Consider the following 43855-nt stretch of genomic DNA (forward strand, 5'->3'; position numbering starts at 1 on the left):
TACTTTCTAAACAAAAAGATTTATAAATTTATTAAAAATATAAATCCAAATGTAATAGTAGCAACTCATCCCTTTGCTGTTCCTATAGCAGCAAATATAAAAAATAAAAGAAATTATTTTACCAATTAATAATGTGTTAGAAATTTTATATAAAAAACCATAAGTCTTAGGGAAAAATGATGCAGATATTTCATATCCTTTGATGAGTAAATTAGTCAATATTTTACTATTATTTTTTAAAAAATCATAGGTAATAACTTCGTAAGAATATTTTTTAAAAGTATCTGCTATTGAATTGGCTGCTTGATTATGACCTTCTCCTGTAGAAGTTGTTAATACTAAAACTTTTTTCATATCTTTATAACACTCGCTTTTCAATATTGCATAATAATTTTTATTATAAATAAAAGTAGCATTATTATTATAATATAAAATTACAATAGTATCAGTAATACTAAGAAAAAATTAAGAAAAGTTAAGAAAAATAATAGAAAAAATGGGAAAGAATATATCTTTCCCAAAATTCCTATTTAAGATTAAATCTCTTATTAAATTTGTCGACTCTTCCGCCAACGTCAACGATTTTTTGTTTACCAGTGAAGAATGGGTGGCATTTAGAGCATATTTCTACTTTTAGTTCGTCTTTAACAGAACCAGTTGTAAAAGTATTTCCACATGCACACTTAACTACAGCTTCGTGATTGTATTTTGGATGTATGCCTTCTCTCATTTTTTTCACCTCTTTCGATTACTTCAATAACTATCTTAATATAACATATGTAAATGCTTCAGTCAAGAAGCTGCAGAGTTAAAATATTTTTGATTAACTATAATATTCAATGATATAATTTTAATATATCTAACAAAAAGGAGAAGGATTATGAGTAAATTATATTTTAGATATGGAGCAATGAATTCAGGAAAATCAACTCATCTTATGCAGGTTGCACACAATTATGAAGAAAGAGGAATGAGAGTAGCTCTTTTAAAACCATTAACAGATACTAAAGGTGGGGACAAGTTAGTATCTAGATTAGGTGTAGAAAGAAAAGTAGATTTAGTAATTTCAAATAAGGATAATGTTCTTGAAAAAATAAAGGCTTATATTGATGAAAAAGGAAAAATAGATTGTATTTTAGTAGATGAAACTCAGTTTTTAAAAGCAGAACAAATAGATCAATTATTTGAGATAGCAGTTTGTTTAGATATTCCTGTAATTTGTTATGGACTAAGAACTGATTTTAAGATGCAAGGCTTTGAAGGAAGCACAAGACTGTTATTATTAGCTCATAGCATAGAGGAAATGAAAACTATATGTAAATGTGGAAGAAAAGCAGTATTGAATGGGAGAAAAGTTAATGGTAAATTTGTTTTTGAAGGAGAACAAATTGCAATAGATAATTCAGACAGTATTGAATACGAATCTTTATGCGGGAATTGCTATTATAAGTATAAAAATAATTTATAAAGAGGGGATTAAATGAGAAAAACAAATGTTGGAGGTCAAGCTGTTATTGAAGGCGTTATGATGAGAGGAAGTAAGGGACAGGCAACAGCAGTAAGAACTCCAAGTAAAAAGATTGAAGTAACTTTTGAAAAGATAGTTCCTATAACAAAAAAATACAAATTTTTAAATATTCCCTTTATAAGAGGAATATTTGTATTAATAGATTCTTTAAAAACTGGAATTAGTACCCTAAATTACTCTGCATCTTTCTTTGAAGAGGAAGAAGAGGAATCAAAATTTGAAAAATGGATAAGTAAAAAGTTAGGTGATAAAAGTAATGATGTTTTAGTTATCTTAACATTGCTATTATCTTTTGGATTATCAATAGCTTTATTTATAGCCATACCTACTTTTATAGCATCTTTATTTAGATTTTTAAATTTAACTCCAATAGTTTTGAATTTAATAGAATCTATTATAAGAATATTTATATTAATAATGTATATGTATTTTATAAGTAAAATGGAAGATATATATAGATTGTATCAATATCATGGAGCAGAACATAAAACTATTTATTGTTACGAAGCAGAAAAAGAGTTGACAGTTGAGAATGTAAAGAAATTTAGCAGGTTTCATCCTAGATGTGGAACTAATTTTATGTTTTTAACTATGTTCATAAGTATAATTATTTTTAGTTTAACAGGCTGGGGAAATATTATTGAAAGAATTATATTAAGAATTATTTTAATTCCCCTTGTTTCAGGAATTACTTATGAATTACTGAGATGGCTAGGAAAAAGTAATAGCATCTTATCTAGAATAATAGCTTATCCAGGTATAATGTTACAGAATCTAACAACTAAGGAACCGGATGATGATCAGATTGAGGTGGCAATAATGGCGCTTATGAAAGCTGAAGGAATAGAAGAAAAAGAAAAGAAAATAGGAGAATTAATAGAAAAAGGGATTTCTATATTAAAGGAAAATGATATTGAAACTTATAGGTTAGATACGCAATTAATTTTAGCTCATGTTTTAAAAAAGGATAAATTGTATATAATGACTAACAGGGATGTTTCTGTATCAATAAAAAATGAAGAGGAATTCTTAAAACTTATTGAAAAAAGAGCAAATAAAATGCCTTTGAAATATATTCTTGGTGAAACTGAATTTATGGGATTAGATTTTATTGTAAAAGAAGGTGTTTTAATTCCAAGAAATGATACAGAAATATTAGTAGAAGAAGTATTAAAATTAATTAAAGATGAAGATGAATTAGAAGTATGTGATCTTTGTTCAGGAAGTGGGGCAATAGGTATATCTTTAGCTTATTATAAAAGGAAAATAAAGGTTGATGAAATTGATTATTATGATATTCCTGAAGAAGTAACTAAGAGTAATATTGCTAAACATAATTTGCAAGATAGAGTTAAATTTATAAAAAGCGATTTATTAAAAGAAATTATAAAAGAGAATAAAAAATATGATATATTAGTTTCAAATCCACCTTATATAAAAAGAGAGGAAATTAATCATTTAATGGAAGATGTAAAAGATTATGAGCCTCATACTGCATTAGATGGAGGAGAAGATGGCTTATTCTTTTATAGAAGAATAATAGAAGAAAGCAAAAAAGTATTAAAAGAAAATTCATTAATAGCCTTTGAAATAGGTTATGATCAAGCTGAAGAAGTAAGTGAATTATTAGATTATAATGGCTTTAAAAATATAAAGATAATAAAAGATTTAGCAGGCCTACACAGAGTAGTGCTGGCAGAGTTTAAATATTGATAGACTTGTAGTATTTTGATATAATAAATAGATGTTAAAAAATTTAGTACGGAGTGATAAGATGTTATTAGATAAATTAGCTTTTACGGAAAATAAATATGAAGAATTATCAGCTAAAATATCAGATCCTGCAGTTATGGCTAACCAAAATGAATGGAGAAAGCTTTGCAAGGAGCATGCTGATTTAGAAATTTTAGTTAATGCTTATAGAGAATATAAAAGTGTAATGGAAGAGTTAGAAGCTAATAAAGAAATGTTAGCAGAAGAAAGTGACAAAGACATGAAAGAAATGATCGCTGAAGAAATAGCTTCATTAACAGAAAGAAAAGAACAATTAGAAAAGGAAATTCAAATTCTTCTATTACCTAAAGACCCTAATGATGATAAAAACGTCTTTGTTGAAATTAGAGGGGGAGCAGGTGGTGAAGAAGCAGCACTATTTGCAGCTAATCTTTTCAGAATGTACACAAGATATGCAGAAAAACAAAGATGGACTGTTGAAGTTATGAATGTTAACGAAACTGATATTGGTGGTTTCAAAGAAGTAGTATTTATGGTCAAAGGTCAAGGGGCTTATTCTAAATTGAAGTATGAAAGTGGAGTTCATAGAGTTCAAAGAGTTCCAGACACAGAATCAAGTGGTAGAATTCATACATCAACAGCAACAGTTGCAGTTCTTCCAGAAGTTGATGATGTTGAAATAGAAATTAATGAGAAAGACATAAGAATTGATGTGTTTAGAGCTTCAGGTAACGGTGGACAATGTGTAAATACTACAGATTCAGCTGTAAGAATTACACACTTCCCATCAGGTATAGTAGTTTCATGCCAAGATGAAAAATCACAGTTAAAAAATAAAGAAAAAGCTATGAAGGTATTAAGAGCTAGATTATATGAATTAGCTGAAGCAGAAAGAAATGCAGGAATTGCTGAAGAAAGAAAGAGCCAAGTTGGAACAGGAGATAGAAGTGAAAGGATAAGAACTTATAACTATCCTCAAGGTAGAGTAACTGATCACAGAATTGGATTAACTTTGTATAAATTGGATACATTCTTAGATGGAGATATTGATGAAGTAATAAATGCATTAATAACAGCAGATCAAGCAGAAAAAATGAAATCAATGGGGAATACTGATTCTATATAATTTAAAAGCCTTACATTATTATGTGAGGCTTTTAAAGTAGGTAAATGTAGTATGAAGATAGAGAAAGCGTTAAAAAAAGAGCAGAAGAATATAAAAAGATTCTATATATTAATGATTTTCTTATTTATTTCATTGCCTTTATTGCTCTTAATATCTCAAGTAAAATCTCTTTTTATTACAATTTATTTATATATATTGGAAATATTAATAGTAATCTCCTGTATATCTAAAGCTAACTACCATTATTTAAAATTTTCGGTTAAAAATAATAAGCTGAAATTTAAGAGCGGTTTATTTGGAAAAGAAGCGATATTACTATGCGATAAGGTAGTGTTAGTTCATACAAATAAAGCTGAAGAAGATCTTAATATAGTATTAGTATCAACATCAAAGTTTAGAAATAATTATTTAAAACCTATAACAAAGACTTTTATGAAGAAGTATCCTGAAGCTTCAAATTTGTACATAAAAATAAAAAGAAATAGGCCGGAAGAAATATATTATTTTCAAGTAATAAAAAAAGGTGCTTTAAAAAAATATATTCTGCTTGATGAAGTTTTTAAAAATTGTGTAAAAGCACAGTATACTGCATCAGCAATAGAAAACATAAAAATAGCCAGAGGTCAGATAGAATTATAGAAGAAAGAAGGTAAACTTTTGGAAACAAGGGTAGCTATTATAAAAGATGTAAATAAAGATATTCAAAAGATTCAGGAAGCTGCAAAAATAATAAATAATGGTGGAACTGTTGTATTTCCAACAGAAACAGTTTATGGATTAGGGGCAAATGCCTTAGATGAAGAAGCGGTAAAAAAAATATTTGTAGCAAAAGGAAGGCCGCAAGATAATCCACTTATAGTTCATGTGGCTGATAAAGATATAACTCCTTTAGTTAAGGAAGTTCCAGAAGTTGCAAGAAAACTTATTGATAAATTTTGGCCAGGACCATTGACAATAATACTAAAAAAGAAAGATATTATTCCCAATATAACTAGTGCAAATCTTGAAAGCATAGGAATAAGAATGCCTGATAATGATATTGCTTTAAAGTTAATTGAATTATCAGAAAAGCCAATTGCAGCTCCATCAGCAAATATATCTGGAAGACCAAGTCCAACTGATTTGGAGAGATGTGTTGAAGATTTAAACGGAAGGGTAGATTATATTTTAGGTGGAGAGAGAAGTAATGTTGGAGTGGAATCAACAATTGTTGATTGTACAACAAATCCACCAGTTGTTTTAAGACCAGGCGGTATAACTTTAGAAATGCTTAAAGAGATCGATTCAAGAATAGAGATAGATAAAGCAATTATGGGTAAACCTAAAGAGGATTTGAAACCTAAAGCTCCTGGAATGAAATATAGGCATTATGCTCCTAAAGCAAAACTAAAAATAATTAAAGGAAATAAAGAAAAAACTATTGAAAAAATTCAAGAAATAGTGGAGAATTATATAGATATAAAAAAAGAAGTAGTAATTTTAACTACTGATGAATTTAAAAATAAATTTAATAAAGGTAAAGTAATTTCCTTAGGAAATGAACAAGACCTTGAAGAAATAGCCAGAAACCTTTTTGAAGCATTAAGGACTTGTGATGATTTAGGTGCAGATTTAATACTGTGTCAATCCTTTGAAGAAAAGGGTGTAGGTGTAGCTATTATGAATAGATTAAATAAAGCAGCAGGGTTTGACATAATAGAAGTATAGAGGGAAGAGGGAGGGGGAAACCTTTCTCTTTTTTTGTAATATTATACATATGTTTTAGGAGGTTATTTTATGAAAATAGCGTTAGGCTCAGATCATGGTGGTTTTGAATTAAAAGAAAGCATAAAAAAGTTTTTAATATCAGAGGGCTATGAAGTAAAAGATTTTGGAACCACTTCAACAGAATCTTGCGATTATCCAGACTATGCCCTTCCAGTAGCAGAAGCAGTTTTAAAAAAAGAAGTCGATTTTGGAATTCTAGTTTGTGGAACTGGAATAGGAATAAGTATTGCTGCTAATAAGGTTCCAGGTATTAGGGCTGCATTATGTTCAGATACATTTAGTGCTCATGCAACTAGAGAACATAATGACGCAAATATATTGGCTTTAGGTCAAAGGGTTGTTGGAGAAGGATTAGCTTTAGATATAGTAAAAACATTTTTAAAGACAGAATTTCAAGGTGAAAGACATCAAAAAAGAATTGATAAAATAACCGAAATAGAAAAGAAATACTGTAAGTAACAATTTTTAATTCCGAATATTTAATTGCAAAAAGATTAATATTAATTAATAATTTGTAATTATTAAATATTAATTATATAAATTTAGGAGGAAAAAATGAGTAAAGTAACAGAAATTAAACATCCATTAATATCACATAAGTTGGCAATAATAAGGAGTAAAGACACAGGATCAAAGGACTTTAGAGAGATAGTTGAAGAATTATCTATGCTTATGGCATATGAAGTTACTAGAGATTTAAGTACAGAAGAAGTAGAAATTGAAACTCCAATTTGTAAGGCAAAATGCCGTATGTTATCAGGAAAGAAAATGGCTATAGTACCTATATTAAGAGCAGGTTTAGGAATGGTAGATGGTATGTTAAGATTAATACCTGCAGCTAAGGTAGGACATATAGGTTTATATAGAAATGAAGAAACTCTTCAACCAGTAGAATATTTTTGTAAATTACCTCAAGATATAGCAGAAAGAGATGTAATAGTTGTAGATCCAATGCTTGCAACTGGTGGATCATCAGCAGATGCTTTAACAATGTTAAAAAAGAGAGGGGCTAAGAATCTTAGACTTATGTGCTTAGTTGGAGCTCCAGAAGGAATTAAATATGTTCAAGAAAAACATCCTGATGTAGATATTTATTTAGCACAAATAGATGAAAAGTTAAATGAAAATGGATATATAGTACCAGGTTTAGGAGATGCTGGAGATAGATTATTCGGAACTAAGTAGTTCAATGGATATTTAAGGAATAAACTCTGAAAGCTGCTTTGGAATATGAAAAAGAAGATTGCCATGCAATCTTCTTTTTTTTAGAATTTTAGTTAATTTGAAGCTCTATAAAATGTCAATTGTTAATTCTCAATTGTTAATTGTTTTACTTGGTAGTATAATTGAATATAATATATTTACAAAGTATAACAATAAATAAAATAGATTATTTATTTCTTATAAGTAGTATTAGGAGGAAAAAAAGTTGGAAAAGAAAAAGATAATAACTATCTTTGGTACTAGACCGGAAGCAATAAAAATGGCTCCTCTAGTTAAGGAATTAGAAAAGAGGGAAGGGATAGTATCAAAAGTATGTGTAACTGCACAGCATAGAGAAATGTTAGATCAAGTATTGGAATATTTTGATATAAAGCCTGATTTTGATTTAAATATAATGAAAAACAAGCAAAGTTTAACCGGTATAACCAATAGAGTATTAGAGGGATTGGAAGAAATATTTTCAATTGAAAAACCAGATATGGTATTAGTTCATGGAGATACTACTACAACTTTCTCGGGAGCTTTAGCAGCCTTTTATCAACAAATTAAGGTTGGTCATGTTGAGGCTGGATTAAGAACTTACAATAAGTATTTTCCATTTCCAGAAGAAATGAATAGGAAATTAACAGCTTCTTTAGCAGATTTACATTTTGCTCCAACTAAAAATTCAAAAGAAAATCTCATAAAAGAAGGAGTAAATGAAAAAAATATATACATAACAGGTAATACTGTTATTGATGCTATGATGCATACTGTTAAGGAGGATTTTAAATTTAATATTGATTTACTTAATAATATAGATTATGTAAATAAGAAGGTTATTCTAATAACTGCTCATAGAAGAGAAAACTGGGGAGAAGGAATTAATAATATATGTGAAGCTTTAAATAGAATTATAGAAGAAAATAAAGATGTAGAATTAATATATTTAGTTCATTTAAATCCAGTTGTAAAAGATGTTGTTTATAAAAAATTAGGTAATAATGAAAGAATTCATTTATTGAAGCCCCTTGATACTAATGAAACTCATAATTTAATGAATAAGTGTTTTATGGTAATGACAGATTCCGGTGGGTTGCAGGAAGAGGCACCACATTTAGGAAAGCCTGTATTAGTTTTAAGAGATGTAACAGAAAGACCTGAAGCTGTAGAATATGGCACAGTAAAACTTGTAGGAACAAATATTGAAAAAATAGTATCGGAGGCTAATAAATTAATAAGAGATAAGGATGAATATTTAAAAATGAGTAGAGCTACAAACCCTTATGGAGATGGTTATGCCTCAAAAAGAATAGCAGATATAATAGAAAACTATTTTAATATAAGAAAATTAGAGATAAAAGAATTTTTAAAATAAAAAAAACTTCCTTTAGGGAGTTTTTTATTTTAAAAATGAGAATGGAAAATGAATAATAAAAATATATAATTACTTTAATTTCTTAATTATACTTAGCAAATTGATGATATTTAGAAGTGAAGTAAGAAAATAGAACTAAAACTATTAAAAATGAAAAAATTACATATATTATAGATTAAAATGGGCAAATACAAGATTTTAAATTATTTTTTTATAGGACTATAATAACATAAGTTGAATGGGGTGTAGATAGATGAGTAAGGAAATGAATAACTTATTTAAAATAATGATAAAATATGATTTAATAGGAGGATTTTTTCTTACAACAATTCTATCTATAGTGGTGAATATAAAATTTTCTATTATTTTTTTATTTGGAGATTTAGTATCTTTGATAAATGCAGTATCTAGCGGTATTTTACTAGAATATGCTTTGAAAAAGGGTAAAGGTGTATTTCTTTTTATTACTTACATAATAAGAATATTGATAATAGTAATTCTTGCAATCCCTTTTTTAAATAATCTTATGGAAATTATAGCTTATATATTAGGCTATATGCTTCATTTTATTTTTCAAGTAATATATTGGATTAATGTTAGGAAGGAGGAGAGTTAATTGGAACAGTTGGAGCCTATATGGTCATTTTCTCTTGGTCCTATAACTATTGATATTGTTCCTGAAATAATAATACAATGGGCTATTATGCTAGTTATAATTTTACTTGCTTTATGGACAACTAGAGATTTAAAAATTAAGCCAGGCAAAAAGCAAGCTGTTGTAGAATTATTATATGAAAAGTTAAAAGATGTATTAGTTGCAAATATGGGAGAAAAAAATATAGAACTAATGCCATTCATAGGAACATTATTTATTTTCTTATTAATAATGAATCTTATGGGACTAACAGGCTTGCCTGTACCAACTAAAAATTTTAGTGTTACAGTTGGAATGGGGCTAATAACATTCTTTATAGTGCAATATTATCCAATAAAAAAATATGGATTAAAAGAATATTTTGCGGCTTACAAAAAACCAACATGGATAATTACACCAATTAATATATTAGAAAGAATAATGCTCCCTGTATCATTGGCACTAAGACTATTTGGTAATATACTAGCAGCTACTTTTTTAGTGGAGTTAGTTTATGAAGCTTTACACAAAGTAAGTTTCTTTGCTCAGCTAGTAATACCAGTACCATTACATGCATATTTTGATATATTTGATGGAGCTATTCAGACAGTTATTTTTGTTATGCTTACAATGATAAATATTAAAATAACAGCAGAACATTCAAATCCAGAAGAAGAACATTAAAGAAAAAATTTATTTTTAAAGGAGGAATTTATTTATGGAAATGAGAGCACTTGGAGCAGCAATAGCAGTATTAGTAGGTATAGGAGCTGCAATTGGAATTGGAAATGCAACAGCAAAAGCAGTGGAGGGAATAGCGAGACAACCAGAAGCTAGTGGTAAGATAACTACAGCTTTAATGCTAGGTTCAGCTTTTGCAGAAGCAACAGCTATTTATGGATTATTAGTTTCAATACTTTTAATATTTGTAGGTATAAAATAAATGGTAAAAATAAATGATAATTATAGAAGGGAGCAGCAAATATGAGTATAAACCTAAGCACCCTTATAGCAACAATAATTAACTTTGTGATTTTATATTTAATACTTAAAAAGTTTTTCTTTGCAAAAATTGCTACAATTATTGAAGAGAGAGAGGAATTAATAAACGAAAAATTAGATAATGCTGAAGAAGAAATTACAAAGGCTAGAATACTTGCTATAGAGAATGAGAAAATTCTAAAGAAAGCTAGAGAAGAAGGTAAGTTGATAACTCAACAAGAAAAGGCTAAAGCTGATAAAATATATCATGAAATAATAGAAGAAGCAAATGAAGAAGCTAAGGTTATAATTTCAAGAGCTAGAAAGGAAATAGCTAGAGAAAGAGAAAAAGCAGAAGCTCAGTTAAAAACTCAAGTGGTAGATTTAGCTATGGAATTAGCTGAAAAGATTATTGAAAAAAATGTAGATGAAGACAAGAATAGAGAACTTATTGAGGATTTCATAAAAAAGGTAGGTAATTCATAATGTATGAATATTTAGACCGTAGATATGCTTTAGCCCTTTATGATATAGCAGAAAAAAAAGGCAATGTGGACAAGTATATCCAAGACCTAAAAGAAATAAATAATCTTATTGAAAATAATAAAGAACTTAAAGAAGTAATTAAACATCCACAAATAAGTACAAAACAAAAGAAAAAAACCTTTATTAGTATTTTTAAAGGCAAAATAGATGAGGAATTATTGACATTTTTACTATTATTGATAGAAAAGGATAGAATACTTTTCTTAAAAGAAAAAATTATTCAATTAGAAAAAATACAGTTAGAAAGAAAAAATACTATTAAAGGAATAGTAAAAACAACTATCCCTCTTACTGATAATGAAAGAAAGGAATTAATAGCCAAATTAGAAGCAAAATATAATAAGAGTATTATACTAGAAGAAATAATTGATCCTAGTATATTAGGAGGAATTTATTTAAGAATTGATAATGATGTAATTGATGGAACAGTTAGATCTAAATTAAATGGAATAAAGCAATTAGTTACAAGAAGAGAATAGAGGTGAGGATATGCATATTAATCCTGAAGAAATTACTTCCATTATTAGGAAAGAAATAAAAAGATATGAAGAAAAGGTTGAAACAGTAGATTCAGGAACAATTGTTCAAGTTGGTGATGGTATAGCAAGAGTTTATGGATTAGATGACTGTATGCAGGGGGAACTTTTAGAATTTCCTAACAATGTTTATGGAATGGCTCTAAATTTAGAACAAGATAATGTTGGTTGTGTTTTACTTGGACCAGAAGATGAAGTCAAGGAAGGAGATATAGTAAAAAGAACCAATAAGATTGTTGAAGTTCCTGTAGGAGAAGCCCTTCTTGGAAGAGTTGTAAATTCACTAGGTGAACCTATAGATGGTAAGGGGCCAATAAATAATTCAGGTTATAGACCTATAGAGGTACCAGCACCAAGTATTATAGATAGAAGTTCAGTAAATGAACCATTACAAACAGGTATCAAGGCAATTGATTCTATGATACCTATTGGTAAAGGACAAAGAGAACTTATAATAGGCGATAGACAAACAGGTAAAACTGCAATTGCAATAGATGCCATAATAAATCAAAAAGGAAAAGATGTAATATGTATTTACGTAGCAATAGGACAAAAGCAGTCAACTGTTGCGCATATAGTAAATACTTTAGATAAGGCTGGAGCACTAGACTATACAATAGTAGTAAGTGGTACAGCATCTGAATCTGCACCTCTACAATATTTGGCACCATATGCGGGATGCAGTATGGGCGAATATTTTATGCATGATGGAAAAGACGTTTTAATAGTATATGACGATTTATCTAAACATGCGGTTGCTTATAGAACAATGTCATTATTATTAAGAAGACCACCAGGTAGAGAAGCTTACCCAGGAGATGTTTTCTATATTCATTCAAGACTTTTAGAAAGAGCGGCAAAACTTTCAGAAGAAAATGGTGGAGGTTCCTTAACAGCTCTTCCTATAATAGAAACATTAGCAGGAGATGTTACTGCATATATACCAACTAATGTAATTTCAATAACAGATGGGCAAATATTTTTAGATGCAGATTTATTTAGATCAGGACAAAGGCCTGCGGTAAATGCTGGTATTTCCGTATCAAGAGTTGGAGGAAATGCTCAAACAAAGGCTATGAAACAGGTATCAGGTACATTAAGACTTGAACTTGCTCAATATAGAGAGCTTGAAGCTTTTGCTCAATTTGGTTCAGATTTAGATAAGGATTCTAAAAAAAGATTAGAAAAAGGTAAAAGATTAGTTGAAGTATTAAAACAAGATCAATATGAACCAATGCCAGTTGAAAAACAAATAGTTATTTTATATGCAGCAGTTAATAATTTCTTATCAGATATAAAAGTAAGTGCTATAAGAAAATTTGAAGGAGAATTTTTAGAGTACCTGGATACATATTATAGAGATTTACTAAAGAAAATAAGAAATGAAAAAGTATTGAATGATGAAATAAAATTGGAAATAGAAAAATCCATAATAGAATTTAAAAAGATATTCTTACAAGATGCATAGCTATTAGCTATGCAATTCTTTAGGAGGTGAAACCTTGGGAGCAGCAGGACTTATAGAAATTAAAAGAAGAATGAAGTCAGTAGAAAGTACAAGGAAAATAACAAAAGCAATGAATATAGTGGCTACCTCTAAACTTAGAAAAGTAAGGAATGAACTAAATAAAAATGAAGATTATTATAATCTATCAAAGGAAATTTTAAAGAAAGTAGTAGCTTCACTTCCAGAAGATTATGAAAGTCCCTTCCTAAACAACCTTTCTAAGGATTTAACAGATAGTAAACTATATATAGTTATTAGCTCTGATACAGGATTTTGCGGAGGCTTTAACAGTAATATAATAAATACATTGAATGAATCTATTGAGAATAAGGACTCTACAAAATTTATTGTTGCAGGATTAAGAGGAATTCAGTATATGAAAAAGTGTGGTTTAAAAGCCCTTAAGGAATATATAGAAATACCAGATATCCCAACAACCAAGGAAGTAAGAGCTTTATATGATGATGCTTTATTTATGTTTAAAAATAAAGAAGTATCAGAGGTTAATATAGTTTATACTGAATATAAATCTGCAGTTTCTCAAGAGATAAAAATAGAAAAAATATTTCCTGTTGATATAGAAAAAGAAGAACAAGAGGAGATAATTCTTGAGCCTGATTTAGAAAAAGTATTGAATTCCAGCTTAGACAATTATATAAAAAGTAAAATAAGAAGAGCCATGCTTCATTCAAAAGCAAGTGAACAAAATGCACGAATGAAAACTATGGATTCCTCAACAGATAATGCAAATGATATATTAAAAGCATTAACTATTAATTATAACAGAATAAGACAGGGAATGATAACTCAGGAAATATCAGAAATCGTGGGAGGAGCAGAAGCACTAAAATAGTGAGGAGGAATTACTATGTCTCAGAGAGTAGGAAAAGTAGTTCAAGTAATTGGACCAGTTGTAGATATAAGGTTTGATTCAGATACTTTACCCAATATTTATAATGAAATTAGGATAGATATGGGAGATAGGGAATTAGTAGCTGAAGTAGAACAGCATATCGGTGATGATATAGTTAGAACTATAGCTATGGAATCAACCGATGGATTAAAAAGAGGTATGAAAGCTATAGATACTGGTAATTGTATAACTGTACCAGTAGGAGAAGAAGTATTAGGAAGGGTATTTAACGTTTTAGGAAAACCTATTGATAATGAAGGTGAATTTATAGTAAAAGAAAAATATCCAATTCATAGGCCTGCACCAAGTTTTCAAGAACAATCACTAGAACCAGAAATATTAGTAACAGGAATAAAAGTAATAGATTTACTTGCACCTTATCAAAAGGGTGGTAAAATAGGTCTATTTGGTGGTGCAGGAGTTGGAAAAACTGTATTAATACAAGAGCTTATTAATAATGTAGCTAAAGAACTTGGAGGTCTTTCTGTATTTACAGGAGTAGGAGAAAGATCAAGAGAAGGAAACGACCTATATTATGAAATGAAAGAATCAGGAGTAATTAAAAATACAGCTTTAGTATTTGGACAAATGAATGAATCACCAGGTGCAAGAATGAGAGTTGCTCTTACAGGTTTGACAATGGCAGAGTATTTTAGAGATAAAGGGCAAGATGTATTATTATTTATAGACAATATATTTAGATATACACAAGCCGGATCAGAAGTTTCTGCCCTTCTTGGAAGAATACCTTCGGCAGTTGGATATCAGCCAACATTAGCAACAGAAATGGGAGCACTTCAAGAAAGAATAACATCAACACAAAGTGGTTCAATTACTTCAGTTCAAGCAGTTTATGTCCCTGCTGATGACCTTACAGACCCAGCACCAGCAACAACCTTTACTCACCTTGATGCAACAACTGTACTATCAAGAAGTATAGCAGAATTAGGTATTTATCCAGCAGTTGATCCATTAGAATCAAGCTCAAGGACATTAGATCCAAGAATAGTTGGTAAAGAACATTATGAAGTTGCTACAGAAGTAAAGAATATCCTTGAAAGATATAAAGAGCTTCAAGATATAATTGCAATATTAGGTGTAGATGAACTTGGAGAAGAAGATAAGAAGATAGTTGCAAGGGCAAGAAGAATCCAAAGATTTTTATCACAACCTTTTACAGTTGCAGAGCAATTTACAGGTATGAAGGGTAAATTTGTTCCTTTGGAAGAAACTGTAAGAGGATTTAAAGAAATTGTTGAAGGTAAATATGATGATATACCAGAATCAGCCTTCTTATTTGTTGGTACAATAGATGAAGTTATAGAAAAGGCTAAAAATCTATGATAGGAGATGAAAATAATGAGTAATACTTTTACTGTAAATATTATATCTCCTGGAAAAGAACCTTTTGTAGCAGAGATAGAAAGTTTAAAAACAGTTTCTGAGGATGGTGAATTTGAATTTTTAGCAAACCATGCAGCAATAATAATTAGTACAATTCCTACAACTACCGTTATAAGAACTGGGGAGAAAAGAGAAAAATTTTTCACGTCTTTTGGAATAATATATTTTAAAGATAATGTATTAAAATTTTGCTGTGATGCCTTTGAAAAAGCTTCTGAAATAGATCCAATAAGAGCAGAAACTTCTAAAAAGAGAGCAGAAGAAAGAATTAATAAAGGAACTAACATTGATATAGAAAGAGCTAAAAGGGCTCTTGCAAGAGCAAATGCAAGACTTAATACAATTGAAGGATGAGAATTGACAATTTGGAATAGAATTTTAAGGTACGAGTTTAAATGCTCGTACCTTTTTACTTTTATCTTAGAAAAATTGTCTGTTTTCCATTTATAATTGTCAATTATAATAGATTTTTGACATTTATTCACAAATTTCAACTTACTAAATATATTATATTATAGCTGCTTTTATTGAATAAAAAAAATTAATAGGACAATAATTAAAAAAAGAAAGGCAGGGAAGTAGATGAGAAAATTATTAATTTTAATTTCTTCTATTGTTATTTCTTTTTTAATTATTGGAGCTATACCTAAAAAAAATAAAAGTATAGATGAATTTAATTTATTAGCAACTGGACTAATAGAGATAAATAATTTTTTAGAAAATGGGGTTAGGGTTGAATATAATACAAAAAATAAGCTTAGTCAGGAATATTATTTTATCAAAAATAATTTTATTAAAATCTTTGGAGAAAAAATAGAAGTTTCAGAGAATAGCATTGAATATATAGATGCTTATAAAAATGTAAAAGCATTATTTTGGACTAATAATGATACAAGCTATATTAGAATTGATTATTTTAATAATGATGAAAATATTGAAATTATGGAAATAAGAAATATTTTGGAAGAAATTATAAATTATAAAAAAGAAAAAGTGAAATATTTTGACTTTATAAAGCTAAAAATAATAGAAGAAGAGAAAGATGATACAAAAAAAATCATAAGGAATTATATAAAAGACAAGGAGTTTTTAAAAGTAAAAAATGGAATTATAGGGAAGGGAATACTAAAAGATAATACTAAAATTAATGTTGGTTATATGCAATATACCACAGGAGAATATTTAATTATAGGAACACCGGTTATATTCGTAACATACTAATAATTCATTGTGGAGGACAATATGGAAAAAATTATAGTTGAGGGTGGTAATAAATTAAGTGGAGAAGTAAATATAAGTTTAGCTAAAAATTCTATTTTACCAATAATGGTAGCTAGTATTTTAAGTTATAATGATATAATTATTAAAGAAGCACCAGATTTAGAAGATGTAATAGTATTAACTAATTTATTATCAGAAATGAATTGTACCATTAAAAAAGATAATGGAGATTTAATAATAAATACTAGCAATATTAAATTAGGAGATCTGAATAGTGAATTAATAAGAAAGATGAGAGCATCTTTTCTAATTATGGGTCCAATGTTGTCAAGATTTGGAAAATGCAAAATATCTATGCCAGGAGGATGCAATATAGGTACACGCCCAATTGATTTACATTTAAAAGGATTTAGGCTCTTAGGAGCAGAGATAGAAATTGGACATGGTTTTGTTGAAGCAAAGGCAGAAAAATTAATTGGCAATAGAATATATTTAGATTTTCCATCAGTAGGTGCAACTGAAAATATATTAATGGCCTCTGTTTTTGCCCAAGGCACTACAATAATAGAAAATGCTGCAGAAGAACCTGAAATATGGGATTTAGCAAATTTTTTAAATTCAATGGGTGCCAAGATAAGTGGCGCAGGTACTGGAAAAATAACAATTGAAGGTATAAAACCAGGTTCTTTAACAGGAACAACTTATAGGGCTATTTATGATAGAGTTGAAGCAGGAACCTTTATGGTTGCTGCAGCAATAACTAATAGTAAAATAATAATCAATGGAGCTAATGAAGAGCACTTGAGACCAACTATAGAAAAATTAAAGGAATGTGGAGTTAAATTTTCTAATATTGGAGAGAATAGAATTCTAGTTGATGGAACAGGGCATAAAAACCCTGTGGATATTAAGACTATGCCTTATCCAGGTTTTCCAACTGATATGCAGGCTCAAATGATGACATTATTATCTGTAATAAGAGGGTCAAGTATAGTAACTGAAACAGTATTTGAAAATAGATTTATGCATGTTGCAGAACTTGTAATAATGGGAGCTAATATTAAAATAGATGGAAGAACTGCAATTATTGAAGGTGTTGATTCTCTGACAGGATGTGAAGTTAAAGCTACAGATTTAAGAGCAGGTGCAGCTATGATATTAGCAGGTTTGGTAGCAAAAGGCACTACTGAAATAAGTGATATATATCATATTGATAGAGGTTATGTGGATATAGAAGAGAAATTTAGAAAATTGGGAGCTAATATATATAGGGTTAATAATTAAATATATCCATATAATAAAAAACTTAGATTTATTCTAAGTTTTTTATTGTGGAAATAACTTTACATAAAAATAGGAAAATAAAGTATAATTAAGCAAAAAATACATATAATTAAATATACTAAAAGCAAAAATAAAATTAGCTTAAGGAGAATATTATGAAAAAGAAGTTTATTAATATTAATAAAAATTTATCTTCCCTTATAGTTTTTAGCACATTAGTATTAATACTTATGATTATTATTCCAATCATTATAATTAAGCCAGCTGTTATAGCAGCAAATGCCCAAAATATTGAAGAAGAGCAAGAAGCGAATTCTCAAGAAAGTAATTTAATATCAATAGATGGAAATGAAATAGTAAAAGTGCATATTACAGAAAGTAATGAAATAAAAGAAGTTGCGTTAGAGGAATATGTTAAAAGTGTTGTTTCAGGAGAAATGCCTGTTAGCTTTAATATGGAAGCATTAAAGGCACAAGCTGTTGCTGCGAGAACTTTTGCTGTAGCCAAAATGCTAAATCCTTGTCCTAATGCAAATGGTGGAAATGTATGTGATACAACTCATTGTCAGGTATATATAGCCCAAGAAAAGAGAATTGAAAAATGGGGAGAAGCTGGTGAGGAATATTGGAATAAGATTTCAACTGCTGTGGAAGAAACTAGGGGAGAAGTTTTAACTTATAATAATGAATTAGTAAAATATCCTCAATTTTTTTCTACAAGTTCTGGAATGACAGAAAATGCAATAGATGTATTTTCAGGAGATATTCCATATTTAGTATCAAAAGAAAGTAAGGGGGAAGAAATAGCTCCTAAGTATAGGACTGAATTTTCCTTTAATGTTGATGAATTTGTATCAAAAATTAATTATAAATATCCAGATGCAGGTCTTGAAGCTGCCAATATAAATAGAGATATAGAAATATTAAGCAGAAGTGAAGCTGGGGGAGTTAAAGAAATAAGAGTAGGAAAAAAGGTTATTAAGGGATTAGATTTTAGATTAACTCTGGGATTAAGTTCAGCAAATTTTGAATTTATATTAACTGGAAATGAAATTTTGTTTAAATGCAAAGGATATGGCCATGGTGTTGGTATGAGTCAATGGGGAGCTAATGTGATGGCTGGTGAAGGAAAAAGTTATGATGAGATACTTAAACATTATTATACAGGAGTAGATATAAAAGATCTTAAATTCAATTAATATGTGAATAGATTTTAATATATTGAATAATTTAATTAGAGGTGGAACTGTTATTAAGCAGTTCCATTTTTATTTTATATTATTTTTTACTAATTAAATTATAAGAATAATAGCAAATTATGAATAATTTTTTATATTTGGACAAGAATTAAAATGTAATCGTTAAAAATTTGATTAATTTACTTGTGTTAAATTTTGTAGAAAATTGCTGAAAACAATTTTTTTCTTGATTGAATTAATTTGGTATAAAGGGCAAGAATACAAGAAGGAGGTGTTGATATGGACCAAATAAAAAAAGACAAGATAAAAAACTTCTTTAGAAAGGAGGGCTTTTATTTAGTATTATTCCTTTGCTTATGTATTATTGCAACAGTTACTGTTGTTAATGTTAGAAAAAATAATGCTTTAAAAGAATCTTCTACTGTTGAGGATGAGTTCAGTTTAAATATTGAAGAAAAAACAACTTCAGAACTTCAAAAACAAAATGCTGAAAGGGTTGAAAATGGATCAAATGAAGAGTTAGCAGAAAATACTACTGAGGAATTAACTTCAGAAGAAAATTTAAATGTTTCTGCTGGAACAAATTATGAAGTTGTATTTAATAATCCATTAGAAGGTGAAATTGCAAGGGGATATAATTATCCAAAACCACAAGAGCTAGCTGATGGAACTATTAGAAATATTAGAGGAATAGATATAAAAGCCAGTGTTGGAACTGAAGTTAGAGCTGCTGCTGAAGGGGAAGTTAAAGAAGTTTCAAGCAGAGTAGAAGATGGAACATATATAGTAATTGCACATGCAAATGGACTATATACAAAGTATTCAAATTTATCTCAAGATACAAGAGTTAATGTTGGAGATAAAGTAACAGAAGAAACTGTTATTGGAACAGTAGGAAATACTTCAAAAATATTTACTAATGAAGAGTTTGGAGAACATCTAAATTTACAAGTATTTGATTCAAATGGTAAAGATTTAGATCCAACAGCATATTTTACATTTAATGAATAAATAATAAAAATTCATCAGCCATTATTTATGGCTGATGAATTAATAAAGATTATTTTTAAGGGAGGTAAAAATATTGAAAGATTATATAGAAGAAAGAGTATTAGAAGTAGCAAGATATATTATAGAATCTAAAGATACTATTAGAAAAACAGCAAAAGTATTTGGAGTTAGTAAAAGTACAATACATAAAGATATGACAGAAAGACTTCCTAAAATAAATCCAGCAATTGCAAAACAAACTCATTCCATCTTAGAATTAAATAAAGCTGAACGTCATATAAGAGGTGGAAAAGCTACTCAGGCTAAATATAAAGCTGCTAAGTAATAAAAAATGCAAATATATTGAAGGTTTGTCATATTCCATATATAATAAAAATTAGGACGAAATTTGTAAAATTTATTTAAGTTTGAAGATTAGGAGTGAAATATAAATGTGGTTTTGGAATCAAAGGAGCGATTTAGGCATAGATTTAGGAACAGCTACTGTTCTAGTTTATGCTAAAGGAAAGGGAATAATTTTAAAGGAACCTTCAGTAGTTGCTATTAACAAAAATAATAATAAGGTACTTGCCGTAGGGGAAGAAGCAAGGAGAATGATTGGTAGAACGCCAGGAAATATTATTGCTGTTAGACCTTTAAGAGACGGTGTAATATCTGACTATGATATAACAGAAAGAATGTTAAAAGAGTTTATTAGAAAGGCCTATGGCAAGAGTAAATTTACAGCTCCTAAAGTAATGATATGTGTACCTTCACAGGCAACTGAAGTTGAAAAGAGAGCTGTAATAGATGCAGCAAGAAATACAGGTGCTAAAAAGGTACATTTAATAGAAGAACCCCTTGCAGCAGCAATCGGAGCAGGATTAGATATAACTAAGCCTAGCGGCTCAATGGTAGTTGATATTGGAGGAGGAACAACTGATATTGCAATAATTTCTTTAGGTGGAGTAGTTGTTAGATCATCAATTAAAGTTGCTGGAGATACTTTTGATGATGCAATAATAAAGTATGTTAGAAATAAATATAAGATAATGATTGGTGAAAAAACTGCAGAAGAATTAAAGATAAGCATAGGTTCAGCTTTTAATGGATCAAAAGATGAGACTGCAACAGTCAAGGGAAGAAATTTAATTACAGGACTACCTGACGAAGTTATGATATCTGCGGCGGAAATTAATGAAGCATTAAAAGAAGCAGTTTCATTAATTGTTGATAACGTTAAATTAGTTTTGGAAAAAACACCACCTGAATTAGCTGCTGATATAATTGAAAAAGGAATTGTTATGACTGGTGGAGGAGCTTTATTAAATGGATTAGATAAATTAATAGAGCATGAAACTGGTGTTACAGCAGAAGTAGCTCCTAATTCAATAGAGGCAGTAGCGGAAGGAACAGGTAAGGTTTTATCATATTTAGATAAGCTGGATATAGATTATTCAGATAGACAAATAGACTTAATAGAAGAATAGTAAATTAAAATATAAAATATTTGAAAGGAAAATTATATTATTTTTATTAATATTAAAAGGGCTGTCTTAAACAGCCTTATATATTTTTCTTTTTATTTTCTTTTTTAAAGCTGTTATAGGCTTCTATTATAGCATTAGAGATAACTTCAGCCATATCAAAGACAAAGCTAAGTCGAACAGTGTGTACATGTATAAAATTAGAATGCTCATTACTATCAATTATTCCTACAATAGATACATCACCTACTTCAGGAAGAATTTTTCCTACACCTTTTCCAGGATGAATTGGATAATCTCTAACATGAATTTCACCTATTGCTTTAAGTTCTCCAAGACAAGCGTCTATTCCAATAACAAAAGAATCGGGGTGAATTTTCATTATTTCTTTTAGAGTTCTTTTTAGATTTGCGGCATGAATTGGCTCTTTTATTGTTCCATAAACGGGAAGTTCTATATTTTTTTCCTTTAATATGGATCCAACTAAGGGTCCTAAGCAGTCTATTATACATCGATCGGTTCCTACACAGATTATAATAGTATTTTCTTTCATAAAATTTTTTAACAATTTAGATATTTCAATATGTGAATTATATGAATTATATAAAAATTTACTTTTCAAAAACTTCACCCCCTTATGAATATATGTAAGCTAAACAGACAATATTATCATATGTATAAAATTAATAAAATTGGAAATTAATTTAATGAAGGGAGATGAATTTTTATGAAAAAAATAATAATTTATTCTTTGACTATTATAATAAGTGCAGCTATACCAATTTATTTTTTACTAATATGGGAACCTTTAAAGAGTACTGATGTAATAAGTGATAATGTGTTAGTAAATGACTATGAAGGCATAAATAATAGTAATGAAGATAATAAAATATATATTATTAATAATTCAATTTCAAGGGAAGGAACACTTTCAACAATAACAAATCTTCCTCAGGAAAAAAGAGATAAACTTAATGTATTATTAAAAAATTTATCAATAGTTGATATTATAAAAATAAATAATTACTTCTCAGATATAAGTAATATTAAAAATATTGTAGAAGGTCTTGATTTAATAGAAAAAAGAATGTCAAAAGAAAATTATCAGGAATTTAAAAATATATTAGAAGATTATATTAATTTAGAGGAAATGAGGAATAATGAATAAAAATGTTCTTAGTATTAATTTAAAGAAAAACGAAGAAATATAATAATAAGTAAAGTTAATTTCTTTTAAAGGATAAAAATAGGACTTGAAATATAAATGCAATAAATATATACTAACTATTGTTAGTCGAGAAGACGACAAGATATTTTATAAAATAATGAATTGAATATGGGGGAGTTCCCGAGTGGTCAAAGGGGGCAGACTGTAAATCTGTTACGTTATCGTTTCGATGGTTCGAATCCGTCCTCCCCCACCATAAAATTCATTATTAAATAATGTGCTGGCATGGCTCAATGGTAGAGCAGCTGACTTGTAATCAGCAGGTTGTAGGTTCGAGTCCTATTGCCAGCTCCACATATGGAGGAGTTCCCGAGTGGCCAAAGGGGGCAGACTGTAAATCTGTTACGTTATCGTTTCGATGGTTCGAATCCATCCTCCTCCACCAATTTATTTTGTTTTGGAAGCATAGCTCAGCTGGGAGAGCACCTGCCTTACAAGCAGGGGGTCACAGGTTCGATCCCTGTTGCTTCCACCACTTAATTAAATAATGTGCTGGCATGGCTCAATGGTAGAGCAGCTGACTTGTAATCAGCAGGTTGTAGGTTCGAGTCCTATTGCCAGCTCCATATATGGAGGAGTTCCCGAGTGGCCAAAGGGGGCAGACTGTAAATCTGTTACGTTATCGTTTCGATGGTTCGAATCCATCCTCCTCCACCAAGAAAAAATACAAGAAATTCTTGTATTTTTTTGTTGACTATTATAATTATAAATGATAAAATCAAAAAGAAAAATTTGATATTAATTCTTATCAAGAGAGGTGGAGGGAAAAGGGCCCTGTGAAACCCGGCAACCTGCTTTATTAGAAAGCGTGGTGCCAATTCCTGCAATTAATTTTGCAAGATAAGAAGCAGTGTTGTTATATAATCTCTTCTTGTCGAAGAGATTTTTTCTTTTATCTGAATTTCTTTTAGAATTAATATCAATAAAAGAAAGGAGAGAGTAATATGAAAAGATTATTTACGTCAGAATCAGTTACAGAAGGACATCCAGATAAAATTTGTGATCAAATATCTGATGCTGTATTAGATAGTATATTAGCACAAGATCCTATGGCTAGAGTTGCTTGTGAAACTGCTGTAACAACAGGAATGGTATTAGTAATGGGAGAAATATCAACTAAATGCTATGTTGATATTCCTAAAATAGTTAGAGAAACAGTGAGAGAAATTGGTTATGATAGAGCAAAATTTGGATTTGATTGTGATACTTGTTCAGTTTTAACTTCTATTGATGAACAATCAAGTGATATAGCAATGGGAGTTGATAAGGCATTAGAAGCTAGAGCGGGAGAGCAGGATGATGTAGAAGCAGTTGGAGCTGGAGATCAAGGAATGATGTTTGGCTTTGCAACAAATGAAACTGAAGAATATATGCCAATGCCTATATCATTAGCACATAAACTTTCTAGAAGATTATCAGAAGTAAGAAAGAATGGAACTTTAAGTTATTTAAGACCTGATGGAAAAACTCAAGTTACTGTTGAGTATGATGATAATAAAGTAGTAAGAGTTGATACAATTGTAATATCAACACAACATAGTGAAGATGTAACTCAAGAAAAGATAAAAGAAGATTTAATGGAGCATGTAATTAAAGCAGTTGTTCCTGAAGAATTATTAGATGATAAGACAAGATATTTTATAAACCCAACAGGAAGATTTGTTGTTGGTGGGCCTCAAGGGGATAGCGGATTAACAGGAAGAAAAATTATAGTTGATACATATGGTGGATATGGCAGACATGGTGGTGGTGCTTTCTCAGGAAAGGATCCAACTAAGGTTGATAGATCAGCAGCTTATGCAGCAAGATGGGTAGCTAAGAACTTAGTAGCTGCAGGTGTAGCAGATAAGCTTGAAATTCAATTAGCTTATGCAATAGGTGTTGCTAAACCAGTATCAATAGTTGTGGATACTTTTGGAACAGGAAAGAAATCTGACGAAGAGATAGTTTCAATCGTAGAAAAAGTGTTTGATTTAAGACCAGGTGCAATAATAAGAGAGTTAGACTTAAGAAGACCTATTTATAAACAAACAGCTGCTTATGGACATTTTGGAAGAAACGATTTAGATTTACCTTGGGAAAAGCTAAACAAAGTAGAAGAAATAAAGAAATTACTTTAGTTAATTAAGAAAAGCTTCAAATGGGCGTAATGAAAAAGGATAACTTTAAGCTTTTCTTAAACTTAAAAAATAAAAGAAAGCCTAATTGGAGTGAGACCAATTAGGCTCTTTATTTTATATTAGCTGAAATAAATTAAGCGCTATAAACTTCCTTTCCGCCAACAAAAACTTTTTTAATATTGATTTCATCATCAAATAATAGTAAGTCTGCATCATAACCTTCTTTTATAAGGCCTTTTTTATTATCAACTTTACAATGTTTTGCAGCGTTATAAGTAGCCATTTTAACTGCTTCATGTAGAGGGTATCCTACATTTTTATATACATTATAAACTGCCTTATCTAATGTTAAAACTGATCCGGCTAATGATCCGCTTACAAGTCTTGCAGCTCCTTCCGTAACTACAACATCTTGCCCGCCAAGGGTATACATACCATCAGGCATGCAACAAGCCATCATTGCATCTGTTACTAAAAGAACCTTGTCTGTAGTTTTTTGTTTATAAGCTATTCTTAAAGAAGGATATGAAATGTGTATTCCATCTGAAATAGTTTCAGTAGTAATATCACTATCAAATATTGCACCAACAACACCAGGTTCCCTATGGGTAAATGGTGTCATTGCATTAAATAGATGTGTAGCATGAGAAAAACCGCATTTTATTCCTTCCATAGCTTCACTATAAGTAGCTTTTGTATGTCCTATAGAGCAAACTATACCTTTTCTGGAAAGTTCCTTAGCCAGTTCTTTTGCACCAGGAATTTCTGGAGCAATTGTAATTGAAACAACAGCATCTTCGCAATCTCCAACCATAGCTTTAAAATTCTCTAAAGTAGGTTCAGCTAAAAAGTTTGGATTTTGAGCACCAATAGCTTTTCCACTAATGAAAGGTCCTTCAAGGTGAGCTCCTAGTACATTTGCACCATCAGTACCATTTAATTTAGCTTCTTTTATAGCTTCCATTGATTTTCTTATGTCACTTATAGCAACTGTCATAGTAGTAGGAGTAAAAGAAGTAGTTCCGTGTTTTACTATTGTTTTAGAAATTTCATTTATAGCTTCATAAGTTCCATCCATGGTGTCATATCCTCCAGCACCATGAATATGAACATCTATAAAACCTGGTGAAAGATATAGGCCTTCCCCGTCAATTACTTCCACTGTGTTATAAGAAGCAGGGTTAATTGCTTTTATTTTACCGTTTTCAACTAAGACAGAGCCTTTTTCTATTCTATCTAAATATATTATGTTACAGTTTTTTATAATCATAAAAAACACCTCCTGTATAGATATCTTTACAAATATAGTTTAGCACAAATTTTTATATAAAATTAATATTATGCTATAATAAATAATAAAAAATATTATAAAATTTTAAGGTTTGGAGCGTTAATATGGAAATTTTAAATGGAATAGTTGATTCGATTGTATTCAAAAGTGATGATACAGGCTATGTTGTATCCAAAATAAGAACAGAAAAAGATAGTATAAGTGCTGTTGGGATTGCTCCATTCTTAAAAGAAGGCCAAAATGTAAAATTAAAGGGAGAATGGGTAATTCATAAACAATTTGGGAAACAGTTTAATATTGTAGAATATGAAGAAATACTACCCACTTCTGTAGAAGGCATAGAAAGATATTTAAGTACAGGAATAATAAAAGGTATTGGCCCTATTACAGCAAAAAGAATAGTTAATAAATTTAAGGAAAAAACTTTAGAAATATTAGATAATAATATAGAAAAATTATTAGAAGTTGAAGGTATAGGTGAAAAGAAGTATAAAATTATATACGAATCTTATTTGGAACATAGGGATTTAAAAGAGATAATAATATTTTTTCAAGGACATGGAATGTCTACAAATCAATGTATTAAGGTTTATAAAAAGTTTGGACCTCATGCAAAAGATATTGTAATGGAAAATCCTTATATTCTTTCAGATGAAATTTCAGGGATTGGTTTTATAACAGCTGATAGAATTGCTAGAAGTCTTGGAATAGAAAATAATTCTCCTTTTAGAATACAAAGTGGAATAAAATATATATTAAATCAATTTTCCGCCTCCGGTAATACATTTATGCCTAAGGAAATGTTGTTGTTGGAGGTTTCGAAAATATTAGGGGTAAAAACAGAAGAAGTTGAGGAGAATATATTAAATCTTGCTTTAGATAATAAAATAAAAATTGAGAATATAAATGGAATAGAGGCTGTTTTTGCCTTGCCTTACTATTATTGTGAGCTAGGTGTTACTAATAAAATAATAACTTTAAGTATAGAGAATTTTAGGACTATAAATACAGATGTAGAAGATGAAATAAGAACTTTTGAAAGGAAAAATAAAATTAAATTTGCTCCATCTCAAAAGGAGGCAATAATTGGAGCATTTGAAAATGGAATAGAAATAATAACAGGGGGACCTGGAACAGGTAAGACAACGATAATAAAAGCAATAATTGAAATATATGAAAATAATGGAATGAAAGTTTTACTTGGAGCTCCAACAGGAAGGGCAGCAAAAAGGATGACTGAATCTACTGGAAGGGAAGCTAAAACAATTCATAGGCTTCTTGAAATGGGAGTAAGTGATGATGAAGACAATTCCTATTTTATTAAAGGAGAATCAGAGCCACTAGAAGCTGATGTTGTAATAATAGATGAGGCTTCTATGATAGATGTTATGCTTATGCATAATTTACTTAAGGCAGTAAAACTTGGAACAAGGTTGATAATAGTTGGAGATGTGGATCAATTGCCTTCAGTTGGAGCAGGAAATGTCTTAAAGGATTTAATAGAAAGTGATTTTATTAAAGTTGTAAGGCTTACTGATATTTTTAGGCAGGGAAAGGAAAGTCTTATAGTAGTTAATGCTCACAAAATTAATAATGGAGAAATGCCTTATTTAAATAAAAGAGATGGAGATTTCTTTTTTGAGAAAAAAGAAAATCCTCAAGATATATTATTTACAATAATAGATTTAATAAATAGAAGACTTCCTAATTTTAAAAATTCCTGGGATAAGCTTAGAGATATACAAATTCTAACGCCAACAAGAAAGGGAGAATTAGGCGTAATAAATTTAAATAATAAACTCCAAGAAATCTTAAATCCAAGATCTAAAAGTAAAAGAGAAAAGGAATTAAAGGATGTTATTTTTAGGGAAGGAGATAAGGTAATGCAGACTAAAAATAACTATTCTTTAAGATGGGAAAGAGTAAATGGTGTTGGTGATAAGGAGGGTGTTGGAGTTTTTAATGGTGATATGGGATTCATTGAAAGTATAAATGAAGAAGAGAAAAATTTAACTGTAATTTTTGATGATGAGAGAAGAGTTGTTTATGATTTTATTTATTTAGATGAATTAGAACTTGCTTATGCAATTACAATTCATAAAAGTCAAGGTAGTGAATTTAAGGTTGTTATTTCTCCAGTGTTTATGGGAGCACCTTTACTAATGAATAGAAATCTATTATATACAGCAATAACAAGGGCTAAAGAACTTGTTGTAACAGTAGGAATGGAAAAAGCATTAAAGTATATGATTTCTAATACAAGAAGTATGGAAAGATATTCATCATTAAAATATAGAATTATGGAAATAACAAATAATAATATGGTTACTGAGGAATGAGAGGTTATTAATCTTGAATAATAGATTGATACGTATTGAAGAGTTAAATAAATATAATTACTTGCTAAATAAATGGTATAGGGGTAAAAGAAAATTATTAACTATTATAACTAGTCCCTATAACTCTCCATTGATATATAAAGAATTAATTTTCTTTTTATTAAAAGAAAATAAGCGAATTTTATATGTATGGGATTCTGAAGAAATTAATAAGGAATTAGTATCTTCATTAAAAACTAATATAAAATTCACATATTCTTACATATCAATTGAAGAAGTAAATAGCCAGTTAAATTTTATAAATTTTAAGAATTTGAATAAAATAAAGCATCAATATGATTTTTGTATTATTGATGATGTAAGTTTATTTTCAAAGTTAACTAAATCAAATATAAGAGAGGCTATCGAGCATTTATACTTATTTTGTAAGAAAATAAGCATATACTCAATTGAAAAAGTAATAAACAGTGGTGAAGTAATTTATATATCTGATTTAAGAAGAAATAGTCCTTTTATAGAACCTAGAATAATGAATACTAAAGTTAATTTAGAAGAAGAAGTCCCATATAAATTATATGATTATTTATTTTGGTTTAAACAAAATAAGAGTAAGGTAATTATTTTTGCCCCATATGAAGATAATGTGAATAAAATATATGAAAATTATACAGAATTATTAAAGGCTAAAGATACTAAAATAATAAAATTCTTAAAAAATGACGATAATAAAAAAATTGATGCTTTATATAAAGAAAAAAATAAAGCTATTTTTGTGATTACAAATAATTTTAAAAGTTACTCAGATTTAAAGGGAATAAATATTAATATTATAGTTTTAATGTGTGATTATTCTATTTTTACTTATAAAAAATTAGTTTTTTTATGTGCAGAAGCAGGTAAAAACAGTAATAAATCTTTGGGAGAAATAATTTTAGTATCAAAAACACTTACAGAAGATATGGAATTGGCTAAAAATATTACAAGGAATTATAATAAAGAAATATGGGAAAAGGGATTATTAAAATATTAAAAACAATAATAAATGAATTATTATATATAATTTATCCTCCAGATAATAAATGCATAGTATGTGGTGAAGAATATATAGGGGTATGTCCTTTATGCTTAAGTAAAATACAAAGGGTTAAGGAGAATTCAGAAATATATTCTTATGCATATTATAGCGGAGTTATAAAAGAAATAATATTAAAATTTAAATATAAAAAAGTTTTTTTAGCTGGAAATATTTTAGCAGATTTTTTATATGAACTAATTCAGGAAAATAAAATAGAAGCTGATGGTATATTATATGTTCCTTGCAGTAAAGAAACTTTGAGAAGAAGAGGTTTTAATCAATGTGAAATAATGGCGAGAATATTGGGGGAAAAATTAGATATACCAGTTTATAATGACCTAATAAAAATAAAAAATACAAAGGAACAGAAAATTTTATCAAGGGAAGAAAGATTCATAAATATAAAAAATGCCTTTAAATTAAAAAATACCAATAATGTAAAAGATAAAAGAATAATTCTTATAGATGATGTAATTACAACTGGTGCCACTTTATTAGAATGCGAAAAAATTTTAAAAGAAAACGGAGTCAAAGAAATAAAAATATTGACAGTTGCTAAAAGTTATATATAATAATAATGTAAAGTTAGGTTTGTGGATGAAAGTCGATGCTAGTCGCAGGCAAAACGATCCACGTAAGTTAGGAAAAATTCCTAATGAGCATGGTGCGGTATAGAAGTAAGTCCTACCAAGAAATTGAGAGGGTTAGTAGTGAGGGGGTAATTCCTAGTAGCAAAAGCTCCAGTAGGCGAGTGTGGGGGCAAAATCCAGGTCAAATAACTTTACAAGAAAATCTCCATCAGTATTATTACTGATGGAGATTTTTTTGCGAAAAACAGTAAAATATAAAGAAAAAGTAAGTTATGTTAAGCAAAATAGAGAGAATTTTCTGTTAATTCAGAAAATAAATATTGTTAAAGGCTATCAAGGGAAGTATAATATAAGTAACAAATATTAAATTTAAAAATTTAAATTTAATATTTAAATTACAGGAGAGGGGCGACCTATATGAAAGTTTCAGTAATAGCAAAAAACACTACAGCAACACCAGCTTTAAAGGAAATGATGGAGAAAAAACTTTCAAAAATTAAAAAATATTTCAATTTTGATGTAGAAGCAAAGGTGAAGTTTTCTGTTCAAAAGGATAAACAAAGGGTCGAAGTTACAATACCTTTTAATGGAATAATTTTAAGGGCTGAAGAAGAAACTGAAGATATGTATAAATCAATAGATTTAGTTGTTAATAAATTAGAAAGAAGAATTAGAAAACAAAGAACAAAATTATCTAAGAGAAGTCATGAATCATTGAGATTTCCAACATATGAAGATTATAATGAAAAAGATGATGTGGTTGAAACAAATGGAAAAGTAGTAAAAACTAAAAAGTTTGTAATAAAACCAATGACAATAGATGAAGCTGTATTGCAAATGGAACTACTTGGACATAACTTCTTTGTATATGAAGATGCAGATGCAAATAAAGTATCTGTAGTATATAAGAGAAATGATGGAGATTATGGCCTATTAGAACCAGAATACATTTAAGTAGTTCACAATTCGCAGTTGATAATATAGATAATTTTAAGAGAATTGAAAAGCTATAAATATAGAGTGTAATTAGGAGCCATTACGAAGAATTTTGTAGTGGCTCTTTTTAATGAATAATAAAATTTTAATGTTGAAAAATAAAAAATAAAAAATAAAAAAATATTATTAATAAAATATTAATTTTTTAATATAAACTAACTAAAAAAACATAACTGATAATAAATATAGGGTAATTTCTTGAATTGAATTATAATATAATGGTATAATTTATAAAATAGGAATATATTTTATACGTAATTAAAAATAAGTAAACAGCGGAAGGGAAATTAATATGGGAATATTAGAAAAAATATTTGGAACATATAGTGAAAGAGAAGTTAGAAAACTTGAAAAAATAGCTGATAAAATAGAAGCGCTAGATGAAAGTATGCAAAAGCTTTCAGATGCTGAGTTAAGAGCAAAAACAGATGAATTTAAGCAAAGATTAGCAAATGGAGAAACATTAGATGATCTTTTAGTAGAGGCTTTTGCTGTTTGTAGAGAAGCAGCTTCTAGAGTATTGGGAATGAAACATTATAGAGTGCAACTTATTGGTGGTATGGTTCTTCACCAAGGAAGAATTGCAGAAATGAAAACTGGTGAAGGTAAAACATTAGTTGCAACATTACCATTATATTTAAATGCTCTTACAGGTAAGGGAGTACACTTGGTAACAGTTAATGATTACCTTGCAAAAAGAGACGAAGAGTGGATGGGAAAATTATATCATTTCTTAGGTTTAACTACAGGCTGTATTGTACATGGTTTAACATCAAAACAAAGAAGAGAAGCTTATGCAGCAGATATAACTTATGGAACAAATAATGAGTTTGGTTTTGATTACCTAAGAGATAATATGGTAATTTATAAGGAAGAAAGAGTTCAAAGAGAATTAAATTTTGCGGTTGTAGACGAAGTTGACTCTATTTTAATAGATGAAGCTAGAACACCCCTTATAATATCTGGTGTTGGAGATAAGTCTACAAAGTTCTATAGTGTGGCTGATAATTTTGTAAAACAGTTAATTGCAGAAAAGGACTTTACAATTGATGAGAAAGCAAATTCTGTAATGCTTACAGATGAAGGTGTTGCAAAGGCAGAAAGAGCCTTTGGACTTGAAAACTATGCAGATGCTAGCAACTTAGAATTACAACATTATATTACTCAAGCCCTAAAAGCTAACTATGTAATGAAAAGAGATAAGGATTATATGGTAAAAGATGGGCAAGTAATAATAGTTGATGAATTTACTGGTAGACTTATGGAAGGTAGAAGATATTCTGATGGTCTTCACCAAGCAATAGAGGCTAAAGAAGGAGTTAAAATTGAAAGAGAATCAAAAACTCTTGCAACTATAACTTTCCAAAATTATTTCAGAATGTATAATAAACTATCAGGTATGACTGGTACAGCTTTAACAGAAGAAAATGAATTTAGAGAAATTTATGCCCTTGATGTTATAGTTATACCAACCAATAAACCTGTTGCTAGAATTGATAGAACTGATTTAATATACAAAAATACTAAGGGAAAATATAAAGCTATTATTGAAGAAATAGTAGAAAGTCATAAAAAAGGTCAGCCAGTTTTAGTTGGTACTGTAAGTATTGAAAAATCAGAATATTTATCTTCCTTATTAAAGAAAAGGGGAATTCCTCATAAAGTGCTTAATGCTAAGTATCATGAACAAGAAGCAGAAATAATATCTCATGCTGGAGAATTAGGAAGTGTTACAATAGCTACTAATATGGCTGGTAGAGGTACAGATATTAAACTTGGCGAAGGTGTTAGGGAAGTCGGAGGACTTAAAATAATAGGTACAGAAAGACATGAATCAAGAAGAATAGATAACCAGTTAAGGGGTAGAGCTGGCCGTCAAGGAGATCCAGGTGAATCAGTGTTCTATATATCTTTAGAAGATGATTTAATGAGAATATTTGGATCAGAAAAAATTCAAGCTTTAATGGATAAACTTGGATTAGAGGATGATGAAGCAATAGATAATAAAATGGTTACTAAGGCAATAGAAAATGCTCAAAAGAAGGTTGAAGGTAATAACTTTGATATTAGAAAGAATCTTTTAGGATATGACGATGTAATGAATATGCAAAGAGAAGTTATCTATAAGCAAAGAGCAGAAGTTCTTGAAGGCAAGGATATAAAAGATCAAATTTTATCTATGACAAAAGATGTTGTGGAAGATGCTGTTAGAGGTCATTTAGAAGGTAATGTTGAAAATAAAGAAGAAGTTTCTAACAAGCTTATTAAATATTTAGAAGATATTTGCCTGCCTAAGGGAGTAGTTAAAGCTCAAGATATATTGAATTTATCAGTAAATAATGTAATTGAAAAATTATTAGAAATCTTATATAAGATTTATGATTCTAAGGAAGAAGAATTTGGCGCAGAAAGAATGAGAGAATTAGAAAGAGTAATTCTTCTTAGATCAGTTGATAGAAGATGGATGGATCATATAGATAACATGGATCATTTAAAACAAGGTATGGGGCTAAGAGCTTATAAACAAGTAGATCCAATTCAAGCATATCAAATGGAAGGTAGTGCTATGTTTGAGGAAATGATTCATGGAATTAAAGTTGACACAGTCAAATTCCTATTCCATGTTCAAATCAAAAAAGAAGAACCTGTGGAAAGAGAAAGAGTTGCTCAAGTAACAGCAGCTCAACATGCAGGAAGCAGCAGTACTTCTGATACAAAGAAACAGCCGGTTAGAAATGAAAACAAGGTAGGCAGAAATGATCCTTGTCCTTGTGGAAGTGGTAAAAAATATAAGAACTGCCATGGAAGAGAAGCGTAAAATATTAAAGAATTATATACAAATTAATTCAGAGTTAAAACAGTAAAAATTAAATCTAAATAGTGCATAGTTCACAAGGCACAGTCCGCAGTTAAGGAAATACTTCAGCTTAGTTTAGTAACAAATTTTTTACCAGCTACTTTTTAGTTGATGTGACTTAAATTTTAAAAACTAACTAGTAGTTTTATCCGAAATTGTGTACTGTAAATTGTGAACTGTGAACTTTTTTTATTAACATATAAAGGATTATTATTTTATTTATTATATATATAGGTGATTTAAGTAATAAAAATTAAAGTTAGGGTGGTAGAATGATAGTTAGATTAGAAGCAGAATTATCTAAACTTAGTGACATAAAGAAAAATATAAAGGAAATGGGGGCTTCTCTTTGACAGGGAAGTACTTTTAAAGGAATTACAAGAGCTTGATTTAAAAATGCAGGAAAAGGATTTTTGGCAAGATATAAAAAGGGCTGAAGAAGTTACAAAGGAAAGTAAAAGAATTAAATATAAGCTAGAGAGATATGATTCTTTAAATAGAAGAGTAGAGGATGTTGAAGTTCTAGCAGAACTACTAGAAGATGATGATGAAGAAACAGTAAATGAGATTATAGCTGAGATAAGAAGTATTGAAAAAGAAGTAAATGCTTATAAAATAGAGTTGCTTTTATCTGGAGAATATGATGGAAATAATGCAATAGTTACTTTACATGCAGGTGTTGGTGGCACTGATGCAAATGATTGGACAGAAATGCTGCTTAGAATGTACACTAGATGGTGTGAGAAGAAAGGTTATAAGGTAGAAACTCTTGATTATCTTGAGGGGGATGAAGCAGGAATTAAAAGTGTTACTTTAAAGGTAATAGGTGAATTTGCATATGGATATTTAAAAGCAGAAAAGGGAATTCATAGATTAGTTAGAATTTCGCCTTTTAATGCCAATGGAAAAAGACAAACTTCCTTTGCTTCTGTGGAAGTATTACCTGAATTAACAAAAGATCAGGATATAGAAATAAAAGCTGAAGATATTAAGGTTGATACTTTTAGAGCAAGTGGAGCTGGTGGTCAACATGTTAATAAAACTGAATCAGCTATAAGAATTACCCATTTAAAGACAGGTATAGTGGTGCAATGCCAAAGTGAAAGAAGTCAATTTGCTAATAAAGAAGCAGCAATGGCAATGCTTAAGGCAAAGCTGATTGAATTAAAAGAAAGAGCTCATAAAGAGAAGATAGAAGATTTAACAGGAGAACTAAAGGATATGGGCTGGGGAAGTCAAATAAGATCTTATGTATTCCATCCATATAATTTGGTTAAAGATCATAGAACTAATGAAGAGACAGCTAATTTAAATGCTGTTATGAATGGTGAAATAGATAATTTTATTGTAGCATATCTTAAAAGTCAGTAGTTTAGTATTTAGCTGTGAATTTTGATCAGACAAAAAAAGAAGATTGTTTTCAATCTTCTTTTTTTGTCTGAAATTTTTAATTTGTTTTCTTTTCTTTTTTATTTAATACAAATGGAATTATAATTAGAATAACTAATAAAGTTGAGAATGCAATTATTGAAGATTTAGTATAAAAGAATATTGTCAAATTATCATAGCAGGAATCATAAATCTTATTCTGAATAACTGAATAGGCACTTTTTATTGCCTTAGTACTTATATATTCAACTGTGTCATTAGGAGTATGAATTCTTCTTGTATCACTATGGCATAAGCTTAAAGCGTCAATTCCTGCATTATTAAAGCTTGCGTGGTCGCTAGCGTCTTCATATACTATTTCAGTTTTAACTTTATTATCCTTAGCTATTTCTAATATAGAAGCTAATAATTTAGATTCTTTATCTTTTGAAGCAGTTCCAAGCATTAAGGTTAATGGATAATCTTCGCTTCCTATCATATCAAAATTTATTACTTCTGCATCTTTTATAATATCATAATTTTTTTCTGCAAAACTCTTGGAGCCTAGCAAGCCAAATTCTTCAGCATTTAAGGCAACAAATATAATATCACGTTTAGGTTTCTTGAAGCTGCTTAATGAACGTTGAAGTTCCAATAAAAATGAAGTTCCAGAAGCATTATCCAAGGCACCTTTATAAGTATTATTAAGTCCATCCTTGCCTAAATGATCAAAATGAGCAGTTAATATAAGAGGTGGAAGTTCATCTGATTTTCCTTCAATTACTCCTACTACATTGAATAATTCTTTTTCAGTAGTTTTAAATGGTATATGGACAGAAATTGTTAAATTATTCCTAACTGCATCAAGAATTTTATTGTAAGTGTCAGTAGTAATAGCAATTAACATATCATAAGGAAAATCGCTCATAAAGGAACTTCTAAAGGAAAAATTATTATTTTTAGGTACATAAAATAAACAATTAGATTGATCAGTTATAACTTCAAAAGAATTTGTATATATATTAATTTTATCTTCATTAGAAAAACTAATTGTGTTATTTCTAAAATTAAGCATATCTTCTTTATAATCTACTCCATATTTAAGAATTTCTATAACCTTGTCTTCTGATAATATCTTAATAAAAGGCATGGAATTTTCTTTAACTGGGCAAAGGGCTTTAAAGCTTTCTTTATAATCTTCATTTAGAGGAATTAAATTATTATTTTGAAAGTTTTGCTTTATTATTTCGCCAACTAGTATATTTCCATTAGTTCCTGGAAGCCTTCCCTCATAGGTTTCTGAAGAAAATAGGGCAATATTATTTTTCACATTATCAGCGTTAAAAGGTGAATATGTAAAATTAAAAAATACAGATAAACCTAGTAAGATGATAATTATAAATAATGATGTAAAATAGATTAATTTCCTTTTCATATACTTACCTCATAAATTAATTATAGTTAATCATATTAAATGAGGTTAAATAATATGAAAGTAAACTAAAAGAATTTTTTATGCCCTTCTATAAACTAATTCAATAAAGCAATATATTAGAGAAGAAATAATACATATATATATTAAAATATTAATTTGATTTGCTTGAATTGAAAATACTCCACCTGCTATTGAACAAAATAATATTATAAAATTAATAAATTTTGATAATCCAGATTTATTTAAAATTAATTCCTTGGTAGCAGAAATAAGAATTAAGATAAAAGTTAGAAAATATAAAATATATTTTACTGTATTAGAAAAATCTATAATATGATAATCATTTAAAATAATAAATATAATGAAAAAAATTAATAATATGTTGATTAGTCTGCTAATAATAAAACCAAGCTTTTTCAATACAATCACCTCTGGAAATATTTTACATTTAAATTATACTTGTAATTTACTTTTGTATCAATATGTATTCCTTTAATAAAATATAAATATTTTATTAAAGCTAAATATTGTATTATAATAACATTATGTAAATTTAAGGCTAATAATTTTAACTAGGAGGAAATTATGGTAGATATAGCAGGTAAGCTTTCATCAGAGCTTAAGATAAGTATAACTCAAGTAAATAATGTAATAGAACTCTTAGATGCTGGGAATACAGTACCTTTTATCTCAAGATATAGAAAGGAACAGACTGGTGGTTTAAGTGATGAAGTTTTAAGAGAATTTCATGAAAGGCTAATATATCTTAGAAATTTAAAGGAAAGAAAAGAAGATGTAAAAAGATTAATTGAAGAACAAGGAAAATTAACTGAAGAAATAGTTAAAGCTTTAGAAAATGCTTCATCTTTAACAGAAGTTGAGGATATTTATAGACCTTATAAGCAAAAAAAGAGAACTAGGGCAACTAAAGCTTTAGAAAAGGGATTAAAGCCTTTAGCAGATTTAATTTTAGATGGAAGCTTTAAGGGAAATATAGAAGAAGAAATAAAGAAATATATAGATGAAGAAAAAGAAGTAAATAATAAGGAAGATGCTATAAATGGAGCTTTAGATATAATAGCAGAAGTTATTTCTGATGAAGCTAAGTATAGAAAATGGATAAGAAGTTTAGTTTTAAAGGAAGGTAAAATAGAAACTAAAGGAGACAGTGAAGAAGATACTCCTTATGAGATGTATTATGATTATAGTGAAGAAGTAAGCAAAATACCATCTCATAGAATTTTAGCAATTAATAGGGCAGAAAAAGAAAAAGTTCTTCAGGTAAAAATAGTAGTAGATGAAGAAAAAATAATTAATTATTTAGAGAAAGAAATATTAAAATCAAATCTTATAACAGATGAATATTTAAAGCTGGCAATAAAAGATTCTTTAAAAAGATTAATATACCCATCTATAGAAAGAGAAGTTAGAAATGAACTTACAAATCGTGGAGAAGAAGGAGCAATAAAAATTTTTAAAGAAAACTTAAAGTCTTTATTAATGCAGCCTCCAATTAAAGGTAAAGTTGTAATGGGTTTTGACCCTGGTTTTAGAACTGGCTGTAAAGTTGCAATTTTAGATAGCACAGGAAAGTTTTTAGATAAGGCAACAGTATATCCAACAGCTCCACAAAATAGAATAGAAGAGACAAAGGAAATACTTAAGGGATTAATAAAAAAATATAATGTAGATGTTATATCTCTAGGAAATGGAACTGCTTCAAGAGAATCAGAAGAAGTTATTTCAGAAATCATTTCTGAAATGAAAAGTGAAAGTGGCAAGGAAGTATCTTATGTTATTGTATCAGAAGCAGGGGCATCAGTATATTCTGCTTCAGAACTTGCATCTAAGGAATATCCTGATTTAGACGTAACTATAAGAGGAGCAATTTCAATAGGAAGAAGACTTCAAGATCCTATGGCTGAATTAGTTAAAATTGATCCAAAAGCTTTAGGAATAGGACAATATCAACATGATATCAGTCCTAAAAAATTAGATGAATCCTTAACTGGTGTAGTAGAAGATTGTGTAAATAAAGTAGGAGTAGATTTAAATATAGCTACCCCATCTTTATTAACTTATATTTCAGGAATAAATTCTACTATAGCTAATAATATAGTTGAATATAGAAATGAAATAGGAGCCTTTAAAAATAGAAAAGAGCTTTTAAAAGTAAAGAGATTGGGATCAAAGGTTTTTGAACAATGCGCTGGCTTTTTAAGAGTTATGGAGAGTGATGAACCTTTAGACAATACTTCAGTCCATCCAGAGTCCTATGACGTGGCGAGAAGCTTAATAAAGGAACTTGGATATACCATAGAAGATTTAAAAAATAGAAAGTTAACAGATATAGAAGATAGGGTAAAGAAAGTAGGAATAGAGAAACTTCTTGAAAGTCTAAAGGTAGGAGAGCCAACCCTTTTAGACATAATAAAAGAATTAAAAAAGCCAGGAAGAGATCCAAGAGAAGAAATGCCAAAGCCTATATTAAAAACAGGAATAATCAATATGGAGGATTTAACTCCAGGATTAGTATTAAAAGGAACTGTTAGAAATGTAGCTGATTTTGGAGCCTTTGTTGATATAGGAGTTCATCAAGATGGTTTAGTTCATAAGAGTCAAATGTCTTATAAATTTATAAAACATCCTTTAGAGGTAGTTAAGGTTGGAGATATAGTTGATGTAAAAATAATAGATGTGGATGTTAAGAAAAAAAGAATTTCTTTATCTATGAAGGACTTGTAAATGGTTAAAAATTTTGCTTGTCAAAATAATAACTATAGCATATAATATAAGAGTAATAAAAATAAATAACATTATCTTCAGGGCGGGGCGTAATTCCCCACCGGCGGTATAGCCCGCGAGCTAGTTTATAGCACGATTCGGTGAAACTCCGAAGCCGACAGTATAGTCTGGATGAAAGAAGGTATATGTGGTGAGATAGCTTAATTTAATTATTAATGCATCTTTCTTTTTGCATGTATGAAGCCCTGATGTAAATTTTACATCAGGTTTTTTTATTGATAAAAGAGAAGGATTGTGTTAATAAAATATCACCAAATTATTCTAATCTACGCCAGTTCCCTGAGACAATGAGTTTGGGAGGAGAAAGAATGAAAAATTATCAAAATCAAAACTTAAACAAGTTTATCAAAATATCACTTTTAGGGGCAATGTCAGTAATATTAATGTATTTTGATTTCCCTATACCATTTTTTCCATTTCCATGGTTAAAAATTGATTTAAGTGATGTGACAGCATTGATAGGGGGACTAGCATTTGGCCCGATGGCAGCAGTTGTAATTGAGCTTATAAAAAATTTACTTATCTTAGTAGTAAAAGGTACAAGTAGTGCTGGTGTAGGAGAACTAGCAAACTTTATAATTGGAGTTTCCTTGGTGTTGCCGCCAGCAATTATTTATAAGAGAAATAATACTAAAAAATCATTATTAATAGGAATGTTATTTGGACTATTATCTGTTGAAATAATAGGGATATTAGCGAATGTATATATATTAATTCCTTTATATAGAATGCAAATGAGTCCGGAAGAAATGATTTATTATGTCACCGCAGGTTTATTGCCATTTAACGGAATTAAAGCGGTAATTGTCGGTATAATAAACTATGTATTACACGAAAGACTTGAAAAGGCACTTTATAGAAAAGAAGCAAGAGCATAGATTAGACATAAGTGTATTGTGCACAGTTAAGGAAAATTTTCAGTAAGGATGAAAATATAAGTAAATAATGAAGAGTTATTCTATAGAGATTATTATAGAATAACTCTTTTGTTTTAGAATTTTTAGTTCTGATAAAAAGCATCAGTAGCTGTTGACTGTGGATTGTGAACTGTGAACTGCATTAAAATTGCATCTTCTCCAGTATCTTGGTAATATCCTTTTCTTAATCCATTTTCAACAAAGGAAAATTTTTTATATAAATTTTGGGCTGGAATATTTGAGGCTTTTACTTCTAAATTAATTTTTGAGCAATTAAGATTTTTGCATAAAGTTATTAATGAAGATAAAAGCTTGCTGGCTATTCCAAGTTTCCTGTAGTCAGGGTGTACTGCAACATTCATAATATCTGCTTCACCAGCAATTATCCATGCACCTATAAAACCAATGACTTCATTGTTTGTGTTATCAATTGCAACTATGTATTTAGCAAGAGGATTATTAATTTCATTTGAAATTGAAGTTTTGCTCCAAGGTGTTTTAAAAGACAAAGTACTTACTTTAAATACCCCTTCCACATCTTTTTTACTCATTGTTTTATATGTTATGTTCATCTTTTAGAGCTAACCTCTTTTCTAATTCCCTTTGAGCTTGAGGCTTTTTTAGATAAAATGGAGCTGAATTTGGATCATCAGCTTTATTTTCTAATAATAGTTTTAATCCTAGTTCTCCAAGAGATGAAGCCCTAATTATACTTAAATGATTAGGAGGGAAGTAACAGTTATCAAGATTATTCATTAGATACTCCTTATGTTTTACTAGTCCATCACCAGTAAAAATAACTTTTTCTCCTTTTTCTTTTAAAAGAGTTACTAGCTCTTCTAAATCTAGAGCAGCATAATCCATTAAGGCTTCCAACTTTCCATTATTATTTTTGTAAAGGCAAGTATATACACTATCTCTTAAAGCATCCATAATAGGGCATATAATACCATCAAAATTTATTAGGGAATAAGCTAAAGCATCAAGGCTTGATATACTTACATAAGGTTTATCAGCACCAAAGCTCAAGCCTTTAATTGTTGCCATTCCTATTCTTAAGCCTGTAAAAGAACCAGGGCCTTTAGATACTACAAAACCATCTATATTATCTATTGTTAAATTAGAATCCTTTAATAAATTATCAATCATATCCATTAATAATACTGAATGTTCTAATTTATTATTTAAAGTATATTCTGCAATTAAGCCATTTTCATTTAAAACTGCTGTTGTTGCTACCTTTGAGGAAGAATCAATACTTAAAATATTCATATTTTCAACTCCTTTATATAATTGTATCTTTCTCCATAAGGAGTAATAGTTATTTTTCTAAAATTCTCTCCCTTTGATAAATCTTTTTCTATATAAATATGTAAAAATTCTTTTGGCAAGATTTCTTCTATATAATTTGCCCATTCTATTACAGAAACTCCATCGGAAAATATGTATTCATCGAAACCAATTGCATAAATTTCATCTGGATCGCTAACTCTATAAACATCAAAATGATAGAATTTTAGCCTGCCTGAATCATATTCATTTACTATTGTAAAGGTTGGGCTTGTTATATGTTCTTCAATTCCTAAACCTTTAGCAATACCTTTTGTTATATGAGTTTTACCTGTACCTAAATCACCAGTTAAGCAAATGACATCACTAGGCTGTACAAGTTTACCTAGTAAAAATCCGATTTTAGTAGTTTCTTCTAAACTATTAACATAAAAAACCATAATTAATATCCTTTCTAAAGTATCTTATTAATATATTTTATCCAAAAAGATAAGAAAAAGAAAGATAAATGGGAATAATAAATTTTTGATAAAAGGAATTTTAAGGAATTAATTAACATAAATGTAACCGAATTTTAAGAAAAAGAAATTGTATTTATGGTATTATAATGATAATATTAGTTCTAATGAACTATAGATATAGTTTTGGAGGAAGTTAAATGAAAAAGTTAACTTACATATTGATAATTTTTACTTTTAGTTTATTTTTATTTTTAAATATATCTGGAAATTCTTTAGAGGCAACAATGAATTCTGAAGAAGAAATTCAACAAAATGAAAAGTTAGATATAGTTGCTATAAATGAACATCAATATAGAATGATAATGAGTTTAGTTAAGGATAAACATAATGTAGATTATTTAGTTAAAAACAATGAAGAACTTAAAGACTATAAAATAGATGATACGATTTTAGAAAGTGTGTTAAATAATGATTTATTAATTTATAGTGATTTAGAGAATAAAGATTTTATAGATAAAATAAATGAAGGAAGAAAAAGATTAAGGGATAAAGAAAGGAATAATATAGATAAAAAAATAAGAAGTATAAATATAGCTAGAGGAATCTATCCAATGAGTATGCAAGCAGATTCTAAAGAAGAAGCAAATCCCTATTATTATTTGGGAATTAATGAGTATAAAATAGCTTTATATAATACAAAGATGGCATTACAAGAAAATGATATAGCAAATAGAGATTATTATGAAAAAAACTATAATGACATTATTAAGGAAATTGAGAATTTTATAAAAGAAACAGCTCCAGCTTTAGAAAAGGTAAAGGAATATAAAATATTAGCAGCTTCTAATAAATTTGATTATTTCTTTAAAAATTTAGGCATAGAAGTTGTTAAAGTAAATAAGGATAATATTAATGAGTATTTAGAAGAAGAGAAAGTAATATTCATACATGATTTGAAAGAAGAAAATATACTACCTTCAGAAAGCAAAATTAAGGTTTTAGAATTGAATTTTCAAGATAGCAGTATAGAAGGCATTAAAAATAATATTAATAAGCTTATAGAATTTTTAATAAATTCTTAAATTGCAATATTAAATGCAACACCACTGTGAAAAAATCATGTAGAATAGGACTGACAATAGTCAAAATCAGCCTTAAGCCCATCTTATCCATAAGCTTTTTTATTGAATCATCAACAGATTTACTATCTTTAGCATTTAAAGTTATCATTATTTCATAACGGGACTTACGCTCTGTTAGAGTCAAGAGAGCATTATCACCGGACTTTTTACCAATGACAGTATCTATTTCCCAATGTCCGAATTCTTCACGGGTATTTACTTCTTCTGGTCTTAAATCAATACTTTTACCTAAGATACGCTTATTTTGCTTAATTCTTTTATTCTTAGGTTTTAAGCGTAGTTTTAAAGGTAAATCTATATTGCGTACAGATAAAAAGCCTTTATCAATATAGTTGTACAATGTTTTAGTAGAAACAATATATTCATCCTTCCAAGCAGGGTCATTTTTACAATAACCTACTACAGCATCGACGGACCATTTATCTTTAAGAATTTTTGTTTCTGCATACTTTATAAAAGCTTCGGCTGTAGCTATTTTAATTTTTGCTCCGCAATTTGAGCGA

The 43855-nt window shown here is 28.9% G+C and carries 42 protein-coding genes, 6 tRNA genes, 1 pseudogene and 2 riboswitches; of the genes and pseudogenes, 40 read left to right on the forward strand and 9 right to left on the reverse strand.

From position 1 onward, the window contains the following. Positions 1 to 6: 6 nt before the first annotated feature. Positions 7 to 354, reverse strand: a complete 348-nt coding sequence (locus KQI16_RS02745; RefSeq protein WP_216432043.1) for an MGDG synthase family glycosyltransferase — start codon at positions 352 to 354, stop codon at positions 7 to 9. A gap of 172 nt (positions 355 to 526) precedes the next feature. Continuing rightward, complete coding sequence (gene rpmE / locus KQI16_RS02750) at positions 527 to 730, reverse strand: 50S ribosomal protein L31 (protein ID WP_119866196.1); 204 nt, start codon at positions 728 to 730, stop codon at positions 527 to 529. Between the two features lie 150 nt (positions 731 to 880). Here rpmE and KQI16_RS02755 point away from each other — a divergent pair, with 150 nt between their 5' ends. The 23 genes from KQI16_RS02755 (at position 881) to mreB (ending at position 21441) form a co-directional block, all read left to right on the forward strand. Next, positions 881 to 1468: a thymidine kinase gene (locus KQI16_RS02755; RefSeq protein ID WP_216432045.1), complete on the forward strand. Its 588-nt coding sequence runs from the start codon at positions 881 to 883 to the stop codon at positions 1466 to 1468. A 12-nt stretch (positions 1469 to 1480) separates the two neighbouring features. Then, positions 1481 to 3241, forward strand: a complete 1761-nt coding sequence (gene prmC, locus KQI16_RS02760; protein WP_216432047.1) for a peptide chain release factor N(5)-glutamine methyltransferase — start codon at positions 1481 to 1483, stop codon at positions 3239 to 3241. A 61-nt stretch (positions 3242 to 3302) separates the two neighbouring features. Continuing rightward, positions 3303 to 4388 (forward strand): peptide chain release factor 1, encoded by a 1086-nt coding sequence (gene prfA / locus KQI16_RS02765; RefSeq protein ID WP_216432049.1) that lies wholly within the window; start codon positions 3303 to 3305, stop codon positions 4386 to 4388. A 51-nt stretch (positions 4389 to 4439) separates the two neighbouring features. Continuing rightward, positions 4440 to 5027: a hypothetical protein gene (locus KQI16_RS02770; RefSeq protein ID WP_216432051.1), complete on the forward strand. Its 588-nt coding sequence runs from the start codon at positions 4440 to 4442 to the stop codon at positions 5025 to 5027. A gap of 18 nt (positions 5028 to 5045) precedes the next feature. Further along, positions 5046 to 6095, forward strand: a complete 1050-nt coding sequence (locus tag KQI16_RS02775; protein ID WP_216432053.1) for an L-threonylcarbamoyladenylate synthase — start codon at positions 5046 to 5048, stop codon at positions 6093 to 6095. Between the two features lie 69 nt (positions 6096 to 6164). Next, positions 6165 to 6614, forward strand: a complete 450-nt coding sequence (rpiB, locus tag KQI16_RS02780; RefSeq protein ID WP_216432055.1) for a ribose 5-phosphate isomerase B — start codon at positions 6165 to 6167, stop codon at positions 6612 to 6614. Positions 6615 to 6710: 96 nt separating this feature from the next. Continuing rightward, positions 6711 to 7340, forward strand: a complete 630-nt coding sequence (gene upp, locus KQI16_RS02785; protein WP_216432057.1) for a uracil phosphoribosyltransferase — start codon at positions 6711 to 6713, stop codon at positions 7338 to 7340. A 244-nt stretch (positions 7341 to 7584) separates the two neighbouring features. Beyond that, positions 7585 to 8736: a non-hydrolyzing UDP-N-acetylglucosamine 2-epimerase gene (gene wecB, locus KQI16_RS02790; RefSeq protein WP_216432059.1), complete on the forward strand. Its 1152-nt coding sequence runs from the start codon at positions 7585 to 7587 to the stop codon at positions 8734 to 8736. A gap of 253 nt (positions 8737 to 8989) precedes the next feature. Beyond that, positions 8990 to 9352: a hypothetical protein gene (locus KQI16_RS02795; RefSeq protein ID WP_216432060.1), complete on the forward strand. Its 363-nt coding sequence runs from the start codon at positions 8990 to 8992 to the stop codon at positions 9350 to 9352. Further along, positions 9353 to 10054, forward strand: coding sequence for a F0F1 ATP synthase subunit A (locus tag KQI16_RS02800; RefSeq protein ID WP_216432062.1), 702 nt, complete (start codon positions 9353 to 9355; stop codon positions 10052 to 10054). It begins immediately after the preceding gene. A 34-nt stretch (positions 10055 to 10088) separates the two neighbouring features. Then, a complete protein-coding gene (gene atpE, locus KQI16_RS02805) occupies positions 10089 to 10313 on the forward strand; it encodes an ATP synthase F0 subunit C (protein ID WP_119866185.1) in 225 nt (74 codons plus the stop codon). Between the two features lie 41 nt (positions 10314 to 10354). Continuing rightward, positions 10355 to 10837, forward strand: a complete 483-nt coding sequence (locus KQI16_RS02810; RefSeq protein WP_216432064.1) for a F0F1 ATP synthase subunit B — start codon at positions 10355 to 10357, stop codon at positions 10835 to 10837. Next, positions 10837 to 11376, forward strand: a complete 540-nt coding sequence (locus tag KQI16_RS02815) for a F0F1 ATP synthase subunit delta (protein WP_216432066.1) — start codon at positions 10837 to 10839, stop codon at positions 11374 to 11376. The genes KQI16_RS02810 and KQI16_RS02815 overlap by 1 nt, the downstream gene beginning before the upstream one ends. A gap of 10 nt (positions 11377 to 11386) precedes the next feature. Further along, positions 11387 to 12901 carry a F0F1 ATP synthase subunit alpha gene (gene atpA / locus KQI16_RS02820; protein WP_216432068.1) on the forward strand — a complete coding sequence of 505 codons (1515 nt, stop codon included), beginning with the start codon at positions 11387 to 11389 and terminating at the stop codon, positions 12899 to 12901. A 34-nt stretch (positions 12902 to 12935) separates the two neighbouring features. Beyond that, on the forward strand, positions 12936 to 13793 hold the full coding sequence (gene atpG, locus KQI16_RS02825) for an ATP synthase F1 subunit gamma (RefSeq protein ID WP_216432071.1): 858 nt from the start codon (positions 12936 to 12938) through the stop codon (positions 13791 to 13793). A 15-nt stretch (positions 13794 to 13808) separates the two neighbouring features. After that, entirely contained in the window at positions 13809 to 15197 is a 1389-nt protein-coding gene (gene atpD, locus KQI16_RS02830) for a F0F1 ATP synthase subunit beta (RefSeq protein ID WP_216432073.1), read from the forward strand. A 15-nt stretch (positions 15198 to 15212) separates the two neighbouring features. After that, on the forward strand, positions 15213 to 15611 hold the full coding sequence (locus KQI16_RS02835; RefSeq protein WP_216432075.1) for an ATP synthase delta/epsilon chain alpha-helix domain-containing protein: 399 nt from the start codon (positions 15213 to 15215) through the stop codon (positions 15609 to 15611). 228 nt (positions 15612 to 15839) lie between these two features. Further along, positions 15840 to 16478 (forward strand): hypothetical protein, encoded by a 639-nt coding sequence (locus KQI16_RS02840; RefSeq protein WP_216432077.1) that lies wholly within the window; start codon positions 15840 to 15842, stop codon positions 16476 to 16478. Positions 16479 to 16499: 21 nt separating this feature from the next. Further along, entirely contained in the window at positions 16500 to 17762 is a 1263-nt protein-coding gene (gene murA / locus KQI16_RS02845; protein WP_216432079.1) for a UDP-N-acetylglucosamine 1-carboxyvinyltransferase, read from the forward strand. Positions 17763 to 17917: 155 nt separating this feature from the next. Beyond that, positions 17918 to 18961: a stage II sporulation protein D gene (gene spoIID, locus KQI16_RS02850; RefSeq protein WP_216432081.1), complete on the forward strand. Its 1044-nt coding sequence runs from the start codon at positions 17918 to 17920 to the stop codon at positions 18959 to 18961. A gap of 279 nt (positions 18962 to 19240) precedes the next feature. After that, positions 19241 to 19972 carry a M23 family metallopeptidase gene (locus KQI16_RS02855; RefSeq protein ID WP_216432084.1) on the forward strand — a complete coding sequence of 244 codons (732 nt, stop codon included), beginning with the start codon at positions 19241 to 19243 and terminating at the stop codon, positions 19970 to 19972. A 73-nt stretch (positions 19973 to 20045) separates the two neighbouring features. After that, positions 20046 to 20297 (forward strand): sporulation transcriptional regulator SpoIIID, encoded by a 252-nt coding sequence (gene spoIIID, locus KQI16_RS02860; protein WP_216432086.1) that lies wholly within the window; start codon positions 20046 to 20048, stop codon positions 20295 to 20297. Positions 20298 to 20403: 106 nt separating this feature from the next. Continuing rightward, complete coding sequence (mreB, locus tag KQI16_RS02865) at positions 20404 to 21441, forward strand: rod shape-determining protein MreB (protein WP_216432089.1); 1038 nt, start codon at positions 20404 to 20406, stop codon at positions 21439 to 21441. A gap of 76 nt (positions 21442 to 21517) precedes the next feature. On the opposite strand, the gene yyaC is transcribed toward mreB, so the two are convergent. Then, positions 21518 to 22060, reverse strand: a complete 543-nt coding sequence (gene yyaC / locus KQI16_RS02870) for a spore protease YyaC (protein WP_216432090.1) — start codon at positions 22058 to 22060, stop codon at positions 21518 to 21520. 105 nt (positions 22061 to 22165) lie between these two features. On the opposite strand from yyaC, the gene KQI16_RS02875 reads away from it, so the two are divergent. The 8 genes from KQI16_RS02875 (at position 22166) to metK (ending at position 24786) form a co-directional block, all read left to right on the forward strand. Next, positions 22166 to 22606: a hypothetical protein gene (locus tag KQI16_RS02875; protein ID WP_216432091.1), complete on the forward strand. Its 441-nt coding sequence runs from the start codon at positions 22166 to 22168 to the stop codon at positions 22604 to 22606. A gap of 170 nt (positions 22607 to 22776) precedes the next feature. After that, positions 22777 to 22862, forward strand: a tRNA-Tyr gene (locus tag KQI16_RS02880). A gap of 23 nt (positions 22863 to 22885) precedes the next feature. Continuing rightward, positions 22886 to 22960 (forward strand) — tRNA-Thr (locus tag KQI16_RS02885). Positions 22961 to 22965: 5 nt separating this feature from the next. Continuing rightward, positions 22966 to 23051 (forward strand) — tRNA-Tyr (locus KQI16_RS02890). 14 nt (positions 23052 to 23065) lie between these two features. Next, positions 23066 to 23141 (forward strand) — tRNA-Val (locus tag KQI16_RS02895). A 16-nt stretch (positions 23142 to 23157) separates the two neighbouring features. Further along, positions 23158 to 23232: transfer RNA gene (locus KQI16_RS02900), tRNA-Thr, on the forward strand. Between the two features lie 5 nt (positions 23233 to 23237). Next, positions 23238 to 23323 (forward strand) — tRNA-Tyr (locus KQI16_RS02905). An 85-nt stretch (positions 23324 to 23408) separates the two neighbouring features. Further along, a riboswitch (SAM riboswitch) is annotated at positions 23409 to 23513 on the forward strand. A gap of 97 nt (positions 23514 to 23610) precedes the next feature. After that, on the forward strand, positions 23611 to 24786 hold the full coding sequence (gene metK / locus KQI16_RS02910) for a methionine adenosyltransferase (RefSeq protein WP_216432093.1): 1176 nt from the start codon (positions 23611 to 23613) through the stop codon (positions 24784 to 24786). A 133-nt stretch (positions 24787 to 24919) separates the two neighbouring features. Here metK and nagA read toward each other — a convergent pair whose 3' ends face one another. Next, on the reverse strand, positions 24920 to 26056 hold the full coding sequence (nagA, locus tag KQI16_RS02915) for an N-acetylglucosamine-6-phosphate deacetylase (RefSeq protein ID WP_216432094.1): 1137 nt from the start codon (positions 26054 to 26056) through the stop codon (positions 24920 to 24922). A 125-nt stretch (positions 26057 to 26181) separates the two neighbouring features. Between nagA and recD2 the strand changes: the two genes are divergently transcribed. From recD2 to prfB, 6 genes are all read left to right on the forward strand, one after another. Then, on the forward strand, positions 26182 to 28416 hold the full coding sequence (recD2, locus tag KQI16_RS02920) for an SF1B family DNA helicase RecD2 (protein WP_216432096.1): 2235 nt from the start codon (positions 26182 to 26184) through the stop codon (positions 28414 to 28416). A gap of 13 nt (positions 28417 to 28429) precedes the next feature. Beyond that, positions 28430 to 29446: a hypothetical protein gene (locus tag KQI16_RS02925; protein WP_286172853.1), complete on the forward strand. Its 1017-nt coding sequence runs from the start codon at positions 28430 to 28432 to the stop codon at positions 29444 to 29446. Beyond that, entirely contained in the window at positions 29419 to 30063 is a 645-nt protein-coding gene (locus tag KQI16_RS02930) for a ComF family protein (RefSeq protein WP_216432097.1), read from the forward strand. Before KQI16_RS02925 ends, KQI16_RS02930 begins: the two co-directional genes overlap by 28 nt. Before the next feature lie 435 nt (positions 30064 to 30498). After that, the gene (gene hpf, locus KQI16_RS02935) at positions 30499 to 31035 is read left to right on the forward strand and encodes a ribosome hibernation-promoting factor, HPF/YfiA family (protein ID WP_216432098.1); all 537 of its coding nucleotides are present in this window, start codon (positions 30499 to 30501) and stop codon (positions 31033 to 31035) included. A gap of 334 nt (positions 31036 to 31369) precedes the next feature. After that, entirely contained in the window at positions 31370 to 33895 is a 2526-nt protein-coding gene (gene secA / locus KQI16_RS02940) for a preprotein translocase subunit SecA (protein WP_216432100.1), read from the forward strand. Between the two features lie 311 nt (positions 33896 to 34206). Next, positions 34207 to 35305 (forward strand): peptide chain release factor 2 gene (gene prfB / locus KQI16_RS02945; protein WP_216432101.1). Its coding sequence is split into 2 segments (ribosomal slippage): positions 34207 to 34281 and positions 34283 to 35305, totalling 1098 coding nucleotides; the frame shifts between segments, so codons are not numbered across the junction. 76 nt (positions 35306 to 35381) lie between these two features. Here prfB and KQI16_RS02950 read toward each other — a convergent pair. After that, a complete protein-coding gene (locus tag KQI16_RS02950) occupies positions 35382 to 36737 on the reverse strand; it encodes a M28 family metallopeptidase (RefSeq protein ID WP_216432102.1) in 1356 nt (451 codons plus the stop codon). Positions 36738 to 37322: 585 nt separating this feature from the next. Between KQI16_RS02950 and KQI16_RS02955 the strand changes: the two genes are divergently transcribed. Together KQI16_RS02955 and KQI16_RS02960 are read left to right on the forward strand one after the other, a co-directional pair. Continuing rightward, positions 37323 to 39482: a Tex family protein gene (locus KQI16_RS02955; protein ID WP_216432104.1), complete on the forward strand. Its 2160-nt coding sequence runs from the start codon at positions 37323 to 37325 to the stop codon at positions 39480 to 39482. Positions 39483 to 39551: 69 nt separating this feature from the next. Then, a riboswitch (FMN riboswitch) is annotated at positions 39552 to 39669 on the forward strand. Between the two features lie 181 nt (positions 39670 to 39850). Further along, complete coding sequence (locus KQI16_RS02960) at positions 39851 to 40420, forward strand: ECF transporter S component (protein WP_216432105.1); 570 nt, start codon at positions 39851 to 39853, stop codon at positions 40418 to 40420. Positions 40421 to 40542: 122 nt separating this feature from the next. Here the strand turns inward: KQI16_RS02960 and rimI are convergent, their stop codons facing one another. From rimI to tsaE, 3 genes are read right to left on the reverse strand one after another with little or no spacing between them, the layout of a single operon-like run. Then, entirely contained in the window at positions 40543 to 41031 is a 489-nt protein-coding gene (gene rimI / locus KQI16_RS02965; protein WP_216432107.1) for a ribosomal protein S18-alanine N-acetyltransferase, read from the reverse strand. Then, positions 41015 to 41731 carry a tRNA (adenosine(37)-N6)-threonylcarbamoyltransferase complex dimerization subunit type 1 TsaB gene (gene tsaB / locus KQI16_RS02970; protein WP_216432109.1) on the reverse strand — a complete coding sequence of 239 codons (717 nt, stop codon included), beginning with the start codon at positions 41729 to 41731 and terminating at the stop codon, positions 41015 to 41017. The genes rimI and tsaB overlap by 17 nt, the downstream gene beginning before the upstream one ends. Then, on the reverse strand, positions 41728 to 42189 hold the full coding sequence (tsaE, locus tag KQI16_RS02975; RefSeq protein WP_216432110.1) for a tRNA (adenosine(37)-N6)-threonylcarbamoyltransferase complex ATPase subunit type 1 TsaE: 462 nt from the start codon (positions 42187 to 42189) through the stop codon (positions 41728 to 41730). Before tsaE ends, tsaB begins: the two co-directional genes overlap by 4 nt. Positions 42190 to 42407: 218 nt before the next feature. Between tsaE and KQI16_RS02980 the strand changes: the two genes are divergently transcribed. Next, positions 42408 to 43292 carry a metal ABC transporter solute-binding protein, Zn/Mn family gene (locus KQI16_RS02980; RefSeq protein WP_216432111.1) on the forward strand — a complete coding sequence of 295 codons (885 nt, stop codon included), beginning with the start codon at positions 42408 to 42410 and terminating at the stop codon, positions 43290 to 43292. Positions 43293 to 43368: 76 nt separating this feature from the next. Here the strand turns inward: KQI16_RS02980 and KQI16_RS02985 are convergent. After that, positions 43369 to 43855: pseudogene (locus KQI16_RS02985) on the reverse strand (IS30 family transposase); the annotation flags it as partial.

Origin of the sequence: Caproiciproducens sp. MSJ-32 (assembly GCF_018918055.1) — a bacterium.
Taxonomy (GTDB): Bacteria; Bacillota; Clostridia; order Clostridiales; family Clostridiaceae; genus Clostridium.

What these genes read in the sequence shown, in the direction of transcription:
- murA (WP_216432079.1), top strand. Translation starts at nt 16,500, where the DNA reads ATGGAAAAAATTATAGTTGAGGGTGGTAATAAATTAAGTGGAGAAGTA.
- KQI16_RS02960 (WP_216432105.1), top strand. Translation starts at nt 39,851, where the DNA reads ATGAAAAATTATCAAAATCAAAACTTAAACAAGTTTATCAAAATATCA.
- metK (WP_216432093.1), top strand. Translation starts at nt 23,611, where the DNA reads ATGAAAAGATTATTTACGTCAGAATCAGTTACAGAAGGACATCCAGAT.
- prfA (WP_216432049.1), top strand. Translation starts at nt 3,303, where the DNA reads ATGTTATTAGATAAATTAGCTTTTACGGAAAATAAATATGAAGAATTA.
- spoIID (WP_216432081.1), top strand. Translation starts at nt 17,918, where the DNA reads ATGAAAAAGAAGTTTATTAATATTAATAAAAATTTATCTTCCCTTATA.
- KQI16_RS02875 (WP_216432091.1), top strand. Translation starts at nt 22,166, where the DNA reads ATGAAAAAAATAATAATTTATTCTTTGACTATTATAATAAGTGCAGCT.
- KQI16_RS02955 (WP_216432104.1), top strand. Translation starts at nt 37,323, where the DNA reads ATGGTAGATATAGCAGGTAAGCTTTCATCAGAGCTTAAGATAAGTATA.
- KQI16_RS02755 (WP_216432045.1), top strand. Translation starts at nt 881, where the DNA reads ATGAGTAAATTATATTTTAGATATGGAGCAATGAATTCAGGAAAATCA.
- rpiB (WP_216432055.1), top strand. Translation starts at nt 6,165, where the DNA reads ATGAAAATAGCGTTAGGCTCAGATCATGGTGGTTTTGAATTAAAAGAA.
- tsaB (WP_216432109.1), bottom strand. Translation starts at nt 41,731, where the DNA reads ATGAATATTTTAAGTATTGATTCTTCCTCAAAGGTAGCAACAACAGCA.
- KQI16_RS02840 (WP_216432077.1), top strand. Translation starts at nt 15,840, where the DNA reads ATGAGAAAATTATTAATTTTAATTTCTTCTATTGTTATTTCTTTTTTA.
- KQI16_RS02815 (WP_216432066.1), top strand. Translation starts at nt 10,837, where the DNA reads ATGTATGAATATTTAGACCGTAGATATGCTTTAGCCCTTTATGATATA.
- nagA (WP_216432094.1), bottom strand. Translation starts at nt 26,056, where the DNA reads ATGATTATAAAAAACTGTAACATAATATATTTAGATAGAATAGAAAAA.
- recD2 (WP_216432096.1), top strand. Translation starts at nt 26,182, where the DNA reads ATGGAAATTTTAAATGGAATAGTTGATTCGATTGTATTCAAAAGTGAT.
- KQI16_RS02745 (WP_216432043.1), bottom strand. Translation starts at nt 354, where the DNA reads ATGAAAAAAGTTTTAGTATTAACAACTTCTACAGGAGAAGGTCATAAT.
- KQI16_RS02835 (WP_216432075.1), top strand. Translation starts at nt 15,213, where the DNA reads ATGAGTAATACTTTTACTGTAAATATTATATCTCCTGGAAAAGAACCT.
- KQI16_RS02795 (WP_216432060.1), top strand. Translation starts at nt 8,990, where the DNA reads ATGAGTAAGGAAATGAATAACTTATTTAAAATAATGATAAAATATGAT.
- upp (WP_216432057.1), top strand. Translation starts at nt 6,711, where the DNA reads ATGAGTAAAGTAACAGAAATTAAACATCCATTAATATCACATAAGTTG.
- KQI16_RS02980 (WP_216432111.1), top strand. Translation starts at nt 42,408, where the DNA reads ATGAAAAAGTTAACTTACATATTGATAATTTTTACTTTTAGTTTATTT.
- mreB (WP_216432089.1), top strand. Translation starts at nt 20,404, where the DNA reads ATGTGGTTTTGGAATCAAAGGAGCGATTTAGGCATAGATTTAGGAACA.
- tsaE (WP_216432110.1), bottom strand. Translation starts at nt 42,189, where the DNA reads ATGGTTTTTTATGTTAATAGTTTAGAAGAAACTACTAAAATCGGATTT.
- KQI16_RS02810 (WP_216432064.1), top strand. Translation starts at nt 10,355, where the DNA reads ATGAGTATAAACCTAAGCACCCTTATAGCAACAATAATTAACTTTGTG.
- KQI16_RS02950 (WP_216432102.1), bottom strand. Translation starts at nt 36,737, where the DNA reads ATGAAAAGGAAATTAATCTATTTTACATCATTATTTATAATTATCATC.
- rimI (WP_216432107.1), bottom strand. Translation starts at nt 41,031, where the DNA reads ATGAACATAACATATAAAACAATGAGTAAAAAAGATGTGGAAGGGGTA.
- secA (WP_216432100.1), top strand. Translation starts at nt 31,370, where the DNA reads ATGGGAATATTAGAAAAAATATTTGGAACATATAGTGAAAGAGAAGTT.
- hpf (WP_216432098.1), top strand. Translation starts at nt 30,499, where the DNA reads ATGAAAGTTTCAGTAATAGCAAAAAACACTACAGCAACACCAGCTTTA.
- prmC (WP_216432047.1), top strand. Translation starts at nt 1,481, where the DNA reads ATGAGAAAAACAAATGTTGGAGGTCAAGCTGTTATTGAAGGCGTTATG.
- KQI16_RS02770 (WP_216432051.1), top strand. Translation starts at nt 4,440, where the DNA reads ATGAAGATAGAGAAAGCGTTAAAAAAAGAGCAGAAGAATATAAAAAGA.
- rpmE (WP_119866196.1), bottom strand. Translation starts at nt 730, where the DNA reads ATGAGAGAAGGCATACATCCAAAATACAATCACGAAGCTGTAGTTAAG.
- atpA (WP_216432068.1), top strand. Translation starts at nt 11,387, where the DNA reads ATGCATATTAATCCTGAAGAAATTACTTCCATTATTAGGAAAGAAATA.
- KQI16_RS02855 (WP_216432084.1), top strand. Translation starts at nt 19,241, where the DNA reads ATGGACCAAATAAAAAAAGACAAGATAAAAAACTTCTTTAGAAAGGAG.
- atpD (WP_216432073.1), top strand. Translation starts at nt 13,809, where the DNA reads ATGTCTCAGAGAGTAGGAAAAGTAGTTCAAGTAATTGGACCAGTTGTA.
- KQI16_RS02930 (WP_216432097.1), top strand. Translation starts at nt 29,419, where the DNA reads ATGGGAAAAGGGATTATTAAAATATTAAAAACAATAATAAATGAATTA.
- atpE (WP_119866185.1), top strand. Translation starts at nt 10,089, where the DNA reads ATGGAAATGAGAGCACTTGGAGCAGCAATAGCAGTATTAGTAGGTATA.